Source organism: Mycetocola manganoxydans, assembly GCF_003667545.1.
GTDB lineage: Bacteria > Actinomycetota > Actinomycetes > Actinomycetales > Microbacteriaceae > Mycetocola_A > Mycetocola_A manganoxydans.
Genome location: NZ_RCUV01000017.1, coordinates 1 through 57671 on the forward strand (window position 1 = coordinate 1; position 57671 = coordinate 57671).

Annotated in this window: 43 protein-coding genes (1 of these 43 running past the window's edge); 23 read left to right on the top strand and 20 right to left on the bottom strand. The window is 62.1% G+C overall.

Annotation, left to right across the window (positions count from 1 at the left end):
- Both D9V29_RS12180 and hxlA read left to right on the top strand, forming a co-directional pair.
- A partial coding sequence (locus D9V29_RS12180) for a phosphoheptose isomerase family protein (protein WP_510754754.1) occupies positions 1 to 202 on the top strand: 202 nt, incomplete at its 5' end.
- Positions 203 to 267: 65 nt separating this feature from the next.
- Positions 268 to 891, top strand: a complete 624-nt coding sequence (hxlA, locus tag D9V29_RS12185; RefSeq protein ID WP_121673606.1) for a 3-hexulose-6-phosphate synthase — start codon at positions 268 to 270, stop codon at positions 889 to 891.
- Positions 892 to 953: 62 nt separating this feature from the next.
- Here hxlA and D9V29_RS12190 read toward each other — a convergent pair whose 3' ends face one another.
- A complete protein-coding gene (locus D9V29_RS12190; protein WP_121673607.1) occupies positions 954 to 1721 on the bottom strand; it encodes an SDR family oxidoreductase in 768 nt (255 codons plus the stop codon).
- Between the two features lie 114 nt (positions 1722 to 1835).
- Between D9V29_RS12190 and D9V29_RS12195 the strand changes: the two genes are divergently transcribed.
- Positions 1836 to 3734, top strand: a complete 1899-nt coding sequence (locus tag D9V29_RS12195) for a heavy metal translocating P-type ATPase (RefSeq protein ID WP_121673608.1) — start codon at positions 1836 to 1838, stop codon at positions 3732 to 3734.
- A 125-nt stretch (positions 3735 to 3859) separates the two neighbouring features.
- The gene (locus D9V29_RS12200; protein WP_229790597.1) at positions 3860 to 5053 is read left to right on the top strand and encodes a glycosyltransferase; all 1194 of its coding nucleotides are present in this window, start codon (positions 3860 to 3862) and stop codon (positions 5051 to 5053) included.
- On the opposite strand, the gene D9V29_RS12205 is transcribed toward D9V29_RS12200, so the two are convergent.
- Positions 5050 to 5895 (bottom strand): hypothetical protein, encoded by an 846-nt coding sequence (locus D9V29_RS12205; protein ID WP_147436279.1) that lies wholly within the window; start codon positions 5893 to 5895, stop codon positions 5050 to 5052. The two genes, D9V29_RS12200 and D9V29_RS12205, sit on opposite strands and share 4 nt — an antisense overlap.
- A 31-nt stretch (positions 5896 to 5926) precedes the next feature.
- Positions 5927 to 6214: a DUF1905 domain-containing protein gene (locus D9V29_RS12210; protein ID WP_121673610.1), complete on the bottom strand. Its 288-nt coding sequence runs from the start codon at positions 6212 to 6214 to the stop codon at positions 5927 to 5929.
- 119 nt (positions 6215 to 6333) lie between these two features.
- Between D9V29_RS12210 and D9V29_RS12215 the strand changes: the two genes are divergently transcribed.
- A complete protein-coding gene (locus tag D9V29_RS12215) occupies positions 6334 to 7254 on the top strand; it encodes a hypothetical protein (protein ID WP_121673611.1) in 921 nt (306 codons plus the stop codon).
- A 188-nt stretch (positions 7255 to 7442) separates the two neighbouring features.
- A complete protein-coding gene (locus tag D9V29_RS12220; RefSeq protein ID WP_121673612.1) occupies positions 7443 to 7889 on the top strand; it encodes a hypothetical protein in 447 nt (148 codons plus the stop codon).
- An 11-nt stretch (positions 7890 to 7900) separates the two neighbouring features.
- Here the strand turns inward: D9V29_RS12220 and D9V29_RS12225 are convergent, their stop codons facing one another.
- Positions 7901 to 9610: an ABC1 kinase family protein gene (locus D9V29_RS12225; protein WP_121673613.1), complete on the bottom strand. Its 1710-nt coding sequence runs from the start codon at positions 9608 to 9610 to the stop codon at positions 7901 to 7903.
- 5 nt (positions 9611 to 9615) lie between these two features.
- Entirely contained in the window at positions 9616 to 10161 is a 546-nt protein-coding gene (locus tag D9V29_RS12230) for a PadR family transcriptional regulator (protein WP_121673672.1), read from the bottom strand.
- A 200-nt stretch (positions 10162 to 10361) separates the two neighbouring features.
- Here D9V29_RS12230 and D9V29_RS12235 point away from each other — a divergent pair, with 200 nt between their 5' ends.
- The 4 genes from D9V29_RS12235 (at position 10362) to D9V29_RS12250 (ending at position 14057) form a co-directional block, all read left to right on the top strand.
- Positions 10362 to 11291 carry an ABC transporter ATP-binding protein gene (locus D9V29_RS12235; RefSeq protein ID WP_121673614.1) on the top strand — a complete coding sequence of 310 codons (930 nt, stop codon included), beginning with the start codon at positions 10362 to 10364 and terminating at the stop codon, positions 11289 to 11291.
- Entirely contained in the window at positions 11288 to 12133 is an 846-nt protein-coding gene (locus tag D9V29_RS12240; RefSeq protein WP_121673615.1) for an ABC transporter permease, read from the top strand. Before D9V29_RS12235 ends, D9V29_RS12240 begins: the two co-directional genes overlap by 4 nt.
- A gap of 107 nt (positions 12134 to 12240) precedes the next feature.
- Entirely contained in the window at positions 12241 to 13395 is a 1155-nt protein-coding gene (locus tag D9V29_RS12245) for a sensor histidine kinase (RefSeq protein WP_121673673.1), read from the top strand.
- Positions 13395 to 14057 carry a response regulator gene (locus D9V29_RS12250; RefSeq protein ID WP_375154069.1) on the top strand — a complete coding sequence of 221 codons (663 nt, stop codon included), beginning with the start codon at positions 13395 to 13397 and terminating at the stop codon, positions 14055 to 14057. The genes D9V29_RS12245 and D9V29_RS12250 overlap by 1 nt, the downstream gene beginning before the upstream one ends.
- 19 nt (positions 14058 to 14076) lie before the next feature.
- Here D9V29_RS12250 and D9V29_RS12255 read toward each other — a convergent pair whose 3' ends face one another.
- Complete coding sequence (locus D9V29_RS12255; protein ID WP_121673617.1) at positions 14077 to 14448, bottom strand: PLD nuclease N-terminal domain-containing protein; 372 nt, start codon at positions 14446 to 14448, stop codon at positions 14077 to 14079.
- Between the two features lie 225 nt (positions 14449 to 14673).
- On the opposite strand from D9V29_RS12255, the gene D9V29_RS12260 reads away from it, so the two are divergent.
- Together D9V29_RS12260 and D9V29_RS12265 are read left to right on the top strand one after the other, a co-directional pair.
- Positions 14674 to 16515: a lipase family protein gene (locus D9V29_RS12260; RefSeq protein ID WP_229790576.1), complete on the top strand. Its 1842-nt coding sequence runs from the start codon at positions 14674 to 14676 to the stop codon at positions 16513 to 16515.
- A 184-nt stretch (positions 16516 to 16699) separates the two neighbouring features.
- Positions 16700 to 17581 (top strand): manganese catalase, encoded by an 882-nt coding sequence (locus tag D9V29_RS12265; protein WP_121673618.1) that lies wholly within the window; start codon positions 16700 to 16702, stop codon positions 17579 to 17581.
- 718 nt (positions 17582 to 18299) lie between these two features.
- Here the strand turns inward: D9V29_RS12265 and D9V29_RS12275 are convergent.
- The 13 genes from D9V29_RS12275 to D9V29_RS12340 form a co-directional block, all read right to left on the bottom strand.
- On the bottom strand, positions 18300 to 19457 hold the full coding sequence (locus D9V29_RS12275) for a class II aldolase/adducin family protein (protein WP_121673619.1): 1158 nt from the start codon (positions 19455 to 19457) through the stop codon (positions 18300 to 18302).
- 89 nt (positions 19458 to 19546) lie between these two features.
- Positions 19547 to 20431 (bottom strand): 3-hydroxy-5-phosphonooxypentane-2,4-dione thiolase, encoded by an 885-nt coding sequence (gene lsrF, locus D9V29_RS12280; protein ID WP_121673620.1) that lies wholly within the window; start codon positions 20429 to 20431, stop codon positions 19547 to 19549.
- 48 nt (positions 20432 to 20479) lie between these two features.
- Positions 20480 to 20881, bottom strand: coding sequence for a cupin domain-containing protein (locus D9V29_RS12285; protein WP_121673621.1), 402 nt, complete (start codon positions 20879 to 20881; stop codon positions 20480 to 20482).
- A 20-nt stretch (positions 20882 to 20901) separates the two neighbouring features.
- Positions 20902 to 22458, bottom strand: a complete 1557-nt coding sequence (gene lsrK / locus D9V29_RS12290; RefSeq protein WP_121673622.1) for an autoinducer-2 kinase — start codon at positions 22456 to 22458, stop codon at positions 20902 to 20904.
- A complete protein-coding gene (locus tag D9V29_RS12295; RefSeq protein ID WP_121673623.1) occupies positions 22455 to 23444 on the bottom strand; it encodes a sugar-binding transcriptional regulator in 990 nt (329 codons plus the stop codon). Before D9V29_RS12295 ends, lsrK begins: the two co-directional genes overlap by 4 nt.
- A gap of 81 nt (positions 23445 to 23525) precedes the next feature.
- Positions 23526 to 24575, bottom strand: coding sequence for an autoinducer 2 ABC transporter substrate-binding protein LsrB (lsrB, locus tag D9V29_RS12300; protein WP_220699957.1), 1050 nt, complete (start codon positions 24573 to 24575; stop codon positions 23526 to 23528).
- Positions 24576 to 24649: 74 nt separating this feature from the next.
- Positions 24650 to 25639: an ABC transporter permease gene (locus tag D9V29_RS12305; protein ID WP_183085008.1), complete on the bottom strand. Its 990-nt coding sequence runs from the start codon at positions 25637 to 25639 to the stop codon at positions 24650 to 24652.
- A gap of 62 nt (positions 25640 to 25701) precedes the next feature.
- Positions 25702 to 26721 (bottom strand): ABC transporter permease, encoded by a 1020-nt coding sequence (locus tag D9V29_RS12310; RefSeq protein WP_121673626.1) that lies wholly within the window; start codon positions 26719 to 26721, stop codon positions 25702 to 25704.
- On the bottom strand, positions 26718 to 28226 hold the full coding sequence (locus D9V29_RS12315) for a sugar ABC transporter ATP-binding protein (RefSeq protein ID WP_183085009.1): 1509 nt from the start codon (positions 28224 to 28226) through the stop codon (positions 26718 to 26720). The genes D9V29_RS12310 and D9V29_RS12315 overlap by 4 nt, the downstream gene beginning before the upstream one ends.
- Before the next feature lie 796 nt (positions 28227 to 29022).
- A complete protein-coding gene (locus tag D9V29_RS12320) occupies positions 29023 to 30165 on the bottom strand; it encodes an N-6 DNA methylase (RefSeq protein ID WP_147436280.1) in 1143 nt (380 codons plus the stop codon).
- Positions 30162 to 31094 (bottom strand): hypothetical protein, encoded by a 933-nt coding sequence (locus D9V29_RS14810; RefSeq protein ID WP_147436281.1) that lies wholly within the window; start codon positions 31092 to 31094, stop codon positions 30162 to 30164. Before D9V29_RS14810 ends, D9V29_RS12320 begins: the two co-directional genes overlap by 4 nt.
- 3 nt (positions 31095 to 31097) lie before the next feature.
- Positions 31098 to 32969 (bottom strand): ORC-CDC6 family AAA ATPase, encoded by a 1872-nt coding sequence (locus D9V29_RS12335; RefSeq protein WP_121673631.1) that lies wholly within the window; start codon positions 32967 to 32969, stop codon positions 31098 to 31100.
- Positions 32966 to 33844 (bottom strand): phosphoribosyltransferase-like protein, encoded by an 879-nt coding sequence (locus tag D9V29_RS12340; protein WP_147436282.1) that lies wholly within the window; start codon positions 33842 to 33844, stop codon positions 32966 to 32968. Before D9V29_RS12340 ends, D9V29_RS12335 begins: the two co-directional genes overlap by 4 nt.
- 238 nt (positions 33845 to 34082) lie before the next feature.
- Between D9V29_RS12340 and D9V29_RS12345 the strand changes: the two genes are divergently transcribed.
- The 11 genes from D9V29_RS12345 to D9V29_RS12395 all read left to right on the top strand — a co-directional run bounded on the left by D9V29_RS12345 (position 34083) and on the right by D9V29_RS12395 (position 54469).
- Positions 34083 to 34502 (top strand): hypothetical protein, encoded by a 420-nt coding sequence (locus D9V29_RS12345; RefSeq protein ID WP_147436283.1) that lies wholly within the window; start codon positions 34083 to 34085, stop codon positions 34500 to 34502.
- 98 nt (positions 34503 to 34600) lie between these two features.
- A complete protein-coding gene (locus D9V29_RS12350; RefSeq protein WP_147436284.1) occupies positions 34601 to 36928 on the top strand; it encodes a hypothetical protein in 2328 nt (775 codons plus the stop codon).
- A gap of 228 nt (positions 36929 to 37156) precedes the next feature.
- The gene (gene mads1, locus D9V29_RS12355; protein WP_121673635.1) at positions 37157 to 37330 is read left to right on the top strand and encodes a methylation-associated defense system helix-turn-helix domain-containing protein MAD1; all 174 of its coding nucleotides are present in this window, start codon (positions 37157 to 37159) and stop codon (positions 37328 to 37330) included.
- Between the two features lie 98 nt (positions 37331 to 37428).
- The gene (locus D9V29_RS12360; RefSeq protein WP_121673636.1) at positions 37429 to 38040 is read left to right on the top strand and encodes a DUF1819 family protein; all 612 of its coding nucleotides are present in this window, start codon (positions 37429 to 37431) and stop codon (positions 38038 to 38040) included.
- Positions 38037 to 38636: a DUF1788 domain-containing protein gene (locus D9V29_RS12365; protein WP_121673637.1), complete on the top strand. Its 600-nt coding sequence runs from the start codon at positions 38037 to 38039 to the stop codon at positions 38634 to 38636. Before D9V29_RS12360 ends, D9V29_RS12365 begins: the two co-directional genes overlap by 4 nt.
- Positions 38637 to 38639: 3 nt before the next feature.
- Positions 38640 to 42125: a BREX system P-loop protein BrxC gene (gene brxC, locus D9V29_RS12370; RefSeq protein ID WP_121673638.1), complete on the top strand. Its 3486-nt coding sequence runs from the start codon at positions 38640 to 38642 to the stop codon at positions 42123 to 42125.
- Positions 42126 to 42140: 15 nt separating this feature from the next.
- The gene (gene pglX / locus D9V29_RS12375) at positions 42141 to 45686 is read left to right on the top strand and encodes a BREX-1 system adenine-specific DNA-methyltransferase PglX (RefSeq protein WP_121673639.1); all 3546 of its coding nucleotides are present in this window, start codon (positions 42141 to 42143) and stop codon (positions 45684 to 45686) included.
- On the top strand, positions 45679 to 48174 hold the full coding sequence (gene pglZ, locus D9V29_RS12380; RefSeq protein WP_121673640.1) for a BREX-1 system phosphatase PglZ type A: 2496 nt from the start codon (positions 45679 to 45681) through the stop codon (positions 48172 to 48174). The genes pglX and pglZ overlap by 8 nt, the downstream gene beginning before the upstream one ends.
- A gap of 12 nt (positions 48175 to 48186) precedes the next feature.
- Complete coding sequence (gene brxL / locus D9V29_RS12385; protein ID WP_121673641.1) at positions 48187 to 50331, top strand: BREX system Lon protease-like protein BrxL; 2145 nt, start codon at positions 48187 to 48189, stop codon at positions 50329 to 50331.
- Between the two features lie 530 nt (positions 50332 to 50861).
- Positions 50862 to 52754: a GTPase domain-containing protein gene (locus D9V29_RS12390; protein ID WP_259462904.1), complete on the top strand. Its 1893-nt coding sequence runs from the start codon at positions 50862 to 50864 to the stop codon at positions 52752 to 52754.
- Positions 52751 to 54469 (top strand): GTPase, encoded by a 1719-nt coding sequence (locus D9V29_RS12395; RefSeq protein ID WP_121673643.1) that lies wholly within the window; start codon positions 52751 to 52753, stop codon positions 54467 to 54469. The genes D9V29_RS12390 and D9V29_RS12395 overlap by 4 nt, the downstream gene beginning before the upstream one ends.
- An 892-nt stretch (positions 54470 to 55361) precedes the next feature.
- Here the strand turns inward: D9V29_RS12395 and mobF are convergent.
- A protein-coding gene (gene mobF / locus D9V29_RS12405) for a MobF family relaxase (protein ID WP_121673675.1) crosses the window boundary here: on the bottom strand, positions 55362 to 57671 show its 3' portion. It continues 1170 nt past the right edge of the window; only the last 2310 of its 3480 coding nucleotides appear in the window; the start codon falls outside the window, past its right edge; the stop codon is at positions 55362 to 55364.

The following is a 57671-nucleotide window of genomic DNA, read 5'->3' on the forward strand; positions in this document are numbered from 1 at the left end:
GCTAGCCAAACTCGCGACAGCGACCGTTGTCGTCCCTGCGGCCGGCAAGCTCGATCGCTCCGCCACCGTCTCGGCCCAGTACGCAGGAAGCCTGTTCGAGCAGACGGTCATGCTGCTCGGAGATGCGCTCTTCCACAGCCTGTGGCTCCGTTCCGGGCAGACCGCAGACGAGCTCTGGCCTCGTCACTCCAATCTCGAATAACACTCGTTCGACATTCTCGGCCTGATCGCATCCGCGCGGGCCATCCCACAACCGAAGGAAACACTATGAAGTTGCAGTTCGCCATGGACACCCTGACCACCGAGGCCGCTCTCGAGCTCGCTGCCGCCGCCGCGCCGCACGTCGACATCCTCGAGCTCGGCACACCGCTCATCAAGAGCGCCGGTCTCTCCGCGATCACCGCGATCAAGGAGGCCCACCCGGACAAGATCGTCTTCGCCGACCTCAAGACGATGGACGCCGGCGAGCTCGAAGCAGACATCGCGTTCGCCGCCGGTGCTGACCTCGTGACCGTGCTCGGTGTCGCTGGAGACAGCACCATCGCCGGAGCCGTCACCGCGGCGAAGAAGCACGGCAAGGGCGTCGTCGTCGACCTCATCGGTGTCGCAGACAAGCCGGGCCGCGCACGCGAGGTCATCGCCCTGGGCGCTGAGTTCGTCGAGATGCACGCAGGACTCGACGAGCAGGCCGAAGAGGGATTCACGTTCGCGACGCTGCTGCGTGACGGCGAAGCATCCGGTTCACCGTTCTCGGTCGCCGGCGGCATCAACGCTTCAACGATCGCATCGGTGCAGAAGTCAGGTGCACAGGTCGCCGTCGCCGGCGGAGCTATCTACGGCGCGTCCGATGTCGGCGCCGCTGCAGCTGAGCTGCGCGCCGCCATCGTCTAACAGCGACGCACAAACAAGAGGGCCACGGGGAATTCCCCGTGGCCCTCTGTTCGTCGGGAGAGCTAGCGTCCCGTCCCGCGGTGCTCCTGCTCGACTCCTGCCACCCAGTCCGCGAAGGTCTGGCTGCCGAGCTCGGCCGAGGGGCCGGGCAGGAGGGTGCCGTCCCGCATGGCGGTGCCGAAGCCACCAGGCAGAGGAGCCTCGAGCACCGGGCCGGGGGCACCGATCGCTTTTTTGTATCTCGTCACCATGTCTGCCATCCGGAGCACCTCCGGGCCGGCAATGTCGGTCGCCCGGCCGGACGGAGTCGCTTCGGCGAGTTCGACGAGGCGCTCGGCGACTTCACGTGCCGCCACCGGCTGCGACGTCATCGTGGGCACGATGTTGACCGGTCCGAGCTTGATCCGCAAGTACAGTTGCCCGGCGAACTCGTGGAACTGTGTGGCCCGAAGGATCGTCCACGGGACCTCGCCCCCGGTCACGAGTTGTTCCTGCGCGGCCTTCCCGGCGTAGTAACCGAACGGTGCCCGATCGCTGCCGACGATCGAGAGAACGATATGGTGGCCGACTCCCGCCGCCTTTTCCGCCTCGAGAAGGTTCGCCGTGACGATGGAAAAGAATGCGCGGGATTTCGGGCCCGATTGCGTGAGGATCGAGGTGACGTCGATGACGGCATCCGTTCCTTCGAGTCTTTGATCGAGGCCGGTCCTCGTCAGCAGGTCGACTCCCGTGAACCGGGAGAGGATGACGACCTCGTTCCCGCGCTCGCGCGCGATGTCGACGACGTGGCGCCCGACGACCCCGGTCCCTCCAGCAACAGCGATTCTCATGACCCCATCCTTGCCCAACCCGGACGGTGTTATCGAGAGAGCTCGCAAAGATGCTGCGCCCAATCAGAGCCGACAGCGGCTCTGAATCGGGTCGCCATCCGACAGACTGGTCTCATGCTCCGCGTTGCTGGTTTGGCCCGGCGGTTCTGGCCGGTCACTCTCACGATCGCTGTGGGCATTTCCGGGATCCTGCTGGCCGTTGCCGGTGCCGGCGATGTGGTCAAGTGGCTGTTCAGCGCATACTCCCTCGCCGTCGCGGCCTGGCAGGGCATCGGGATGGTGCGCGCCCTGCTGCGCAGGGAGTTCGGACTCGACATCCTCGCCGTCACGGCCATTGTCTCCACCGTTGTCGTCGGTGAGTACATCGCCGCCCTGCTCGTCGTGCTCATGCTGACCGGCGGTGAAGCGCTGGAGGCGTACGCGAACCAGCGCGCGAAACGCGAACTGGATGCCCTGCTCAGCCGGGCGCCGCAATTGGCGCACCTCGCTGTCGACGGCGGCTACCGCGACCTGCCGGTTTCGGAGGTGAGAGTCGGTGACGTCCTGCTCGTTCGGCCGTCGGAGATCCTGCCGGTGGACGGGATACTGCTCTCCGCAGAGACGAGCCTCGACGAGTCCTCCATCACCGGTGAGAGCATCCCGGTGGAGAAACGCGCCGGCGACGCCGTGCTCAGCGGAGTGGTCAATGGGCAGGCCGCCGTCGAGATCCGCGCGACGGAAACAGCGGCGGCGAGTCAGTACCAGCAGATCGTCGCGCTGGTCGCGCATGCTGCCGAGAGCAAAGCACCCGTTGTTCGCCTCGCCGACCGGTACGCCGTGCCGTTCACGATCTTCTCCCTCATCCTCGGTGCGGTGGCGTGGTGGGTGAGCGGTGACCCGGTCCGGTTCGCCGAAGTGCTGGTGCTCGCCACCCCGTGCCCGCTGCTGATCGCCGCCCCTGTCGCGTTCATCGGCGGGATGAGCCGTGCCGCCCGCAACGGAGTCATCGTGAAGAGCGGTGGCGTGCTCGAGCAGTTGTCCGCGGCGAAGACGGTCGTTTTCGACAAGACCGGGACACTCACCCACGGAACCCCGGCCTTCTCCGGCGTACGCGCGGAGGCTCCGTTCACCGCCGACGAGGTCCTGAGCCTCGTCGCGAGCGTCGAACAATATTCCTCGCACGTGCTCGCCGCGTCGATGATCGCCGCCGCCCGGGACCGCGGGCTGCCTCTGTACGAAGCAGAAGATGCGCGCGAAGCCGCCACCAATGGCGTCATCGCCCGGGTGCACGGCCGCGAGGTCGTCGTCGGCAAGTTCGCGTTCGTCGCTGAGCATGCTCCCGATGCCAGGCGCACCGAGATCGACGCGGGCGAACTTGCCGTCTATGTGGCGATCGGTGGACAGTACGCGGGCGCACTCCTGGCCAGCGATCGCGTGCGCGCCAACGCGAAGTCCACGCTCCAGCGACTGGAGACGCTCGGGGTGCGGAACTCGATGATGCTGACCGGCGACGCCTCCGAAACCGCGCACCACGTGGCATCCGAACTGGGTATCACCCGAGTGCGCGCGGAGTGCCTGCCCGCAGACAAAGTGACCGAGGTCGCGGGTATCACCGAGCGGCCAGTGATCATGGTCGGAGACGGAGTGAACGACGCGCCGGTCCTCGCGGCGGCCGACGTCGGCATCGCCATGGGTGCCAAAGGCGCGACTGCTGCGAGCGAATCAGCGGATGCCGTGATCCTCGTCGACGACATCTCTCGCGTCGCGCGCGCCGTCCGGATCGGCCGCGACACGGTGCGGATCGCGCTGCAGAGCATCTGGCTGGGGATCGCGATCTCGGTCGTACTCATGGTCATCGCTGCCTTCGGGATGATCCCGGCGACGGCCGGGGCGCTGCTCCAGGAACTGGTCGATCTTGCGACGATCCTCGCCGCGCTGCGAGCCGTCGGTGGCCGACTGGATCGGCGCCAATCGGCCGCCGATGCGGAGCAATTCGATGACAGTACGCGGGTGATCGCCGGCTCTCGAACCTGAGTGCATTCGGCGAGAGCTGCCTGGGCACGCTCACTGTGACTGCCGGAGACGGACTACGGTCGAAGAACGACAGGATCGCGAGTGAGCTCCGCGACGAAACGAGCATCAGCGAAGGGACGGCTTTCATGAGAATTCTCCTCCTGACCGGCGGTTCCCGCGGCGACGTCGAACCCTTCGCCGCGCTCGCCAGAGCGGCGGCGGCACACGGTCACTCGGTGCGTCTGGGCGTGCCGGACAACTCAGGCGCTGACCTCAGCGGGATCGACGCGGTGAGCCTCCGGATCGACTTCGCGACGCTCGCGCCGCAGGGTCTCTCAGCTCTGAGTGCAGCGAGAGCATTCACTGAGAGCATCCGGCCGGCGATGAAGCGGTTCCTCGCCACGGCGGTTCGGGAGGCACTCACCTTCGCACCCGACCTCATCGTCTACCACCCGAAGGTGCTCAGCGCGCCGCTCGTCGCCGACGCGCTGGGAGTCCCGCATGTCCTGGTCGAGATGGTGCCCTCCGTCACCTCCACGCGCGCCTTCCCTGCCCCGGCAATTTCGCGGGCAAACCTCGGGCCGCTCAACCGGGCGACGTACACGGCGGTGAACAGCGCCGGCGCACTCTTCCGCAGGGAGCTCGCTGCCGCGCGTACGCTGCTCCCCCGGCCGTCCACTCCGACACCGACGCCGCCATCCGCGACGCTCTTGCCGATCAGCCCCCAACTGCTGCGCCGGCCCAAGGACTGGCCCGCGACCGTCCACCTGACCGGCGCCTGGCGTGACGAGGACTCTCACGGCCATGACGATCCAGCGCTTGAAAGTTTCATCGCCGGTGGCCCGTTCCTCTATGCCGGATTCGGGTCGATGGTCGGCGGTGATCCCGTCGGCCGTGCGGTCGCCATCATCGAATCAGCCAGGACGATCGGATGCCGCGTGGTCGCCGCTGAAGGATGGGGTGGGCTCCGCGTTCCCGGATCGCACCGCACCGACGACGTGTTCGTCGCGCAAACCGTGCCGCACGGAAGCGTCCTGCCCCGGGCGACGGCGGCGATCCATCACGGTGGCGCCGGTACCGTTCATGCCGTCGCGCGCGCCGGCATCCCGTCGATCGTCGTACCGTTTCTCGCCGACCAGCCGTTCTGGGGTCAGCGCGTGCACACCCTGGGCCTCGGTCCGGCGCCGATCCCGCGGAAGAAGCTCACAAAAACCCGGCTGGACGCAGCGCTGGCCCGGATGGACTCGTTCCGGGAACGCGCGGAACGCACCGGCGCACTGGTTCGGTCCGAGCGCGGGCTGGAATACAGCATCCGGGTACTCGAGTCTCTGGTGCGCTAACCCACCCGATGCGGTGAGACCACCGGTGCGGTGAACCCGCCGAGCATCTTGAGCACCTCTTCGGTGATGGCATCGTGAATGGCTGACGCCCAGACACAGTTCCGGTGTTCCCGGAGCAACCAGTCCATGGCGTCGTCTTCTGCCATCCCGACCTCGTCCCAGTCGATCGCGGGGTTCGCGAACGTCGCGGGCAGCCCGGTCTCCGGCGACATGATGACGGCGCCGAGGTGGATGTGGTTTTCGGCGCCGGGCGGTGTCCACAGCAGCTCAGCGTCACCGTCGCGTTCCTCGTCGTGCAGGTGCCACGCGTCGCCGGTGCCGGTCCAGATCTGCGGTTCTGCCTGACCGGGAGCGGCAACACGGAACACCAGGAAGTCTTCCTTCTTGTACGACGCCCAGTCTTCGGGCTCGAGACCCGCGGCCGAGAACGGTGCGGACGTCGCTCCTGCCTCAAACAGGTCGATGGCGTCGAAGATGTCCTCGTCGATCGTCTCCATGCAGACGTGGACTTTGCTCGCGAACTCTTCCATCCACAGGAGCAGCGCCTCGGTGGTCTGCTCATCCCAGGGCGTGCCGTCCAGCGGCGGTCCGTCATAACCACCGACGTGCAGGTGCCACGACAGGTCCTCATCCGTGGTCTCGACGTGCATGGCGATGTCACCGATCTCGATGAAGGTGAGCGAGACGCCCTCATCCTCGATCCAGCGGGCGTGGAGCTTCGGAGTCGGCAGCGACGCCGGATAGACCTGTTCGACCGCTGGAACGTCCGGAATCAACAGCTCCGCCTCGAGAGTGACTGCGTTCGCTTCGGATGCCATGTGGTTGCCCTTTCCGGCATTCATCTTCGCAGCAAAATCACCCGTGCGTAGCCACTCAGCTCAGTCGCTCGCTGAGGTGAACGGTCACGTTGTCACCGATCTCCTTGCCGAGCTTCTTCCGCAGCTTCGCGCTGATCGAGAGCATGTGCCCGCCGGCGCCTGTGGGCATGAGGCCGGCGGTGAGGGGCTCATCGTCAACGGTCGCCGCCACTCTCACCGACTTGCCGGTGCCGAAGAAGTCGGTCGAGTCGGGCATCTCGACACACGACCACATCTCCCCCTTCACCTCCACTCCGATCGGCGCGGTGAACGTGTGGTCGAGCGGACCAGGAGCTTCGGCCATGGGAAGACTCGCCTTCTTTCGATCGTGGCCTTCACCCTACAGAAATGTGAGTCCTGTCTCCCTGCGGCGTGACAGGAGGGATAGCCCTTACGTCATCGGAGATAGGCCAGACTGAGCGCATGCCGAAACCTTTTGAGTGGGAGCCCGACATCTCGCGCGGTGAGTGGCTGCGCCCGATGGAGGCCGAGCCGCTGGGCAGCATCCTCTCTGTTGTTCCTCGCGGTTTCGAAGCCTATGCGCGCCTCTTCCACCCGGTTGAGCGTGACCGCCCGCGCGACACCCGCACCTGGCACGGTGTCGACCAGATGACCCACTTCGACGACGTCGTTGACATCGGCGCTGCACTCGAGACCGAGCGCGCCACGTGGGCTGAGGTCGCGACCGCGTTCGGCACGACGATGCACGCCGAAGCGCAGTTCGCCCGACTCGCTCGACGCGACTACGGTGACGTCGGCGGAGTGATCGATGCTGCCGGCTGGCGCTACGGCGACACCGAAGAAGGTCGCCTCGATCCCACCTCGCTCGCCGTGGCATCCGCGGTTCTCGCTCGCCACACATCGACTCCGGATGCTGGGATCGCCGCGGTGTGGGAAGGATGGGGCGGACTCATCAGCGCAGCAGGGGTCGCCTACCTTCGCTTCGAGGCGGGCGACGACGCGCCGGCACCGGACATCCGCGACCCGCAGCCAGGGTCGGGTCTCCTTCGCCGCGAGGTCGCGGCAGGATCGCGCTTCGATCTGCACGGAAACACCGGGCGGCGCTATGTCCTGTTCGAAGCAGGAGCGAACGATCTGGCGGATGCCGCGTGGCCCGGTCGAGCGCCCTGGGTCGCAGAGGTCATGTGGGCCCAGTCGCCGAGCATCCTTTGGCCCGACGATCATTCCTGGGTGCTCGCGACCGAGATCGACTTCGACTCGACCCTCATCGCTGGCTCTACTCAGCTCATTCGTGAGCTGGTGCAGACGCCGGGCCTTGAGGTGCTGCCCATCCGCACCGACGCCGATCTCACGTGGGACGGCGATTCGCTGAACCGCCCGTAGCCCTTCCAGACCCGAACGACGACGGTTACGGTGCCGCGACCAGAATGAGCAGTCTCCTGGCCGAAGAAACTAGCGATGTCACCGTCTGACCGACAGGAGTTCGCCGCCGACGATGTCATCCGCGAGCTCTACCCGGATACATCCGCGGACTGACGCCCCGTATCCGGTCGTTCGCGCACGATGGAGGCATGAACAAGACTGCCCACCGTGCCCGCACTTTCGCCCTCCTCTCCACCATTCCGCTCGCGCTCGCTCTCACCGGATGCTCGGTGGTCGACGGGTTCAACCCCAAGGAGCAGAGCGTCTCTTTCGACACCGCGGCTGAGGTCACGGACCGGTGGAAGGGGGATGCCGCCTGGTTGCCCGCAGACGCCACTGCGATCGAAATCCGCGAGTCCACGATCGACGACACGGCGGTTCTCCTCGCCGCCAGCGACGCCGAGCTCGATCCCGAGCTCTGTGCCGTCGTTTCCCGCCAGTCCGCCCCTGCCTACCAGGTAGAGGGTTCTCCCGACCCCTACAAGGCTGGCGAGGTGTTCGCGTGTGGAACGTGGACGGTGATGGCGGCTGAGGACGGCTGGTTCGGCTGGAACCCGAATCACCCCGACGAAGCACAGCAGTCGCCGACACGGTAGCCGGGCGGCTCCTAACCGCGGCGAGGTGCAAAGAGCGCGTGGAGCAGTGGCAGAACGGACGCCACCATCAGGACGGTGCCGAGCCCGGCATCGTCCGAACGAACCGCGGCGCCGGCGATGAGGAGTCCACCGAACAGAATTGCCGAGAGCAGTCTCTGCGCAAGGCGCTCGAGTCGCGCAACACGGCGTTCGAGGGCGAGGCTCTGCACCGAGAGGGTGCCGTCCTCGAGCCCGGTGATGACGTTGTCCAGCCGCCTCGGCAGTCGCACGGCGATACCGGCGATTTCGAGAGCCTGCTGCGTGGCATCCTTCACGACATTGCCGCCCTCGTCACGCAGCAACTGGGCCGCGTACGGCTCGACCGAGTCCCACAGGTTGAACCGCGGGTCGAGGGAACTGCACACACCAGAGGTGAGTGACATGGCGCGAACGATCAGCAGGAAGTTCTCCGGCAACTGGAACGGCAGCGAACGGATGACGTCGCCGAATTGTTTGGCGAAGTCGCGGAACTCCCGCGGGTCGACGTCACGTAACTCGGCGAATCCCATGCCGCCGAACCGCGCGAACAGCTCAACCATGGCCCGTTCGAGTTCGGTCGTCTCGGCGGTGGGCAGCAGCACGCCGAGGTCACGCATCGCGTTGACGAGGCCTTTGCCGTCGCGAGCTGCGGCAGCGATGAGCATCTTGCGCAGGCCACTGCGGGTGCTGGCAGGGGCCTCGCCCATCATGCCGAAGTCGATGAACGTCAGTTTCCACGGTCGCTCGCCCGGGCCGCCGACGACGGGAGTGACGAAGATGTTGCCCGGGTGGGGGTCGGCGTGGAAGAACCCGTGGGTGAACAGTTGGTCGAACATCACCGTGGCGAAGACCGAGGCGACCTCGCCCGGGTCGATTCCGGCGGCGAGCAGCGCCTCCCGGTCGGTGATTTTGATCGCCGTGACATCTTCGAGGGTGAGAACACGGCAGGTCGTCCGTTCCCAGACCACCGCGGGAACCGCCACCCTGTCGTCGCCGGCGAAGTTCGCCGCGAATCGCTCCGAGTTCGCCGCTTCGTGCAGGTAGTCGATCTCCTCGAGGCTCGTGACCGCGAACTCTTCGACGAGCGCGGGAACGTGAACTCGATTCGAGACGATGCGCACGCGGCTGAGCCATCCGCCCACTTTGCGCAGGGCGGCGAGGTCGACGTCGACGATCTCATCGATGCCCGGTCGCTGAACCTTCATCACGGCCGCGGTCAGCCCGGTGTCGGCCATATCCAGGGCGCTCAAGGTCGCACGGTGCGCCTGGCCGAGGGATGCCGCAGCCACCGGCGACTCGCTGATCGTCGCGAATGCCTGTGCGAGCGGCACCCCCAGCTCTGCCTCCGCCAGCGCCCGGATCGCCGGGAACGGCACGGCAGGAACCTCGTCCTGCAGGCCCTCGAGTTCTTTCGTGATCTCGGGTGGGAGCACGTCGAGGCGCGACGACATGAACTGGCCGACCTTGATCATCAGGCCGCCGAGGTCGACGGCGAGCACATGGAACCGTCGTGCGAAGCGTTTCATCCGGCGCGGCCGGGTTCGCTCCGCGAGCCGGGTAAGCCCGATGCGGGGCAGGAACAGCTCGAACCACCACGTCACCGCGAGGTTCCATCCCGCGAACCGAAGAATGCGACGGTAGCGGGCGCGCGTGTTTCCTGCCCCGGACTGCGAGTGTTGTTGCCTCTGCCGGGTCGGCGGCACCGCCGTCAGTCCTGTGCGAGGATCGCGTAAAGCCGGCGACGCGCCTCGTCGAGCACCGTCACCGCCTGCTTGACCTGCTCAGGCGAACCGGAGCGGCCGACCTGCGCAGCGGCCTGCGCGAGTTCGACTCCCGCCTTCGGAAGGGCGGTGAATCCGGTCTTCTCGTCGGATCCCGAACTCTCCCACGGTGCCGCGGATTCCGACTCTGCGATCACTTCACGACCCGCTTCGGTCAGAGTGTAGGTCTTGCGGCCGTTCAGTTCTTCAGCGGTGATGAGCCCCTCGTCGGCGAGGAGCTGGAGCGTCGGGTAGACAGAGCCGGCGCTCGGCTTCCAGGATCCGTTGCTGCGTTCCTCGATCTCACGGATGATCTGGTATCCGTGCATCGGGTTTTCGGCGAGCAACGCGAGCACGGCGGCGCGCACGTCACCCTTGCCCATTCGACCCGAGGGTCGCTTGTCGAATGTCGACCTCAACTGGTCCATGATCTGCCACATACCGTCGGTGTGGATGCCGGCGCCGAATCCTCCAGTGGGGAATGAGTTACCCATGATGACCTCCCGATTGTGTACGAACGACACTCAACGATATATCGCTCGTGACGACACCGATAGGGATTGGGATGCGGTTCACAGCTTGCAAACGGACCCGGACAGTACCCCGGTACTGGTCGCCGAACACGGCGAGACCGTCGTGCACTGTGCCAGCGGCGGAACCTTCGTAGCCTCGTCACTATGCGAAGGGAAAGTACATGATCACAGCACAGGCTCTCGTCAAGCAATACGGAAACAAGGTCGCCGTCGATTCGATCGACTTCACCGTCAGGCCCGGTCAGGTGACGGGGTTCCTGGGGCCGAACGGCGCCGGCAAGTCCACGACCATGAGGATGATCGTCGGGCTCGACAAACCGACGTCGGGCCGGACCGAGGTCAACGGGCGCCCCTACCGGGAGCACCGTGCACCCCTCCGCGAAGTCGGCGTCCTCCTGGATGCGAAGGCGGCGAACGGCGGACGGTCGGCCTACAAACACCTGCTCGCGATCGCCGCGACGCACGGCATCGGCGCCGCACGCGTGAAGGAGGTCATCGGCCTCGCCGGACTCGACTCCGTTGCCGGCAAACGTGTTGGCGGGTTCTCGCTCGGGATGGGCCAGCGACTGGGAATCGCCACAGCCCTGCTTGGAGATCCAGCAACCATCATCCTGGACGAGCCGGTCAACGGCCTGGACCCGGAGGGCGTCCGATGGGTGCGCACTCTGATGAGGAACCTGGCTGCCGAGGGCCGCACCGTGCTCCTGTCGTCACACCTCATGAGCGAGATGGCGCAGACCGCCGACCGGCTCATCGTGATCGGCCGCGGTCGAATCCTCGCGGATGACCCCATCGCGGATGTCATCTCCGGCGCCACCCGCTCGGTGACGCGCGTCCGCACTCATGAATCCGAGCGCCTGATGGCGACGATCGCCGGTCCTGGCGTCGTCGTCTCCGTTCTCGCCGACGGTGCGATCGAGGTCTCGGGCCTCACCGCCGAACAGGTCGCCGTTGCCGCGTCCACCGCCGGCATCGTGCTGCACGAAATCGCCTCGATGTCGGGGTCGCTCGAAGAGGCGTACATCGCCCTCACCGCCGGAGAAGTCGAATACCGCTCGTCGAGCGCAGCGGGAACAGGAGCCCACAAATGAGTACTCTCGAAAAGTCACGTGCGACCTTCGTTCCCGGCCCGGACCGGTTGAGGTTTTCAGGCGTCCTGCGTTCGGAGTTCATCAAGCTCACGAGCCTTCGCTCCACCATCGGGCTTCTCCTCGCGATTCCCCTGTTCGGCCTCGCCGTGAGTGCCGCGCTGGGTCTGACGCTCGAGGACGCCGGACTGCCAGGGCAGGCATCCGTTGGTTTCATGCTCGATCAGGTCACCATCGGAACGGTCCTCTTCGGCCAGCTCATCGCCGGGGTACTCGGAGTGCTCGTGATCAGCAGCGAGTATTCGAGCGGAACGATTCAGTCGACGTTGATCGCTGTTCCGACCCGCCTGTCGGTTCTCGCGGCGAAGGCGGTCGTCCTGTTCCTGACGGTGACGGCATCCGCTCTCGTCGCCCTCTTCGGGTCGTGGGCACTGACCTACCCGATGTTCGAGAGATTTGGGATCGAGATCGGGCTGTCAGAACCGGGAGTGCTCATGGCGCTGGTCGGCGGGGCCGTGTACGTCGGCCTCTCGGCTATCCTCGGATTGGGAATCGGGGCGCTGCTTCGTGCCGTCGCTGCCGGCGTTGCAACCGTCATCTCAGTGATTCTTCTGCTGCCCATCGTGTTGTCGGTCCTCCCGGCATCACAACTGGTCAGGAACGTCCATCTTCTCTCAATGTCCAAGGCGGGTGACGCGATGTCGAGCGCTGCCGAGTTCGACGGCGGGTTCCTGAATCTCGCCAACGGCTATGTCAGCTCGGCTGCCGGATGGCTCGTGGCCGCGGTGTGGGCCGGTGCGTTCCTGGTGCTGGGCGCCATCCGGCTGCGTCGGGGGGACGCCTGACTCCCCCGCTCAGCGGATCGCGCGGCACCTCGATCGAGGTGCCGCGCGATCGCGCTCCCCGGATCCGCCTGCAAGCCAGGAAGTCGTGGATCCCGAACGCGCTGATCATGGTGGTGTACGTAACGCTCGCTGTGCTCATGGGGTGGCTGTCGCTCGAGCCTCCGCACGTCACGCCGCTGTGGCCGATGGTGGCTCTCGGCGTGGGCGGCATCGCGGTTCTCGCCGGACGCCACCGCTACCCGAGAATCGCGTTCGCCGGAGCGATGGTTCTGCCCGTGCTCTCGCTCGTCGGCGGATCGAGCGCCGAATCGCTGCTCGCGGTGGTGGCCGTCTACAGCGCGGGGGTGCGCTGCAACGCCCGGACCGCGTGGTTGTCCTTCACCATTGCGATGGCCTGCGGTGCGATCGGCGCGCTGGCGTTCACCGCTCGGGGAAGCCTCCTGCCCCCGATCCTCGGCCTCGCGCCGCGAATGGTGCCCGGTGGCACATCGCTGGACTGGGTAAACCTGTACTCGGTGATAGCCATGGTGCTTCTCATCGCGACACTCCTGGGCACGAACCGAGGACATCGTCAGCGTCACATCCGCGAGCTCGTGGACCGCGCCGAGCGACTCGCGCGTGAGCGTGACCAGCAGGCGGAGACGGCACGAATCCTCGAACGTGAGCGGATCGCGCGTGAGATGCACGACGTCATCGCGCACAGCCTCACCGTGATGATCGCCATCTCCGACGGCGCCCACGCTGCCGCGGATGAACGGCCCGACGAAGCGAAGAAAGCGATCGCCCGGGTGGCTGAGACCGGACGGAGGACACTCGGAGAAGTTCGCCGTCTGCTCGGCTCCGTCCGCGTCGACCAGGGCGCGCCCACCCACGCACCGCAGCCTGATGCGTCACAACTGACGTCGCTCGTGACCGAATTCGCTGCAGCCGGCCTCCCGGTGCGTCTCGTCGTGACCGGCGCGCCATCCGTAGACCCGGCTCTCGGGCTGACGGTCTATCGAATCGTCCAGGAGTCGCTCACCAATGTCCTGCGCCACGCCCGGCGGGTGACGTCGGCGACGGTGATCGTGACGTGGCTGACGGATGCCGTGACGATCGTGGTCCGCGATCTGTCCTCGTCCGTCGCGCTATCCTCGAACACCGGCCGAGGGATTCTCGGAATGAGGGAACGGGTCGCGCTGTACGACGGCGTGATCGAGGCCGGGCCGCACGAGGATGGTGGATGGCGCGTCTTTGCGCGCCTGCAACGGGAGGATGGGTAGTGGGAGACAGCATCCGGATCCTTCTCGTCGATGACCAGGAGTTGGTGCGTTACGGCTTCCGGCTCATGCTCGGGTCAACGGCGGGAATGGTCGTCGTCGGTGAAGCGAGCGACGGGGCCGACGCGATCGGTGCCGTGGAACGGCTCAAGCCGGATGTCGTGTTGATGGATGTCCGCATGCCGGGTGTCGGCGGCATCGAAGCCACCAAACGCATCATGAGCATGCGCCCCGACACGCGGGTTCTTGTGCTCACCACCTACGACCTCGACGAATACGCCTTTGGTGCCCTGACCGCCGGCGCCGCCGGGTTCTTGCTCAAGGACACCCGGCCCGAAGACCTCGTCGCGGCTGTACGCGCCGTTCACTCCGGGGACGCGGTCGTGTCACCGCGGATCACGGCAAAGCTCATCGAGGTCGCAGCTCCTCACCTCGGTGGCGGGCGTTCTGACACCGCCGATGATGCGCTCGCCGAGTTGACGGCGCGAGAACGTGAGATCTTCGTGCTCATCGGGCGGGGCGATACCAACGGTGAGATCGCCGCGCGGCTTCACCTGAGCGAATCGACGGTCAAGGCGAACGTCGGGCGGGTGCTGGCCAAGCTCGACCTCCGCAACCGCGTGGAAGCGGTCATCCGGGCGTACGAGCTGGGCATCGTCGGCTGAGCTGCCCGTGGCGCGGGCGTTACTCGGCCTGCAGACGCCGCCTGTCAGCTTCGGCCTCCAGCTGCCGGATGCGCGCCTGCTTTTCGTAGAACTCGATCTCACGTTCGACCCGCAGCAGCTGTTCCTCGGTCGACTCCGGTCGTGGGGTCGAGAAAGAAGGCTCGGGATGCTGTCGTGTCGCCTGCCGCGTCGCCGCCGGCCTGCGGGTGCGTTCGGGGTACTCCCGGCCGATGATGAACCAGAGGATGCTGCCGATCAGCGGGAGAAACACCACGAGCAGAATCCAGACCATCTTGGGCAGGTGCTTCACCTGCCCGTCCTGCCGCGTGATGATGTCGACGAGGGCGCCAACGACGAGGACGAGGGTCAGGGCCGAGACGACGACGTACATGGGCCACAGTCTATTGATCCGGCACGTCCGGGCAAGGAAAATGCGCGAACGGGGGGCGCGGCAGTCTCCGCCGACGGGCATACTCTGACAGCTGGCTCGCCCGCAACAGGGCGACCGCCGCTGGCGCAGAATTGCGCATTCATTCGCGGATGATCAGACTATGCAGGTGAGCCATGCACCGATCCCCCAGGCTTCGCTGTCCGACCCCGTGAAGCCGTCGAACGCGTGACCGCTGGTTCCCCGGCTCAGTGGCGCGGATGGCAGGTCAGGTCGCTGTCTCAGTGGCTCGCCTCTCCACCGCCATCCGTCGTCACCCTGACCGGGGCCGGCGTCATCGTTCTCGGGCTCCAGATCGTTGTCCGTCCGCTCACCTCCCTGCTCCTCCTGGGCATCTACGTCGGCATCGCCGCAATCGTGTCAGGAATCGCCAACGTCATCCCGAACGGCGAGCCCTCACGGTGGTGGCGGTGGTTACTCGCGATTCTGTGGGTGTCCGGCGGCGTCGTGGTGCTGATCTGGCTGGGAAGAAGTCTCGAACTCTTACCGCAGGCACTCGCGGTGATGCTCGTCCTCGGAGGATTGGCATCCCTGGGCGACGCTCTCGCCCGCGGCAGGTTGTCGCAGCGTGTCCTCGCCGTGTGCTGGGGTGGGGCGCAGATCGTCTTCGGACTCCTGTCACTCACCTGGCCGGATGCCACGCTCCTCGCCGTCGCGGTCGCCTTCGGTGTCCGAACCATCGCCTTCGGTGTTGCCCTGTTCAGCCGCGGCGCACGGCAATGGACCGACCCTCACCCTTCGCTCGTCACCGTGGAACCGGACCCGAAGACCCGCCGTCGGCAGAACCGCCTGGCTGACGGCGCCCGCTATGCCCTCGCTCTCCTGCTGGTCGTCACCGCTTCCGCTGGCTGGTGGGTCAATGACTGGCTCGAGGACGGCGCAATCGTGGTCGACGCCTTCTACTACCCGCCAGGCGACATCCCTTCGGGTCACGGCCAGCTGATCCGTTCGGACGACTACCGGGGTGAGATTCCCGAGGGCGGGACGGTCGAGCGCATCCTCTACACGACCCGGGATGCCATCGGTGCGGATGCTGTCGCCAGCGGGCTCGTCATCCGCCCCGTCGACCCGCCGCCCGGGCCCCGGCCGGTGGTCATCTGGAACCACGGCACGACAGGAGTCGCTCAGGGGTGTGCCCCCAGCCTTCGGAACAAGGCCGCGACAGAGTGGGACATCCCCGCGGTCGAGGAAGCGCTCGAGCGCGGATGGGTGGTCATCGCCTCTGACTACTCCGGGCAGGGCGCGCCCGGGGACTTCCCCTACCTGATCGGTAAGGGTGAGGCCCGATCCTCACTCGACGCGGTGCTTGCTGCCGGCGAACTCGAGGATCTTGTGCTTTCGCCGGACACCCTGGTGTGGGGTCACTCGCAGGGCGGTCACGCTGCCCTGTGGACCACACAGATTTCCGAGAACTACACCCCAGGGCTGAATGTTCTCGGCACCGCTGCATTGGCCCCAGTGACAGATCCCTACGCGCTGGGTGACGTCTTCACCCGGGGCGACGCATCCCCCCAGCAGACGTTGCTGATCTCCTGGGTACTGGTCCCCTATTCAGAGACCTACCGGGAGGTCGACCTGCGCGATCATGTCGCGACGAGTGGTCGGGTCATGGTGCGTGAGATGACACAACGGTGCCCGTCCGAGCCGGGACTGATGGTGTCCGTCCTCACCGCGCTCGGCATCGGGCTGGACCGACCGTTGTTCGTCGGCGACCTCACCGGGGGTGCGCTGGGGAATCGCCTTCAGGAGAATGCGGTCACCGGACCGTTCGGCACTCCCCTGTTCGTCGCATGGGGCGCGAAAGACGAGGTCCTGCCACCGTCTCTCCAACACGACTTCGTAGAACAGCAGTGCCAAAACGGCGAGCAGGTGCGCTGGGAAGAGTACGCCGGTTACGGCCACCTGCGCATCCTGCAACCGAAGTCTGTTTTCCTCCCCGCCTTGATCGACTGGTCCGAGGCGCTGCTGGAGCGCACCCCGGGCGCGCCCCTGAACGACTGTTCGCGATAGCCGGAGGGAGAGCCGATGGCATCCCACCTGGCCGGAACAGTGCATGCTATCGAGATTCCCGATTCGAGAAATCCCCCTAGACGCAAATCGCGGCCAAGCCTAACTTTTGTGAAGCAACTACTCGCCCGGTGGGTCATCCGGACCGGCCATTCCCGAGGACGAGCTCGACAAGTGGGGCAGGTCAATGTTCTTTCACAGACAGGAACTCCAGCACAAAGCATCACCAGACAAAGCAGATCCCGCCTTCGCGCGAAAGTTGCAGGAAGTACTCGGCGGCCAGTACGGCGAAATCACCGTGGCCATGCAATACGGCTTCCAGGCGTGGAACTCACACTTACCCGGGAAGTACCGTGACCTTCTCTACGGCATCGGAGCCGAAGAGTTTGGGCACGTCGAGATGCTCGCGATCATGATCGCCCAGCTTCTCGAGAAAGCGCCCGCCGAGGACCTGGAGTCCGCGGTGAACTCGGACCCCACACTTGCCGCCGTCATCGGTGGCATGGATGTGCAGCACGCGATCGTCGCCGGCGCGGGAGCGCGACCGGTCGACAGCAACGGGAACCCGTGGCAGGGGTCGTTCATCACGGCGAGCCGAAACCTGCTGGCCGACTTCACCGCGAACGCCAATGCGGAGATGCAGGGCCGCGTCCAGGTGGCGAGGTTGTGGCACATGACCGATGACCACGGTGTTCGAGACCTGCTGTCGTTCCTTCTGGCGCGGGACACGATGCACCAGAATCAGTGGATCGCAGCGGCTCGTGAGCTGCAGGAAGAGGGGCTGGAGGGTCTGCCCGTGCCGAACAAGTTCCCGCTCGAGAACGAGGAGAGGGATGTGGCGTACACCTACCTCAACTTCTCTGATGGCAAAGAGGCAGCGAACGGATCGTGGGCGTCGGGTCCGACCCCCGATGGGCTTGGCGAATTCAGCTACGCCGAGGGTCCCGGTTCGAGCGTTCCGATGCCGCCGCCGACCCAGCCGGACGTCGGCCTCTATGGCACCATGCCCGTGCCCGGTCCGGTCGGTAAAGCGGCCGCTGCTGTGAAAGACGCGCTGACGGGCGACTAGCCGAAAGCGGAAAACTGGCTGCCGCCGCGACCTCCGTGAGTCGCGGCGTTTTGAAGCCCGCGACTTGTCCGCTTCGCCGGTTCCCTCCCGGCCCAATCCGTGGGGAACGATCGCGCTCGGCGTCCTGGTCACAGCGGTGGCGGCGGTCGTGCTGTCGCGCCGCTCGGCGAACCGCTTGTCGAGACGGTAACGCCCATTGAGAAGTACGTGCCGCGCTCCGCATACAAGATCTAGATCGCCAGCAATCCTCCCGACTCGAACAGGCGAGAAAAGTGCACGACCGTGCGAGCCGTCCGGTATGTCAGAGATCACGCGAGAGCGAACTGAGCTCCCTGATCTTCAGTGACGCAGGGCTCGCGCCCGGTCGGACACCGTCGGAGAGACAGGGTCAGGGTCTCCGGTCACGAGAACCCAGCTCACGGTCGGAGAGACCATCCTCTTCCGCGGCGGCGGTGGGGGTGTCGGGACTTTTGTTATTCAAGATGCGAAATCGGTTTCCCCTGGCTCGCGCCCACCGCCGCCTGCTGGGCGTTCCATGTCGCCGCACGAATCAGGTCTCACACCCAACTAGAGAATGGACATCGTCGGGGATGCCGTCCTCGGGTGGTCATGGGGCTCAGCCGACTTGGGCTCCTGCGCTTCCTCAGCAGCACAGTCGTTCGTGGCCTGTATGTTGTTGACTCAAGGTGCGCGTCACGCTTTCAACAGGAAAATCTACTCACTTGAGCCGCCGCTGCTCGAGTTCCCAGTACTCGAGCCCGAATGCCTGCCCTTCTGAGACGGTTTGGTATCCGCCCATTCGTTCAGCAGCGTGAATGATTCGGATCGTGTGGCGGTAGATGTCCATCACGGCCAAGGCTGCCTTCTTGGAAGTACCGATGGCGAGAAGCCCCAGTTCTCGGTGCAGTATCACTCGCGGTGTGGGATCGAGCATTCGGAGGCCATCGCCCTCCGTCCGGTTTCGTTCGAAGTATGCGCGGTAATCTTGCACGTACTGAGCGATGTCGTCACCAATAAGAGGTACTCGCTTAGTGCGAATGACATGTTCAAGGGTCGTCGGTCCAAGGCTCGTCACCCGCTTGAGGTCCGGGCTCTCAACAAAAGCCCTGACCTCTGCGTCGTCACAACGAAGCACAACGAGGGCTTGCTCGGTGGATTGTGCCAACAGATCTTCAAGCAGGTACTTTGCGACCGGGCCTGCGTTGTCTTTCAGGTCGTCAACCGACGAATCGAACTGGGCACGAATGTTAACGCCCTGCGCCGCGATGTAAGCTTCGGCGCGATTTACGAGGGACAAATGGAGTTCGAGGGCCTCAGCGACGGTGTCCCCCATAGTGAAAAGCCCGTGGTGCTGCAACACCATGGCCCGTGCCCGACCACCCGACCGACGCCACAGATCTGGCGCCAGCTTGGCGAGCTCGAACCCAGGCATTACATACGGGACCGCAACCACGTCGTCGCCGAACACTTCGGCGATAAGATCCAGCCCTCGAACCGTGTCAGTTAGTGTCACGATCGCGTCAGCGTGGGAATGCAGCACGGACGCGAAGGGCAGCGCATGGTGGAACATTGCTTCGATCGTTGGCGCTGGCTGATCCGGAAGCACCGTGGCGGAGGCGTAGCCATCCATCATGGCGATATCGCTTAACTCGTCTTGTTCGAGAAGCACGTTAAGGTCTTCTCGCCGAAGCTGCACGAGTCCCTCGGGCACGAGCGATCCAAGGTCGAAGCCCGAGGCTTTCGCCCAGATGAACTCGTCGTTCTTCACGGAGGTGTTTCCACCGCCGTGCAGAACCAGGAACGGATCGCCGCCAAGAACTCTCGAGGCAACGACCGTCTCCGAGCGAAGCGCCTCCATGTCATCGTGTTTCGCCATTTTTACGCCCTCTGCTCGCAATTCAACCGTTGCCCAAAAAGTGGGCGTGCAGTCGCTGCGAAGCACCGACTGCACGCCCGGCAATTAACCTAGTCGTCGGCTCCACCCGAGAGCTCCTGGTACTCCGCGTGAGCGGCTTCGGGAGTGACGCCGCCGTGGACGACCGACCGCACAGCCTGAATCATCGCTGCGGGTGCTTGTCGCTGGAAGATGTTGCGTCCCATATCCACGCCAGCAGCACCTTCAGAGATCGCCTTGTAGGCCATCGTCAGGGCGTCAAGCGACGGAAGCTTCTTCCCACCGGCCATGATCACCGGGACGGGGCAGCCCGACGTGACCTGCTCAAAGCCTTCCTCGCAGTAGTACGTCTTTACCACCTGAGCTCCTAGCTCAGCGATGATGCGGGTTGCGAGGCCGAGGTAGCGCGAGTCACGGGTGAGCTGGGTGCCAACTGCAGTCACCCCGAGCACCGGGATGCCAAGGCGAAGGCCTGCGTCGATCTGCTGCGTTAGGTTATGCACCGACTGTGTCTCGTGCTCCCCGCCGACAAATACCTGCACGGCGACCGCTGCTGCGTCGATGCGTGCGGCATCCTCCATGGCCATCGCGATACGCTCGTCCGAAAGATCTTTGAGGATCGAGGGGCCGCCGGACGCGCGAACTACAAGAGCGGTGTCGAGCTGCGCCGGCACGACTGAGCGTAGGATGCCGCGGGTTGCCATGAGTGCGTCCGCCAGGGGAGCAAGCGGAACTATGTTGAGATCCACGCGCTCCAACCCGCTCGTCGGGCCTTGGAAATAGCCGTGGTCAAATGCGAGCATGACTGTGCGGCCGTCGTCCTTGAAGATCCGCGACAGGCGGTGGCGCATGCCGAAATCGAGCTGACCCGCACCCTTCACGGGTGAACCCTGCGTTACCTGCGGAGTGCCGATACCGAAATCCTTGGAATCGATGTTGCCTTCTAGATCTGCCATTGTGTGGTCCTTTCTCTGGCTGTGAATGAGGTCTCGTGCGCGCGCGCGTTATGCCGCTGCGCCCTTGGCGGTCGAGATCGCGTCGGTCGGGATGGGGTCTCCCGGTGTCCAGGGCACTTGGACGCCGTCGGCGGGATCGTAGGGGGCCTTGACGAACACTGCACGGAACACGACGTCGGAATTGTTCACGAAGTAGTGCATCTCACCGGGATCGCAGCGCACGATGTCTCCGACGTTGAGGTCATGGCTTTGCTGGCAGTCGATCCACACAGTGGCTTGGCCTTCGATGACGACGAAAGTTTCCTCGATGTTTGCGTGGTAGTGATTGGAAGCGTCATCTCCCGGCCGCAACTGAACTACACCGAAATCGGTGAGGGGGCCGCGCATGACATAACCTGGGCCGAACTCCCCGAATCGGAATTCGGCATTGGTGGTTTTCGTGAGTTCCATCGTTTCTCTTTCTTGTTCTTTTAGCTGCCTGGCGCGCGCCAAAGTGGGCTGGTGATTCCGGAGTTCATGAGTTCGAGCTGAGGCGCGTACGCGGTGATCCAGCGCTCGCGGACCGCCCCGTAGGCCTTGTGTGCTTCCGTGTCGGGCACGACTTCTCGTTCCCACGAGAGCCAGCTTTGTGCCGCTGTCGAAGGCGTATCAAACACCCCTGCGCCTGCTGCCGCGCATGCGGCGGCCCCCTGCGCCGTGGACTCGGTCACCGCCGGGATGCGGATCGGTCTGCCCAGCACGTCGGCGACCAGCTGAGTCCACATCTCACTCTTTGCGGAACCGCCGGCAAACACCACGTGGTCCGCCCGAGTGCCGCTGAACCCTTCGACCATTTCCAGGTTCAGTGATGCGACGATTGCTGCATTCTCAAGGAGCGAGCGGAACATAGCCGCGCGCAGCCTCGGCCCGCCATCCAGCGACAGGTTCAGGAACGAGGGCGCGGCATGCTTCCACTGCCGGTAGTTCATGACGTCCGAGAAGATTGGGATGACACCGTCTGCCCCGATCGGGATGTCGGCTGCGGCCGCGGTAAGCAGATCAAGTGGATCGCGGCCCGTGGCACGGGCGATCTCTGTCTCCTGATGAGCGAACGTGTCACGGAACCAACGGACTGCCGTTCCGGAGTGGAACGCAATCGCCTCTGCCTGCCACATGTTGGGGATAGCTGCCGCGTTCACCCGCACCCGCATGCTTGGGTCAACGGTGGGCGTCGGAAGGTTCACGAACTGTTGCCAGAACGTGCCGGCGACGATGGCCGCTTCCCCTGGTGCGGTCAGCCCCATGGAGAGGGCTGCCAGCTGCGCGTCCCCGCCGCCGAGCACGACGAATGTCGACGTGCTGAGACCGGTCTCGTAAGCGGATGCGGCGGTTACCTGTCCTATCACGGTGCCGGGCTCGGCTGTCTCGGGGAGAAGATCGTCGCGAAGCCCACACAGTCGCAACAGCTCGGGGTCCCCTGCGCGGCTCGCGAGCGATACGAAGCCAGAGGTGGATCCGTTTGAGGGCTCCATCGCGCGCACACCGCTGAGTCGGAACAGGACCCATTCGCTGAGCATCAGCACTGTGGCAGCGTTGTCGTACAAATCGGGGCGGTGCGTTTTGAGCCACAGAAGTCGCGGGCCGGCTGCCAATGCGAACATCTGCCCGGTTTGGGCGTAGATGCTCTCTTCCAGACCGGGATTCGCAGCCAGCGCTCGCACCTCCGTCTCGGCGCGGGCGTCGACGTTCGCGCAGGCCCAAATCTCACGGCCGTCTTGATCAAGAACGACAATGCCTTCGCGCATCGAGGTCGAGCTCACCGCAGCCACATCGGATCCGGAGATGCCGGCCTTCGCAAGTGCCTCGCGAATGATCTCGCGGATAAGCGCCCAGTTCCGATCCGTCGCGAAGCTCATGGACCCGGGGATACCGGGCTCAGGATCGTGTTCCCAGCTACGCTGTGAGATCGCTACAGGGGTGCCGCCCATATCGAATATGCATGCGCGCACCGAGCCGGTCCCTGCATCAATCGCCAGGACGTAGTTCATATCGTGTTCTTTTCCGGTGAGACATGGACGCCCTCGGCGGCAAGCAGCGCTCGGGCAACCTCTTCGGTAGTGACCAGCACATCGAGATACCCACCGCGAAGTGCACCGAGAATCGCATCAACCTTGGAAATGCCGCCGGCGATACCGACCACATTGGGGATGCCGCGAAGCTCGTCGATTCCGATGCCGATACGCCGTTCGTGGAGCGACACGTCCAGAACCTCGCCATTCGCGTCATAAAAGATTCCGAGGATGTCGCCGACGGCTCCGAGCTTCCGAAACTCAACGAGTTCCGCATCGGTCACGTAGCCCTGTTGCGCGAGGGTCGCCTGTTCAGCCACGCCGCCTATCCCCACGAGGGCCTGATCTGCTGTCCGCGAGCGCTCGAGAACACTCTGGATCATGGGCTCGGATCGCAGGTCCTCAGCAAGCTTTGCCGATGACACCACGATCGGCGCCGGTATTGCAGCATCGAAGTGGATCCCCGGTGCTCCGTGTCCCCGGCGAGGGGTCGGGGCATAGGTATTCACGCCACCAGTCAGCGTTACCGTGCTGATCTTCTCGCGCTGTTCGACGGGTAGCCGCTGCATCGTGGCCTGTACCGTCTCGCCCCATCCGAGCGCGAGCGTTTGACCGGTTTCGAGCGTGTTCTGGAGGTATTGGGCACCGCCCCTGGCCAGACGTTGCGCAATAGCGTGGGGATCATTCGGCTGGTCCTCGAGCGCTGGGGGCACGAGCGCTTCCTTGAGATTGAACGTTTCACGAAGTTTGCGCCCCACCTGGAACGCGTCGAAGTTGCTCGAGCCGAGCGTGAAGGTGACGATGCCTGACTGGCGGCTTCGCTCGAGCAGACGCCCGGCGGTAGCCCGAGAGATCGAGAGACGCTTGGCGACCTCGTCCTGCGTGAGCTGATCGACGTAGTAGTACCAGGCGGCCCGTAGAATCTGCTCCTGGGTCTCCCAGTTGTCACTGTCCGCGGTGTTCATCGCGCATCCTCTCCAGCTCGTGTAGTGCGTATTTCAGGGTGTGTGGTGAGGGAGGTTTCACCCCCTCACCACACGCGACGACTAGAAGTCGAAGTCGTCGATGTTCTCGGCCGTGAAGATCGTGCGCTCCGGCATCACGATGATGCCGTTTCCGTCCGCCTCATAGTCATAGCCCTGGACTGAGTTCGGCTGGACTTCGAGCTCCCCAAAGCCGTCGACCTCGAATTTGTCGCCAACGTTGAGTTCTTTGCCCTCGATGAGCATCTTCGCGATCTGAACCGAAAGGGCGCCCTGCGCCTGTGCGTCCCACAGCGCGAAGCGCTTGAGAGTCCCGTTGGCAATGTATTCCTTCATCGCATTCGGAGTTGAAAATCCAACCAGGGTGATATCAGTGCGACCGAGGTTCTCCAACGCCTGAGCGGTGCCCGGTAGAGCGTTTGCGTCTGGAGCGATGATCGCCTTGAGGTTGGGGTTTGCGTTGATGAGTGCCTCAGCCTGCTGCACTGCCTGCTCCGTCTGGTTCTCGGAGAAGATGGTATCTACGACCTCCCAGTTGGTGTCTTCCGCGATGATCGACTTCGCCTCTTCAGCCCACTGGTTCTGATCTGTCACGGTCGGGCTGGAGTAGTGGAATGCCACCTGCGCCGCGTCGTCAGCGCCGATGTCTTCGAGGGTCATGTCCACGAGCATCTTGCCCAGCTGATCAGGAGTGCCCTGACTGATGTAGAACTGGCGGCACTCGGGATTCACATCGGAGTCCCACGTCAGGGTAACGAGGCCTTGCTCGCGTGCCTTGTCCAGTGACTGGCAGAGCCCGTCCGGAGTCGTCGATGACACGATGATCGCGTCGAACCCCTGGCCAACGTACGTGTTGATGAGCTCAACCTGCTTCGCAGCCGAAGCTTCCGGCGAGCCGAGATACTGCACATCGAGTCCCAGATCTTTTCCGGCAGCCACAGCTCCCTCGCCGCCCGCTTCGAAGAAGCCGACGCCAGTGAGCTTCGGGATGAAGGCAATTTGAGCGCCGTCCGCGGTGCTCGAATCTCCCCCGCCCCCTTCGCCACCAGCTGCGCTACTGCAACCTGTAAGGGCGACCAAGCCCAGTGTCATTGCCGCAACCGCGACCTTCATTTGATTCCTCATCGAATCTCTCCAATCGTTAGGTGACAAGTTCTTGCCACGTAGGGGGGTTACACACTCGGGATTTATACGAGAACGTCTGTGCGTTCGGCCGTCGCCGCGGTACCCATGCGTCGCAGATTTTCTCTGCGCACACGGCTGTTACGCACGCGCTCGGACCAGCGCCCACTCCACCAGCGGAGGCTCGCGACGGTGACAAGGATCACACCGGTGAAGACGGCGACCTCATTCTCGGTGAGGTGCGCAAAGCGCAGTCCCTGCTGCAAGAAACCGATTACGAAGGTAGCCACGATGACGCCGAAGATGGTCCCCTCGCCGCCGTACATCGACACACCGCCGATGACCACGAGGGTGAGCACCGGCATGAGCAAAGCACTTCCCACGTCGGCACGAGCCGATCCGACGTAGGACGAGAGGAGCAGCCCGACAATTCCGGCAGCGAATGCGGTGAGCACGTAGGCCCCGATAAGCACAGCGTCGGAGCGGAACCCTGCGTAGCGCGCAGCGACCGGGTTCGCACCGATGAGTCGTGCCTGGCGGCCGAAGGTCGTGCGACTCAGCAGGATGGCAAAGAGGATCGCAAAGATGATGAACACGATCAGCATGTTCGGTAGGCCCAGAGTCCTGCCGCCCGCGATCGCAGTGAATTCTTCGGGGAGGCCGGAGACACCCTCGAATGCGGAGACACCACCGAGCCCCGATGCGGCAAGCGCCAGGCCGGCAAAAAGGAATTGGGTACCGAGGGTGATCACCATGGGATTTGCGCGCGTCAAGATGATGAGCAGGCCATTGATCAGCCCCGCCGCCAGTGCGGCGATCAAACCCACGATCACCGCGACCCAGATATTCGCACCCGACTTGAACGTGACCCCCATCATGATGGCTGCCAGCGATGCGATCGACGCAAAGCTGATGTCGATTCCACCGGTGATCATGACGATGGCCAGCGGCAAAGCGATGATTCCGAGATATACGAAGTCGGACATCGAAAACAAGAGGCGGTTAGGATCAAGGAACTTCGGGCTCAGCGCGCTGAACACGACGAGTTCAAGCACGAGCACTCCAATGAGGCTGACCTCCCAGCGAGCAAAGGGCTTCAACTTTGCTTGTAGCGCCTTCATGAGCGCACCTCGCTTTCGACTAGTTCGGGATTCTTTCTTGGCACGTCGTCGAGTGCGGCATAGCGCGCAGAAAGACGTTTCTGAGAGACAAGTGCCCTCACCCGCGAGTCCGCGAAGAGTGCGATGAGCAGAATGGCACCGATCACTGTGTCTGACCATGAACCGGGAATCCGGAGAAAGCTCAACGAGCTTGTCGCCGTGCTGATGAAGAGGGCGCCAAAGGCCGCGCCTGTTACGGTGCCGACGCCACCAGTGAGGGAGACTCCGCCGATCACGGCTGCGGCGATGGCGCGCATCTCGATTCCCTGGCCGGCCTGGTTTCCAATCGATCCAACCTGGGCAAGGAAGACGAGCGCAGCGAGGGCCGCGAACACTCCGGAGAGGGTGTAAGCGAGGATTACGAAGCGGTTTGTCGAAATTCCGACCAGGTATGCTCCGTCGGCGTTGTCTCCGGTTGCATAGAAGCTTCGTCCAAACTTTGTGCGGGCCATGAGGATCGCGATGACGCCGATGAGCGCAATGGTCGCCCAGACGAGGACCGGCAGCCCTAGGAGCTCGACGCGCCCAATCTGGCGGTATGCGGCGGGAAGGCTCTCGATCGAGTACCCGCCGGTAACCAGGAAAGATATTCCGCGATAGGCGGCGAGTGTTCCGAGAGTCATCACGATCGAGGGGACGTGCCCGTAGGTTACGCCGATGCCGTTGATCGCGCCGAGTATGGCTCCGATGGAAATCACTGCCATCACCGCGAGCCAGATAGGTGCGCCATCTCGCATGAGCATGGCTCCGACGATCCCGGAAAGAGCGAGCGTCGATCCAACCGACACGTCAATGTTTTTCGTAAGTATTACGATCGCGCTGCCTGCGCCCAGCAGCGCAAGAATGACGGTTGAGTTGAGGACCCGCGCAATGTTCGACGGATCGATGAAGCTTCCATGAAACAGGCCGACAAACACGAACAGCAGGACGACGCCCCCGATAGTTATGAACTCTCGCTGCCTCAAAAAGGCCTTCATGATTGGTTGTCCTCTCCTGCTGCTGACCCGAAAGACAGGTCTCGGACAGATTTCAAGCTGATCTCGTCCCCGGCAAGTACCTCGCGAATGCGGCCCTCCCGCATCACCACAATTCGGTGGCTCAAGTCGACAACCTCTTCGAAGTCCGACGAGATGAGGACGACCGCGAGACCCTCCTTTGCGAGCTGGTCGATGAGAAGGTAGAGATCTTCGCGGGCCCCGACATCGACACCGCGTGAGGGTTCGTCGAGAATGACGACGGTGGGCTCTGCAGCGAGCGCTTTGGCGAGCGAGACTTTCTGTTGGTTTCCACCGGACAGGTTCGCGAGGCGACGCTTCGGGCTTCCGGCTTGCAGCGACAAATCTTTAGAGAAGCGGGCTGTCAGCTCGTTCTCCTTGCTCCGACTGATGAAGCCAGCGGTGCTCACCTTGTCGAGCACAGATGCCACCATGTTGTCGACGATGTCGCCAATGAGGAAGATGCCGTGGGCGTGTCGGTCCTCGGGTACGTAGGCGAGGCCTCGACGAAGTGACCTCCTCGGCGTGGGGTGATCGTAAGTCTTGCCGTTCAGTTCGATCGAGCCGGTCCCGGGGCGCAGGCCGTACAAAGTCTCCGCGAGTTCCGTACGGCCGCTTCCGACGACTCCGGCGATCCCCAGCACCTCACCTGGGAAGACGTCAAATGAGATGTTGGCGAAGCCCTGGCCCGTCATATTGGCCACCCGCATCGATGGCTCGCAGGCACGGTCGACTGTAATCGTGCTGTTACGACGCAGTTGCAGTTGCGCATCGGGGACCATCGCCTGCACGAGAGCGTCGATGTCGACGTCGGCGGTCTTCTCCTGCAGCACCATGTTGCCGTCGCGTAGGACTGTGACGCGGTGGCAGAGTTCGAAGATCTCGGACATGCGGTGGCTCACGTAGAAGATGCCGACGCCGTTCTCGGCAAGCCGTCTGAGCTGCGAGAACAATCGGTCCACTTCGCGTGCGGTGAGTGCCGCTGTTGGTTCGTCGACGATAAGGAGGCGTGCCTCGCGGAGGATTCCGCGGACGAGTTCGATGAGCTGCTGATCTGAAATCGACAGCTCGCCTGCCGGCTGGTCGAGATTGATCCGATGGCCGAGAGAGTCGATAACCTCGGCCACCTTGGCTTTGGTGACCTTGCGCTTGCCAAGCGCAAGAACGACATTCTCGTAAACCGAAAGGTTCGGGAAGAGTTTCGGTTCTTGGGGAACCATGTACACCGAGTTGGCGTGGGCAGCCTTTGGTGAAAGATTCTTGACTCGATTTCCACCGATGGTGATGGTTCCTGCGTCAGGATCGATGACCCCGGTTATCGCCTTCATGAGCGTCGACTTTCCGGCGCCATTTCCACCGACGAGCGCGTGAATCTCTCCTTCGTGTACGTCGATGTTCACACCTTGAAGCACAGGGATGCCGCCGTAGGACTTCCAAAGGTGTTCCACCTGCGCGACCACTGGGCGCTGCGCCACTATGTCCGACACCCTGACTCCTTCACAACACTGTGAGCATTCGTGCAAGGCGAGATCATCTGCTCACCTGCGATGAGTATTACACATGCTCACCCCCTAAGCAAATGTTGCGCAAGCATTCCAGCCGCTTTGGTGAGCTCTGAAATGAGGAGCGCCATTCACCGGACACGCATTGCCTAAGTTCGACCCCCGGCGCGCCGTTTCCTCCGAGCGGCGGTCGGCCGTTAATCCGAAGCCGAGTGGCGCTCGAGTCGGAACGCTAGCGTGAGCGCAAGCCCGTCATGAAGGTCGACCACGCCTGCAAACACCGGTTAATAGCCGCACCCGGGAACTGCAGTTGAAACAGTCGAGCGGACGCGGAGGAGGCCTGTGCCCCTGCAAGAGATCCCTGTGACGGCCCGCGGAACCGATTCATGCGCCCTACTGCGTCCGAACGGGCTATTCGCCCTGGACGCGTCCTGCCGACGTGGACAGCAACCACGCCGATGTGCGCCTTTATCAGGGCTTTATTGGTCGGGCTTACGCGATTTGAACCTGCGACCCCTTGGAGGCTCAGGGCCTATTTTGGTTGTTGCCGAATGTCTTCGAAAACTCGCGGGTTCCCTTGTGTTTACAGGGAACCGGAGGTTCGGTCACTCCGATTCTACCCGGTCGCGGGGGGTCCCTCACGAGTCAATCTGATGGGTAAATGATGGGAAAAACCAAATGCCATCGTCCCCTCTCCGTGCAGCAAAGCCCATTCTCGATGTATGCCGACGCGCCTGATGAGGGAGCAGAAGAGGAGCACCATTCCACGTACAAGAGAACCTCAGGCACGCTCACATTCGCGAGCAGCACTGTCTCCGCAGCAACAAGCTTCCACCGAGCCACTAGCTTTGACGACGTGGGTATGCCAGCCGAGCTCTTCTAGTTGGGCCTGAATAGCTGCAAGAGTCAAGTACTGTGCACCGGTGCCCCGATACGCGCTCAAAAAGTTCGCCTTCGCTTCGCGCAAGGAACCCTGCAGGGAATCTAGTTGGGTACGAGACCGTGGCCGGAGCGCCACTAAACAGTCGCTGAGCACGGCCCGCCCGACATCCAATAGTGTCGGATCACTCCACCGGCCGACGCGGCTGATCATGATGAGCGGACCTTCATCAGCCAACGCAGCAGACGCCACCATATCGGGGGTCCGCATGCGCAAGTTGGTCGTATGTAGGAACGGCAGAGGGTCAGTTGGGACAGTGGCGCGCACGCTGTGCACGGGAACACGACCTCTGATCACCTCAACACAACGACAACCGTCGAGGGACGGCTCGAGGGCATCCCGACGGATCACTGCTGGCTGGTCGTAAGAATCTCCCGGCATCAGCCGAACCAACGAAGTAGAAACCCGTGCCCCATGAAAGGACGTGGTCTTGAACCGCTCCAGACGGGAAACCGTATAACGCCTTCGAATCGCTTCCCAAAGTGGCTGGTGCCGTTCAGCATCCACTGCACCATCGGGGAGGATCGCGTAGACCCCAACGCTGGGCTCGAGGTCGGACAACACCTCGACAAGAAATCTCATCGCGGGCGCGACTCGACCAGAAAACTCCTTATACCCGATCCGGTCGCCCCCATTGCCCCGATATGAAAAGGGCGGATTCAGGACAACAGCCGCGATCTCCTCCCTTGCGGCCCGCCAGGCCCGACTCGCGGTTTTGGCCTTATTCTGCAACAGGTCAGCTTGGCTAATCACCCAGCCAGGCTGCGCCCGACGCAGGCCACGAACAACTGTTGCATCAACGTCAATCCCATAAAGCGACACCTTCGTCCCGAACCGCTCTTGGACGGCCGATAGAAGTGCCCCGGCGCCGACGGCAGGATCGAGTACGCGTCCCGAGAAGTCCTCGGGCATCGCGGCGGCCACCCGTTCTGCAACAGCGCGCGGCGTGTAAAACGCGTCCACGGCACGCTTTCGCGAAGTCAAGGAGCTATCCACCGGAGGAAGCTGCTCACTTCGTAGACGTACACGCCGCGGGATCCTCGCGTACGACCTTTTGAACGCACGGGGTGGTCATAAATGAGCTCCACGAGGGCCGAATGTTGAATAGCATAAAGCACAGCTCCGAGAGCATGAGGTTTGGTTCCGATTGGCGCAACACGGAGGTGCTTTCCTCCAGCCTTCGCGTGGATGCGTTCTATCGCCCGGTAGGCCTCAAAAGGGCAGCTGGCTCGCGCGTACTCTACACGGCGGTCCATGCGGTCATGCTCGAGGATGTCCCTATTGGCAAGATATGTGTAGGTCGGGTATTCGACTCGAAATCCGGGAGAACCGATGATTGGGGATGTGCGGCGGAGTTCGACCTCCTCCTGATCAAAAATGTGCCCGAGCCGTGCTCCCTCGAATCCTAGTAAGGGTGCAAAGTAACCCTCGTCGTCACTTCTTCGCGCGAGACGAGCAAATCCAGGCAACGGTTCTATCCCCCGACCAGTGCTGAGGTCATACACAGCACCTGGAAGTTCGTCGCTCCGCCGATAGTCATTGGGTTCCGCATAGAGCGCTAGCACCTCGTCGTGGCAAGCCACGAGCGCCTTAATCAGGGGAGCCCACACCCTATGTTCCAGGCTCGTCAAGTCCACGGCGACTGGGCCAGCCAAACTGCGGGCAAAACCTTCCAAGTCCCCGAACTCGAACAGGTTCACTTCGATGTTAGGACCGTGTATGAAGCACCGCGCCTCGTCCAACACCTCGAGTCGGCACAGTTGAATGTCTGCAACTTGGTTCAATTCCTCGACAATGGTCTCGGCGCGCTCTTCTTCTATGTCTGCTCCGTACAGAAGGTGCGCTATCCCTAGGCTTGAAATCTGAGTTGACTGTAGGCGACGCGTGAAATCGGGTTCGGTGACATCGAGCATGGGTCACTCCCAAAACAGCAACTGGTCGGGTAGATCGCTGGACTCCGTACCCCGCGTTGCAAGGATTCGCCGTACTGTCGCGGCCGCGCGTTCACGCTGAGTGAGCGCCATGATGTCGTCCGCGCGAATTGTCATCCGCCGCTTCCGCCGAGCGCTATAGACGAAATACGGAGCGAGGACGGGATGTAACTGGAAATCCATTTCGCGTGTAGCGCCGGAGTGCCTAGCGTTCTTGTCTCCGTTGAAGCTCAGAAGTATGCCTTGCCCAACTGCTTCTCCGAGCAGCTGGTCCACGTCCGTCGCAGCGGCGAAACTGCCCGTGTAGCTAACACGGAACTGATTCACTTCAGGGGTTGCGAGAGCCATCTCCCTCGCTAGAGCGCCGAAGATGCTCCCCAATCCGAGAGCGAGCCTCGTCAACGATGCCCCTTGCCGCGACCATCCTTGGAGATCTCGAATTGTCGTCTCCCCTACGCGAGCCGCTGCACGGGTTTGATGGACAACTGAAACCGAGGTGTTTAGCTGGCCGCCTTCGATTACGTGGAGCCTCAAGGCCTCGTAAACAAGGCGGATCATGTAACGAATGTTGCCGTCCGCCAGTTGACAGTATGACTTCCAGCCCGCGTAGTACTTGCGGTCGCCTACTCGGTTCTCTCGAATAGCGAAGAGTGCGGCGTATCCATAGTTACCAACGCGGACAGCCCACTTCTTCGGATGTCGCATCGCGAACCGTAGAACCTCAAGTACTTCCTCGTCATGCGATTCAGCCCACTTCAAAACGATGCAAGCACTGAGGTCGGAAAGCGACTGCGCGAATTCAAGGTCCTCGGGCGAAGCGCCGGGGGCTCGAGAAAGCCGACTGAGCAAGTCCGCCTTCACGACCTTCGCGCCAAGAAGATCCGCTTCCTGCTCAATGCTCAACTGAGGTAGAAGCCGGCTCGGATCCATGTGATCTGGATCAATCAGAGCCAGCCTTTGTTCCAGAACGGTAGCGGCGAATCGTTCAAATGACTCACCTTTCAGATCCGTCACTATGTCCACGGTCGTGAAGTCCGCGGGCTCCTGCAACGGCTGGTCATTGATGAGGGTCGCACGGTCGATTGCGACCGTGTTCCGAACGCCTATCTTGAACGTGTACGGCGCGTTCCCTACCTGTTTGATCAGCGTATTGACAAGCTTCTGTTGATATGCCGAGAGGTTTTCATATTCGTCAAGGCAGAACATGAAAGGTCTTAGTCGACTCACTCCCAGATCGTCGATTGCACTGAACAGGTAATCGAGGGGCTTGCCCAACAGTGAGAGTGAGGAATCCGACAATGCCGAAATGTTCCCGTTTATCTTCGCCTCTACGTCAACGAGCGCGAGATCGATCGCGTTCGATAGCTCGTCAATGGACGTCGACTTTGCTAGATGAAGAGAACGAGTGAACAACGTGAGCTCGTGCTCTTTCAGCAGCACGACGTGAGAATTCCGAGACAGCCAGGCCGCGTAGTCCAGGACAAGCGAACTGAGCTTCAAGTTCAAGTAGTGGGAGAAGACACGTGACCACAAATCCTCCGGGAGGCCCTTACCTCGAAACACGGAGACGACGTTCGGCTCCACCTTCCAGTAATTACCGACGACTTCCCACGCCTGTGGGTCCAGCGATTCCGTGATCCGCGCCTGTCCCCCAAATGACATCGACCGCAGCGTCGTGGTCTTACCCGTGCCGCGTCCGCCAACCAGAAAGGACGGCGAGATCCCGACGAGCTGTTTGAAGTACAGAGGAGCGGCAAACCGTCGGTACAGTTCGTCGTCGCTTTCATACTCGGCACGCACCTGACCCAGTGCTCGATTGACGCGCTCCAGGAGATCCGGACTCGAAAGACTGTTCATTTGAGCAACGGCCTCCACGATTCGGCGCAAGGCGACCACTGCAATACAGGGAGTGTGTTGTTGGGGCAAGAGTGGTGGAAGGATAGCGCGAGTCCCAGATCGCCGTAGCCAACTGGGCCGTACTCATCTCTGCCGGTGCGAGGGGAGTACTTTGCGAAGAATTCCGGTAACGACGGCCGCAATGCAACCGGTACTAGCCGTGTGTTGGCGTCAAGAGCCTGATAATCCCGGTCCAGCGAATATGTCGGAGCAACGATCACACCGCACTCCGATTCGATCTTGGTTATTGCGTCTTGAGTAGCCACCACAGGCAGGTAATACGCCGAAGAGATGAAATCTTTGGATTGAAGATCGGCAAGCGAAACCTTTCCACTATCGGTCTGGTAGCGCCGACGCCAATCCCGTGTGAATTGAGTCCCAGAAGCAGCGAGATCATCTAGGAAGATAACGGAGCTTGGCCCGGATGTCAGAATCTTCTTGATGAGATGCTCGCTGTCGAGAATTCTGTTTTCCTCAAAACGAAGTCTCTTTGCGATCCGGGCGAACACATAACCGGACGCGGTAGGGTCACCCGACCGACTTAGCGGAAACGAGATGAGAACGTCGCGAACGAATTCTGACCAATTCGCAGCTCTGCTGATGCTGTCACCGAACTCAACTCGCGATGAAATGCCCCGGATCGTAGAAGCAACGGCGTACACGATCTGCTCTTCATCGATGTGAACGTGAGCCTCAAGCAAAGCAATCGCGATTTCCGAATCTAGACCCTGGTCAAAGTTGTCGAGCCAACCACCGAGATCCATGCGACTTGGGCTGGGCCATACCGCGACATCGGAGAGATACCCCCGAGTCTCCAAGACTTCCTTACGGTCCAACTGCGGCTCCTTTTGCATTCCTCAGTCTGGAACTTATCCGATCAAGGCACCGCCGGGCGTGAGGCTCGTCGACCTAGCTCGTGTTTCTTCCTCAGGTGACACTTGCAGGCCGTGTCAAAGGTCATCAAGCGAATGCGACGCCCCAATTCGGGTCCTTTCGCACCGATTGGGTTATCGATGTCCGGGGGTGGCCATAGTTTGGTCGGGTATGCCGATCCTCGGTATTCCGGAGGGAACAATGACACACGACAACTTGGGCCACGCCGGCGTGACCTACGGCGATTGGCTCGGGACTGCTGCCGCAGACGAGCACCAGACGATTGGGCATCTGAATCCGTATGAAGTTGCAGGACTCGACCGAGACCGTTGGTGGATCCTGTCAATCGACATCACGGTCGTCGGCGTTGAGAAGGGCTACTTCTACGTTTATGCCGTCGATCGCGAAGCCACGTCGATCACAGATTACGAGGCGCTGCAGATGTACGGCCGTGTTCACGGCAAGATTCCTGTCACCAGTTTTCTGGTGCACGATATTGCAGCCGAAACCCTCATCCGGGAATCGTTCACCCAGTTCCACGTGCAGCTGCGTCACCGCAGCCTGGGCGAACTCCCTTTGGCGGTCGAGGACACTCAGGACCTGAATTACACAGGCGACTGACCATGGTGAGGAAGTTGGGGCAGTCGCTTCACGATGGCCTCGCCCTTACAGCGAACGCCGGTGAAGAGAGAAGGAAGAGTCGGCACACTCCTTCACCCGTGCTCGCCATTGATAACGGAGCCGTCCTTCGAAAGTTAGGGAGTCATCGAACCTTCGTTAGCCAGGTTGAGAAGGGGCACACCACCCCAGCGGAAATCGTCGCCGGGCTAAAGTCGCGCATTGAAGACCGAGTACGGGAATTCTCTCAGGTTTCGTATGGTCTGCATCCCTTTGACGTTGTTGAGGCTCTCCGCAGGCACGAGTTCCCCAGTGACCTCGAGGACTACCGGGAAACAGAGGATCCAGGATTGAGCGTGGCCATTGAGTTGGCCGCGATGCTAGTTCGAGAACCCGTAGAGGTGCGTGCCAGTACGATCGATTTCGTCGCGGACCTCGGGCCGGCCGTCGAACGGCTGTCCCAACTCGCTCACGAGATCATTTCCTGCATCGACCTGATAGCGCGGCACGAAACAAGTCATGGTAACGATGCCACGGCCTATCTTTCCTCGAATCTGTTCTCGCGAATGCTAATGCTCCGAGGCAACCAGTACTCCCACATTGAGAGAAACCACTGCCGGCGGTTTCTCTCCGCGCCGCACATCGAGGTTCACGCTCGACAGGCTCTCGGGTTAACTTACGATGAGGCAACTATCGTTCTGGACGCGTCGGAGGCGCTCTACTCCGAGCGTCTGGAAGCTGCCCTGCATGAGCTCAATCAGTTAGTCGACACCAAGGGTGCGGACTTCGTCGAGCCGGCATCACCCGCGGGATATCTTCTTCGTTCGCTCTACGCCGAAATGGGACGTCTCGGCTCGTTCACGGAGGGCGACCTCGTTACCGCGACCGGACTAAGCCCAGCTATCGTCCGTGCCGCACTCGACCTTCTGAGCCACCCGACAGGAAGTGTCGAACCGCTGAAAGTCGTGGAACGCATTGCCTCGGGTCGCGACCCCATGCGGGGCAAGGCCTACCTTCGACTAGATCAGCGATACGTGCTCGTAAACACGGCAGCGGCAACCGATCGTCTCAGGGACACGTTCGAGAACGCCCTCAAGTCAAACCCGCGGGCGCAGAATTCCTACAACAAATGGCGAGGGAAGCAAGCTGAAGGAATCGCAGTCGAGCTCCTCGAACAAATCCTCGGTGTCCCCGCGACGTACACGTCGCTGAAATACAGGAGCAAACCCTCGCCTTCAGATCCGGCTCCAGAACTCGCCGAGGCAGATGCCCTCTTCATTTTTGACTCCGTCGCCCTGATCGTCGAGGTGAAATCGGCTTCGTTCAGCAGTCAAGCGCGCGCAGGGGACCCGGTTCGGCTGGTAACCGATCTGCGAAAGACCGTCGGACACGGCGCCACACAAGCAGCGCGTCTTGAGCAGCTCGCGAGAGAGGACGGAGGCGTTGTGTCCGCCGACGGGTCGTGGCTAGACCTGAGTCAGATCGTCGACGTCCATATGATCGTCGTCTCGGCCGAGGAACTCGGTCGAGCTGCAATAGACATCGACGCGCTCGTCAGATCCGGCGTCATCCCGGAAGACACGCTGCCATGGGTCGTTTCGCTTCACGACCTCGCGGTGATCGCCGAAATTGACGAGCGGCCGCCGGCGTTTCTGCTGTATTTGCGGCAAAGGACATCACCGCAGATCTCGCGGCTGTTCAACGCCGGCGATGAGTTGGATCTATACATCCTTTTCTTGCGTGGGCACCTATGGGCGATGGCTGATCCCCGAGTGCTCGCTGCGAAAAATCCGATGAGCGCACATGTGACATCGGGAAAGATCGCTCGATACGAGAAGCAACCGGAAATCGTCGTGCAATCACAGACGGACGACCTCGCTGCATGGATGTACTACAAGCAAGGGCAACGATCAACACCAGCACCACGGCCGGCCCTGCACGCGAATCGACGCCTTCTCGAGATCGTCGACTTCCTGATCGAGGAGCACAAACCGGGCTGGTTCGAGTTTGGGGCCGATTTATTGGACGGCGGTCCGAAAGCCCAGAAGGTCCTCGCGTCTGCTCTCGACGAGTTGCTTCGGCGTGCGAATGCCGATGGCGCAGAACACAGTGTTGCGCGTGGTCTTTCCGGGCACTGGGGCTACTCGATGTTCGTCGCCACGGTGGCGCTGAATGGGGAGACATCGCGTGAGGGGATGGAGCGGATGGGCAAATACTTGCTCTTGAAAAAGTACCAAATGAGGGCGCCGAGGGCGCTGGGTCTCGTTTTCAGCCCCTCCGGACAATTGTTTGGCGCCGAATATGTCGGCGGCTCCTGGAAACACGACCCGGACGGTGAATCTCTGCTCGCCCACTTCAAACTGAAGAATCAACGCGGAGCTGCTCTGCCCCCTTCAGCCAAACGACGCACCCGAAGGCTACGGGTGTAATGGTGAGCGATGATCGGTACGGGTAGCCGGCTGGATGATGAAAGTCTTCTCTACTCCGGCTATTCGTGAGTCACCCCAGGCGTTGATCTCTAGGACGATCGTCGGCAGCGCCCTAAGGCACACCCGAAGAGTCGCGCTGAGCTGCAAGCTGGTTCGAAGACCCAGCGTCCGTACCGCTAGGCTCGGAAATACCCGGAAAAATCCGGCTCGATCCGCATGGGGGCGCGAATGTCCGAGTCGTGGCTGTCAGCAGATGACATCGCCGAGCACCTTGGCGTGACCAAAGACACCGTCTACTCCTGGATCGCAGACAAAGGGATGCCCGCACACAAGGTCGGCCGTCTCTGGAAGTTTCAGCGGACAGAGGTCGACGAGTGGGTCCGCCGTGGGGACGCTGGATGAGATCCGTTTCGCCGCGGAGGGCCGTTTCCGGCCAAGATGTCGGCGGTCGGTCGTATCCTGATCGACTTGCCTGTTTCCGGACAAAGGGGTGTTGAACTGTGGCTGAAACCAGCGAGCTCCGCTATGCACTCTCTTTCACCGTGGGGTCCCTACTTACGCGCGAGGCCACCATCGCGGCGCCCTTGTACCTGCAAGAACACGACTGGAGCCGTGTCCGTGCTCGGCTCGCTGCAGATAACTTGCTCCAAACCCGGACGACGTCGTCACGCATCCGGCTCAACCGTGAGGTCGCCCAGCGTCTCGCGATGCTCTCCGATCCCGAACTGGACCTGGTGATCGACTCGACTGGCACCGAGCGGGCTCATCTCATGTGGGTCGCCGCGTGCCGTCGGTACGAGTTCATCGGTGACTTCGCGGAAGAGGTGGTGCGCGAACGTTTTCTCCTTCTCACTCCCACCGTCAGCTACAACGAGTTCGATGGATTCGTTCGCGGCAAGGCTATCTGGCACCCAGAGCTCGTTGAGCTAAAGGACTCAACTATGCAGAAGCTGCGGTCCACGATCTTTCAAATGCTTGTCGAAGCCGGCCTTACGACGAAGCAGGGCAACATCGTTCGCACGGCGCTCTCCGATCGGCTCGCCGCACTCCTAGACGAGCGCAGCCCGAGTGATATCCGATACTTCCCGACGAGCTTGGACATGATTGGATGACCGCCGCCGACGTGGCCCGCAATGAAGACCACCTGTTCTCGGTGCTCAGCGGCGATCGCTTCCTCCGCATGGAAGGGCTCAGCAACGAGGTGCCCTTCTTCATCTACCCGTACGACGCTGAGGATGCTCTCGCGGTTGCCGACTCGAAGAAGCGAGTCAAGAACAAGCTGCGCGCCAAGGGCATCGAGGTGAAAGAGGTCAACCTCTACGATCTCTCGGTCGAAGTTCTGAAAGAACGCGGCGTGTGGGAGCGCCTACTGGCGCTCGAAGTCGAACAGGACAAAGACGACTTCCGCCAGCTCTTGCAGGGCATGCTCGATCCGCAGCTTCACCTCGCGCCGGCCATCCGCGACAAGATCGCCGACGGCGGCTTCGACATCTTCTTCCTCACCGGCATCGGAGAGGTGTTCCCGTACGTTCGTTCGCACAACGTGCTGAATAACCTGCAAAGCGTCGTCACCGGCAAGCCGATGCTCATGTTCTTTCCCGGCCGCTACGAGCAGTCCGACACCCTCGGTTCTTCGCTTGTGCTGTTCGGCCGGCTCAAGGACGACCAGTATTACCGCGCTAAGAACATTCTCGAACAGGAACCGTGACCCATGCAGCTCAATGAGATCTTCGCCAAGGACGTTCAGCGTCCGATCGAGGGCGTCATCAAAGCGGATGACACCGCACACCTCGGCACCGAGGTCGACGAGTATGTCCTCACGAACGAGGCCGCGAAAGGCCTTGAACTCCTCCTAGAGGCATACACGAATTACACCAACGCGAACGGCGTCTGGATCTCGGGCTTCTTCGGCTCCGGCAAGTCGCACCTGCTCAAGATGCTCGCTCACCTCCTTGGCGACGTTGCGGGTCAGGACTTTCCACGGGACAGAGTCTCGGCGAGCTTCCTCGACAAGGCGGATGACGCGTTCCTGCCGGCGCTGATCATCAAGGCTGATCGCATCCCGGCAAAGAGTCTGCTTTTCAATATCGATCAGAAGGCGACGCTGATTAGCAAAGACCAGTCGGATGCCCTGCTGAAGGTGTTCGTGAAGGTGTTCGACGAGTCCCGCGGCTACTTCGGAAACCAGGGACACGTCGCGCGGTTCGAGCGCGACCTCGACAACCGCGGGCAGCTCGATGAGTTCAAGTCCGCGTACATGCGTGTCTCGGGCCGGGATTGGGCTCAAGGGCGAGAGGAAGGCGTGCTCGAAGAGTCGAACGTCGCCCGGGCGTACGCCGAGATCACTGGCCACTCGGACGGTACGCCGACCAACATCCTTACGAAGTACCGCACCGAGTACTCCGTGTCGATCGAAGACTTCGCAGACGAAGTGAAGGCATGGCTCGACAAGCAAGACCCCTCGTTCCGCCTGAACTTCTTCGTCGACGAGGTGGGGCAGTTCATCGGGTCGAACACGCACCTGATGCTCAACCTGCAGACGATAGCCGAGTCGTTGAACACAAAGTGCCAGGGCCGCGCGTGGATCTTCGTGACCTCGCAAGAAGACATGGACAAGGTCGTCGGCGATCGCACAAAGCAGCAGGGAAACGACTTCTCCAAGATCCAGGCACGCTTCAAGACCCGGATGAAGCTGACCAGCGCCGATGTCGAGGAAGTCATCCGCAAACGACTACTCGAGAAGAGCATCAAGGGTGCGGAGGAGCTGCGCGTGATTTACGCGGCCGAGTCGGCGAACTTCAAGACCCTCTTCGACTTCGTCGACGGCGCAAAGTCTTACCGCAACTACACCGATGAGGATCACTTCATCGGAACATACCCATTCGTCAGCTACCAATTCCCGCTGTTCCAAGCGGCGATCGAGGGCATCTCCGACCACAACGTCTTCGAAGGCCGCAACAGCTCCGTCGGCGAACGTTCCATGCTCGGGGTCGTGCAGCAGGTCGCCAAAGACATTGGAGATGTCAAGGTCGGCCGATTGGCCACTTTCGACCACATGTTTGCCGGCATCCGGTCTTCGTTGAAGTCGGCCGCGCAACGTTCCATCGACGTCGCCGAACGCAACCTCGACGACGAGCTTGCTGTCCGGATCCTGAAGGCACTGTTTCTGGTGAAATACGTGGACAGCTTCCAGGCGACCGCGCGCAACCTCACGGTTCTCATGTACGACCGGTTCGGCCTTGACCTGCCTGCGTTGTCGAAGCGCGTGCAGGAAGCACTCGCGAAGCTCGAGACCCAAACCTATGTGCAACGCAACGGCACCGTCTACAACTATTTGACCAACGAAGAGCAGGTCATCGAGGAGGAGATCAAGAACGTCGACATCGACGCATCCGAAGTCTCGGGTCGCCTAGTCAAGATCCTGCAAGAAATCATGCGTGCTACAAAGCTGCGGTACGCCAAGAACGGGCAGGACTTCGCGTTCGGATACAAGCTCGACGACCAGGTGTACGGGCAGCAGCGCGAGTTATCGGTGCACTTCATCACTCCCGAGTACCCGTACGGGCCGGTGGAGACTCGGATGCACAGTGCGGGCAAGGACGAACTTCGTGTCATTCTCGAGCCGGATGAGCGGGTGCTGTCCGACCTTAGGCTGCTGATCAAGACCGAGAAGTATACGAAGCGCAAGCAGACGACATCACTGTCGGCCATCGAAGACCAGATCCTGCGCTCGAAAGCAGCACAGAACGTCGAGCGCGAGAAGGAACTCGTGGAACGCGTCCGCCGTGCCGTCGGAAAGGCCGAGCTGGTCATCAACGCCGCTGATGTCATATCTGGGGCGCAGGACGCGGTAGCCCGCGTCACCGACGGCTTCCAGGACCTCGTGGCTCGCACCTACACGCAGCTCAGTTTGCTGGGCGGCATGAGCTACAGCGAACAGCAGATCACCGGTTTCGCCAATCCTGGACCGGTCGGGCTCATCGAGGACGCGTCAGTCTCGACGCTCGCGGTGCCGGGCGAGGAGGTCCTCTCGTATGTTCTACGCCGCGACCGTCTCGCCGAGCAGGTAACGGTGAAGTCGATCGTCGATACCTTCCAGGCCAAGCCCTACGGCTGGGATCTCGCCTCGATCGAAGTCGTGATCGCGTGGCTTGTTGGCGCCTCGAAGGTCACCCTCTCAGTCGACAGCAATGCACTCAGGCGCAGCGAAGTCACCGCGGCGCTACGAAACACGCAGAAGCACGCCCACATCGTTGTCGCTCCGCAGAAAATCTTCGACGAGCGAAAGGTCGCCGCGTTCCGCGCCTTCTGCACCCAGTTCTTCGACGAGGCCACTCCGATCAAGGACTCCCTCGAGCTCGCCCGCCACGGTCGTGACATGCTCCGCAGCAAGCTCGACGAGCTGAAGGCACTCGCGATCGGCTCGAAGTATCCGTTCGTGGGTCAGCTCGATGCGCCGATTGCCCTTCTCGAGCAGACGGTTGGCAAGCCCAACGAGTGGTACCTGTCGGAATTCGCTCTTGGCGATGAACTCCTCGACGCCAAGGAGAGCGTAATGGACCCGATCCAGGCGTTCCTCAGTGGCGGCCAGCGAGCGATCTATGAGGACGCGGCTGAGCTACTGCGCTCGAACGTCAGCAACCTGGGGTACCTCGCACCCCGCAGCGACGAACAGATCACGACCCTTCTCGATGACCCGCAGGCGTTCCGCGGGAACCGCATGGCTCAACTCAAGCGGGCCGCCGACGCACTGCGGACCTCCATCGACACGGCTCTCACCGCTAATCGCGCGGCTGCTATGGCAGAGATCGAGTCACGCAAGTCAGCCCTCCTTGCCAGCATCATGTACCTCAACGCGACCGAGGAGGCGCAGCAGCGCGTCATTAGAGCTATCGACCAGGTCATCGCTCGAATCGGCGGCGAACGACAGATCGCACTCATCCGCGAACTAGGCAATGGCTTCGAGCAGACCGTCTACCCCGCGCTTCTCGACCAGCTTGCGGCCGCAGCCCGGCCCGACGATGAAGGCGACGATCCGGTAATTGCCCCGGTCAAGCAGACGGTTTCGGTCAAGACGATCTCGGCCGCCGGTGTGAACGGTGTGCTGGAGACAGCCAACGATGTCGATCGGTATGTCGCCGCACTCCGGGCAGCGCTCATCAACACACTCAACGAAGGCAAGCGCATCGCGCTGTAAGGACGAACCACAGACATGGAAACCGCACCCCTGAAGTCCTTCGCCACCTGGGCGCGCACGGCACTCATCCGCGAGGTGACGGCGCGTGTCGCGGCCGTGCTGGCACCGGCCTCGAAGGAGCGGGTCGAGAACGAAAGCGCAGTCGCCACACTCGAACAGGACATCACCGCCGCCGGAGGTGGTGACAAGGGGCGCGACGCAGTTGCCGATAAGGTCGCGTACACCTGGTTCAACCGCATCATCGCGCTGCGCTTCATGGATGCGAACGGCTACACCGGCATCGGCGTGGTCTCGCCGCAAAGCGGTCACGCTGTGGGGCAGCCCGAGGTGCTGGCGGACGCCAAGCGTGGGACAATCGACTCCGCCGTCGTGACGAGCGCCCGCGCAATTGAAACGATCACCGCGTTGCTCGACGGAGCACGCCGCAGCGACGACCCGCAGGGCGAGGCGTACGCACTGCTCCTCACCGAGTATTGCCGTTACTGGAATCGCGCCATGCCATTCATGTTCGAGCGCGCGGGTGACTACACCGAGCTGCTCATCCCCGCCAACCTGCTCGCCGACGATTCTGTGCTCGCGCGGGTCGCCGCTGTGCTCACCGAGGATGTCTGCGCGGACGTCGAGGTGATCGGCTGGCTATACCAGTTCTATATTGCCGAGCGGAAACTAGAGGTCTTCACCCAGTTCAAGCAAAAGCTCAAGGCCAGCGCCACGGAAATCCCGGCCGCTACGCAGCTCTTCACACCACATTGGATCGTCCGCTACCTAGTAGAAAACTCGATTGGCCGTCTCTGGCTTCTCAACCGCCCGACTTCGCGAATCGCCGAGCAAATGGACTACTACCTCGAGCCAGCTGACCAGGAAACTGAATTCATAAAGATCCGCACTCCCGAGGACCTTAAGGTCATCGACCCCGCATGTGGCTCGGGTCATATGCTCACCTATGCCTTCGATCTCCTCTATGCAATCTACGAGGAGGACGGGTATGCGCCCGCCGACATCCCTGGCCTGATTCTGAGCAAGAACCTCTTCGGCACCGAGATCGATCCGCGCGCGGGTGCTCTCGCGGCCTTTGCGCTCGCGATGAAGGCTCGAGCGAAGCAACGTTCCTATTTCACCCGCTCGGCGGCAGCTGGCGGACTGCACCCACAGATATCCGTGGTACGGCCAATTTCGTTCGATGATGACGAACTGGACTACCTCGCGACGCTGAGCCAAGGCATTGCGGACCGTCAGCAATCGGATGCCTTCTGGCAGTCCTTCCGGCACGCTGACACAATTGGTGCACTAATCCATCCGCCGGAGCAACTCGTACCTTCATTGAAGCGGCTCATCGAAGAAAGTGTCTATTCGGATGGCGACCTCTTTGCGGCGGGCGTTCACACTAGAGCCACGATGGTTCTGCAGCAAGCAGACTTCCTTGTCCAGAAGTATTCGGTTGTAGTCGCGAACCCCCCATATATGGGGGGCAAGAACATGGATGGCCTGCTCTCGGAGTGGCTTCGTGCCCATTATCCGACTGGAAAGCAGGATCTGTACGGGGCGTTCATCCTACGTGCCTCTCGGCTCGCGGTTCGCGGGGGTCTCGTGGCGATGATCACCGGCGACAGTTGGATGACCATCAAGACATTCGACCGCATGCGCGAGTGGGTTCTCGACCACACCACGTTGCACAGCGTTGTTCATCTACGGGACACTGCGTACCACTCGGACATTTTTGGTGCGAACGTTGCGTTCGTACTGACAACCGGGCCCGCTAGCCGCAGTCTGTGCACGTTCATATATCTCGATCCGCTCGATGGACAACAGAAAAGGCAAAAGTTCATCGCGGCAGCGGCAGGCCTCGATGCTGCGATTGTTTTCGTCGCCGCGCCGTCTGACTTTCGAGCGATCCCGGGATCACCGATCGCCTACCAGCTCTCTGAGAAGACAAGGGCTGCCTTCTCAGAAGGGGTCCCGCTAGCAACCATTGCACAACCGCGGCAGGGACTCGCTACTGGGGACAACAACAAGTTCCTTCGCAACTGGGCGGAAGTTTCGGTATCGCGATTGGGGCTTTCCGAGACCAGCCGAGAGTCCGCGATCGCCAGCGGACGCAGATGGTTTCCATGTCTGAAGGGGGGACCCTTCCGAAAGTGGTATGGGAACACAGATTTGGTCGTCAATTGGTATCGAGATGGGGACGAGATCCGCAACTTCAACGACGGAGGCGGGCGATTGCGATCCCGACCTCAGAACATGGACTATTACTTTCGTCCGGGAGCGACCTGGTCAACGGTCACGTCGGGCGCGTTTTCCATGCGATACGCGCCACCAGGATTCATTTCGGAGACGAAGGGCGCTGTCTGCTACGCCGATGAGTTCACGGCGAAGTCGGTATTAGCCCTCGGGAACTCGCCAGTGATGGGCTCCATCTTGGCCGCTCTGTCTCCGACCCTCGACTTCCACGAAGGCCCCGTGGGCCGCGTACCATTCATAGGCGAGCCGTCCGCCGAAACAAATCTCCTAGTCGAGCGCGCTATTCAGATTGCCGCGTCGGACTGGCATGACCAGGAAACATCGTGGGGCTTTTTGCGCAACCCAATCGTGGAGTACTCAAGATCGAGTTCGCTCCAGCGAAGCGTTGAAGGACTCGCTGAAGTGAGGGCGGAGCGGACACGGGAGCTTCAAGCCTTGGAAGAGCAGATCAACGAAAGACTTATAGAGAGCTACGGATTGCAGGACGAGCTGTCACCTGTGGTCCCTTTGGAACGTATAACTCTTTTCTCCAACATTGCCTTCGCATACCCCGGACAGGCTCCATCCGAACGCGCGAAGCGCGGGCAAGCAGACGCGGTGCGCGACCTGGTCTCTTACGCGGTGGGCTGTCATTTCGGTAGATTCAGCATCGAAAAGCCAGGGCTGATTCTCGCCAACCAAGGAGACACCTTGCGCGACTACCTCGCTGTGGTATCTGCCCCGTCTTTCCCACCCGACCAAGACAACGTGATCCCGATCGTGGATGGCGACTGGTTCGAAGATGACATCGTGGCGAGATTCCGGCAGTTCCTGCGGGTCACGTTCGGCGAAGAGTATTTTGAGGAGAACCTGCGCTTCGTCACTGAGTCGCTCGGTGTTAAAGACATGCGCGACTACTTCGTCAAGTCGTTCTATAAAGACCACGTTCAGCGGTATAAGAAGCGCCCGATCTATTGGCTGTTTTCCAGCCCACAGGGGTCGTTCAACGCGCTCATCTACATGCATCGATACACGCCGACGACTGTCTCAATCGTATTGAACGAGTATCTGCGTGAGTTCCGCGCAAAGCTGGATGCGAGCCGCCAGCACCACGAGCGCGTTGCCCTTAGTTCGGCCACGCCCCGCGAGAATGCTGCGGCCGAGAAGGAAGTCGATCGTCTTCGCAAGGTGCTGCTCGAACTGGACGAGTATGAGCACGACGTGCTCTACCCACTCGCCACTCAGCAGATCGCGATCGACCTCGATGACGGCGTGAAGGTTAACTACCCGAAGTTTGGAGCCGCGCTCAAGAGGATTCCTGGACTGGAGACGAGCGATGAGTGAGACCGGCACAGTCAAGGAGCATCTCGCGCGGCGCTTCGAACGCCAACGCATCGTGTTTTGGCATGACCCTGCCGGCGAGTACGGGAGCTATCTCGATGACCTCCACCTCGATGGCGTGGAGACGGTGCGGGTCGTCAACGACGAGTACGCGGTGAAGAACCGGCTGTTGCACGTCGACCCCAAGTCCAAGTTCCTGGTCTATAGGCCGGGTGCGGTGCCGAACGGGGTGGAGAACTGGCTGCTTGACCTGGAACTCGCGTACGGAGTGTTTACCGCCGACCGCGCCTCCCTCGTGCAGCAAGAACTCGGCCTGACCTCGAACGGGATCGACGTCGCTGTCCGCAAACACGAGAAGTTCTTCCGGTCCACGAAGCGAGTGCAGAGTATCAAGGCGCTGCTCAACCCGAGAGACGACGCCGATACACTGCGAGCGAAGATGTCTGCTGTGCTGCTTGCGCAGCGTGAGCACAGCATGCTCGAACTCACGCGCGCGCTGCTGATGGAGAACGCTGCGGGCGGCGACACAAAGTATCGTGCGCTTGTCGAACATGACCTCGACGAGTTCCACTGGACCGGTGTCGCCGCGATCTACGGCTACACGTCGCCGAGCCCCAGCGTCGATGACTTCTCATTGTGGACGTTCCGGCAAGCGGCTGACGGCTTCACGTCGGACCGTCCGGGAGCGTTGCGCAACATCCAGCTCGACTTCGCCAGCCTCCGCAACGACCGGCGTAGTACGGGCGCGCTTGCAACGCTCGCCAAGCGTGCGGCATCCGACCTCGACTACGCCAGCGCAATCCAAGATCGCACATTCCGGGACCTCGCCGGCAACGACCTCTTCGAAGAAGTTGAACGCAAGATCATCAGCGACCTGGCCCGCGCCGTCTCGGAACGCTCTGTCAGTGCACGTGAGGTGAGCGAGGTCATTCGGAGTCGGCAAAGCAGCATGTGGATCGACGATTACCGAAAGGTCTACGTGGCGATCGGAGCTGCCGCTGAGCTTATGGGCGAGCTCGCGACGACGACGCTCTCGGTCTCATCCTTCGACGAGGGGCTTGAACGCTATCGGGGCGAGTGGTTCCGTATTGACCAGCTCTATCGCCACTTCGTGTTTGCCGCGCGAACGGCAGAGCACGTCGGCCCGCTTGAAGCACTTCGCGGCGATGTCGAGAAGCTCTACACAAACAAGTTCGTGTACGAGCTAGGCAACGTCTGGCAGCAACAGGTGGACAGGACGGATCGGTGGCGCTCATCCGCTCTACGACCGCAGACCGCGTTCTACGCAGAGCACGTGGCGCCCATCGTGCGAGATGGCCGCAAGAAGGCCGTCGTCATCATTTCTGACGCGCTGCGTTACGAGGTTGCCGAAGAGCTCGGCACGCGCATGCGCCGAGAAGACCGCTATGACGCGACCCTGGAAGCTGTACTTGGAGTACTGCCTAGTTACACTCAACTCGGTATGGCAGCGCTCCTGCCGCATAAGTCGATCGGCCACTCGAAGGGTGGCGACCCTGTTCTCGTCGACGGGCGGCGCTCGGACGGCACCGCGAACCGGAACAAGGTGCTCGCCGCGGTGGACGGAAAAGCAATTCAGGCCGAGGATGTACTCGGGATGTCACGCGACGAGTTGCGCGAGCTGTATGCGCAGCACCAGGTGCTGTACGTCTACCACGACCGCATCGACTCGACTGGCGACAAGGCCCGCACGGAGCGTCAGGTATTCGAGGCCGCGGAGGAGACGCTGCGCGAGCTGGTCGATCTCGTCAAGCGCCTGACGAACGCGAACGCCACCAACATACTCATCACAGCCGACCACGGGTTCCTGTTCCAAGACACGGCGCTTTCGGATTCGTTCTACCTCTCCACGCTTCCACAGGGCGACGAGATCGTCGCCACCAACCGTCGGTACGTGCTCGGGCGTGGAATGAAGGACGACCCCGCCTTTCGCACCTTCGCGCCGGAGAAGGTCGGCCTCGCCAGCGACCTCCAGGTGCAGATCCCGAAGTCGATTCACCGGCTTCGGCTTGCCGGCGCGGGGTCACGGTTCGTCCATGGAGGAGCAGCTCTGCAGGAGATCGTTGTGCCCGTGCTGACAATCAACAAGAAGCGCAAGAGCGACATCCGGCTTGTCAACATCGAGGTGCTGCCCGAATCCGACAAGATTACGACCGGGCAGCTCGTCGTGAAGTTGTTCCAGTCTGAGCCGGTGGACGACAAGGTGCAGCCGCGGACCGTGCGTGCGGGGCTCTATGTAGGCGAGACCCTAATTTCGAACGAACCCGAGGTTACCTTCGACCAGCAGTCAACCGACAAGCGGGATCGTTACCAGAGTGCACACATGCTGCTCAGCCAAGAAGCCAATGCGTTTAACAACCGATCCGTCGAGTTCCGACTCGAGGAGCGCATCCCGAACACCAATCAGTGGCGCACGTATGCGAAGGCGCTCTACACGCTGAAGCGATCGTTCGCGTCAGACTTCGACTTCTAGGACAGGACAGTCATGACACTCGACAGCGTCACGGAGCCGGGCGTCGACGCGCCCGAAGGCGCCGTTATGGAAGGCCCACCAGCTAAGACTGACCTCGACCGGAAGATAAACAGGTTCTTTGCCGGCTCGGTCGTGCGCAAGGACTTGGTGAAGGCGGTCAAGGGCAACGCGATCGTGCCCTCGTATGTGCTGGAGTACCTGCTCGGCCAGTATGCGGCATCCGACGACGAAGCAACCATTCAGGCCGGGATCGAGGCAGTACGGAAGATCCTCGCCGATCATTACGTGCAGCGAAACCAGGCGGAGTTGGTGAAGTCCACGATCAAGGAGCGCGGTCGTCACCGGGTGATCGACAAAGTGACGGTCACCCTCAACGAGAAGGACGATGTCTATCAGGCGGAGTTCGCGAACCTCGGCATCAAGGGCGTTCTAGTCGAAAGCGCAACGATCAAGGCACATCCGAAACTGCTTGTAGGTGGTGTTTGGTGCATCTGCGACGTCGAGTACTTCCACACGGATGACGCACGCTCGGTGCCGTGGATCCTCGGCTCACTCAAGCCGATTCAGATGTCGAGCTTCGACTTCGACGGATATCTCGCCGGGCGCAGGGAGTTTACGACCGATGAGTGGATCGACCTGCTCATCCAATCGATCGGTTTCAATCCCGACATGTTCGGCCGGCGGGCCAAGCTCATCCAGCTTGTGCGCCTCATCCCGTTTGTGGAACGCAACTACAACCTTGTCGAACTCGGACCGAAGGGCACCGGCAAGTCGCACATCTTCTCCGAGTTCTCGCCCCACGGGATGCTGATATCCGGCGGCGAGGTCACGGTGCCGAAGCTCTTCATCAACAATGCCAACGGTCGTCTTGGCCTCGTCGGCTACTGGGACGTCGTCGCCTTCGACGAGTTCGCGGGCAAGAAGAAGCGCACAGACAAGTCGCTGGTCGACATCATGAAGAACTACATGGCTAACAAGTCCTTCTCGAGGGGAACCTCAGTCGAAGGAGCCGAAGCTTCGATGGTTTTCGTCGGCAACACCTCGCACACGGTGCCGTACATGCTCAAGCACTCCGACCTTTTCGACGAACTCCCCGAGAGCTATCACGACTCCGCCTACCTCGACCGGTTGCACCACTACATACCGGGCTGGGAAGTTGACACCATCCGCAGCGAAATGTTCTCGAATGGGTACGGCTTCGTCGTCGACTACATCGCCGAAGTACTCAAGTCGATGCGGAACTCCGACCACTCGGACCGTTACCAGCAGCACTTCACCCTGGGCTCGGACATCTCAACGCGCGACCGTGATGGCATCCACAAGACCTTCTCGGGGCTGATGAAGCTGCTCTTCCCGCACGAAGAGGCGACGCAGGAGGAGATCGCGGAGGTCCTGCGCCTCGCTATCGAGGGACGCAAGCGCGTCAAGGATCAGATCCTGCGCATTGATTCGACGATGGCCGACGTGAAGTTCGGGTACTCGGACACTGCTGGCGTTTGGCACGCGGTCTCAACGCTCGAAGAAGACGAGTACCCCGCGTATTACCACCGTCGCCATGCAGGAGCAGGCGACAATTCCGCGAGCGATGAGCAGGGCGAACCCTCGTCTAACAACACCGTCGTTGAGGAGCCACCTGCGGTTGCACCGCCGGTCGCGCAGACCCTCTTCGAGGGGCACCGGGAGTTCCAGGAGAACCAGCGCGGCGTCTCCTACGACACGATCCTGCTGCCGTACCTGCTCGGGTCCGGGGAGATCACGATCGTCGACCCGTACATCCGACTACCGCATCAGGGGCGAAACCTCGTCGACCTCCTCGCCCTCCTCGCGGCGGCAAAAGATCCCGCCGACGAGATCGCTGTCACCCTCGTGACGAAGGAAGACACCGGCGAGTTCCATAGGCAGCACCTCCTAATGCTGAAGGAGATACAGGACGGGGCCGCGACCGTCGGGATCAACTTCTCGGTCACTTGGGACGAGTCAATCCACGACCGGTCAATCCGCGCCGACAACGGCTGGAAGATTCTGCTCGGGCGAGGCCTCGATATCTTCCAGAAGGGCTCCGGCAGTCAGTACGACCTCGGCGCTCGACGCCAGGAGTTCCGGCAGGTTGTCGCGTTTGGCGTTAGTTACTTCCGCAGTGGGACGGAGCCAGAATGACCGACCTGAGCTTTGCGGAAAGGGCTTCGACCTGGGACGAGGTGGACTCGTGGCGAATCCCTGCAGGCTTGCAGTTCGACTCGCGAATTCCTGAGTCGATGAGATTTCTGGTCAGAAGGGCGCGCCGACTCCATGCGCTCGTCTCTGACTGCGCGTAGCGGCCCCGGTTTCATGCGGTGTCGGCTATTTCGCAATTACAGCGTGACCTGGGTTGGCCCGTGATCTGGCGCGTTTCCAGTCAACCTAGGACCACGGGGCAGGAGTGGGCGCGCGAGACTCTCTTTGGGGGCGATGTTGCGTCACGATCTTCCCCACGAGTCTTCAAGGAGCGTGTTGTGGCATGCGCTGGAGAGGCGGCCCGCGCTCTCGAGCTAGCGGCCGAAGAGTTGGAGGGGCTGACTGGCCACACCGAACTTCATCAGCTACACGTGGCTTTCATCGATGGGCTCCGGGAGAGTTCGTCGCAACTCGCGAGCGTCCGCGAGGACCTCGCAGGGCGGGATGTGGAGCGACCCTTTCGAGTCGTCCTCATGGGGCGGACTATGGCTGGAAAGAGCACCCTGTTCGAATACCTGTCGGGTGGAGATGGAACACGTGTCGGGGATGGTGGCCAGCGTTATACCCGTGAGATCTCCATCCGGACCGCGATCGATCTCGACGTGGAAATCGTCGACACACCGGGTGTCGGCGCCATGGACGGCCAGGAGGACTATGAGACGGCTTTCAGCCAGGTCGCCGATGCAGACCTGATTCTTTGGGTCGCGACCAATGAAGCCACCCAGGAGCAGACCGGTCGAGCACTCGAGCGGCTCTCAGATCTTGGGAAGCCCATCTTCGTTGCTCTCAATTGTCTCGCCGATGTTAGTGACGAGATCGGCTTGATGGACATGCTCGAGGAACCAGAGCTTGTGTTCGGAGGCGATGCTGAAGGCAACCTGGCGCCCATTCGGCGCCACTTGTCAAAGGCAGGAGGGCAGGACCTCGGTGTTGTGGCGATCCACGCCCAGGCAGCGCGGCTCTCGATCTCGGGCGAACTGACCGACGACGAATCCCGGGTACTGCACCAAAACAGTCGTATCGACTCGCTGATCACGGCGATTCGCCAGCAGCGGGATCGCACCGCGGAGCTGCGCAGGCTTGTAAGCATTGGCGACGTCTTGCGAGTTGAGCTCTTGGAGACGGCCAGTTCGCTTGCCGACGCAGTCCTTGTCGCACGTGCCGCGCTCGAAGCGAGTAGAGGCAGCCAGCGTGAGTTTCAAACGCGCGCCGATCGGCGCATTGCGGACGCATACGAGGAGCTCAACGCCGCTTTTGCCGGCGCCATCACGTCCCGTGAACGGTGGATCGAGCTAGTTGAAGTGGACCAGAGCGACCGCAGGATCAATCAACAGTGGGACCAAGAAATCGCCCTGCTCCGCGCAGAAATTGAAGGGTCCGGGGCTGACATTGGTCAGCGTCTGGAAGCTGCGCTCAAGGTGATTGCACTCGATGTTGCCGATGACTGGTCCCAGTTGGACATCGGGGGCTTCCGTGATCTTGGAGGTCGGGGCGCGATCTGGGGCAATCGGCTGGTGAAGCTCGGTGGGCGGGTCGCTGCTGGAGTGGGCGTCGGTAGTCTCAGCGCGTGGGCTGGGGCTGCTGCCGGGGCCAAGATCGGCGCACTGGCCGGCACGGCTATTGGCCCGGGTCTTGGTACTGCTATTGGACTAGGCGCAGGCGCTCTCATCGGCCTTGTCGTAGGACTCCTCCCCGCCGGTCGGTTCTTCGACTGGCTCGGGGACAAAGCGTTCCGGAGTTCGTCGGAAGTCCATGAGCGCCGACGTCAAAAGGTCCGAGATCAGTTGGCACCGTTACTCAAGGAACTCAACGAGAAGCTCAAATCCGCCAGTGGTGAAATGAAACGCACTTGGGTGCAGGCGGTGGAAGACGAGGTCGCACGTCAGTCTGCCGCTAGTGACTCCGTAGAGCACTCATTGGCGGTCCTTTTGCGCATCTCATCCGAAGAACTTGATCCTGCCCTGACTCGGGTCGATACCGAACTCGCCCGCGAGATCCTGCGCAACATCGGTCGTTCTCGGGCAGCTTCAGCAGTCACGCGTGCCACGCGCTGGCGCGGAGCGGGTATGGCAGTCGAACTGCTCGAACCTGCATTCAGCGAGATGGTGCTCTTTCCCGTCGACGACGCCGTGGAGCGCATGCTGCCGACATCAGCGCTGGCCACCATGCCGGCCAGCGCGCTCCAGGTGATCCGGAGCTTGACGGATCGCGAGATAACCGTCCACACGATGCAACAGGACCGTCTTCTTCTCACCTTGGGTTCGCCCGCGACACCGGGCGTTCGGGAAGCTTGGGAAGCTCTCGCCCAAGCTCATACGAGTATCAAAACACGAATCAACGTATCGGTCGAAGGAGACGCAAAGTGACAAAGGTTCTCATCCACGAGCTCCCTGAACAGACCCAGGAGTTACTGACCCGGTTACGAAGTGCCCTGCAGACGAGCTCGGGAGCGCTTGCTGAGCAGCTTCTTATTCGTGCGCGGATGGAACCAAGCCAGAAGCCAAGGATGGTTGTCACTGGTCAGTTCAGTAGCGGCAAGTCGAGCCTAGTCAGGGCTCTCACGGACGGCGACGTCGACCCGGTGATCGATGCGGACATTGCCACAGACGAAGTCACGGATTACCCCTGGGACGGCGCCGTCATACTCGTGGATACGCCTGGCGTTCAGTCGGGTCTGCGAAGTCACGATGAACTGGCTTTGGAAGCGATTGGCAGAGCCGACTTCATCCTGTTCGTCGTCACTGTAAATCTCTTCGATGACGCGTCCAGGGACTACTTACGGCACCTCGCGAACGAGCTTCAGCTCTTCGGCCAAATGCTCCTCGTGATCACGCGAGCTGGCACTCGGCCAGCAGCCGAGGGCGTGCGCGAGCAAGCGGTCAAAGATGCACTTGGCACAGCAACATTCAATCTCCCGGTGGCTGAGGTCGACTCCGTGCTCTACATGAGAAGCCTTGAAGGCGGCGCGAAGGCCGAACTCCTGCGGGATCGGTCTGGCATCGACGAGTTGCGCGCAGCAATCAACAAAATGAGCGAGGACCGTGGCGACCTAGCCCAGCTCAGACAGCCACTCCACCTGATTCGCCAACTGTGCGATGAGGCGCAGCAGCTCTTCGTGAAGGACGAACGCTCACGGTCCGCGCTTGCGCTGCTCTCCAAACAAAGGGCTGTCGTTTCCCATCGACGCTTCATGCTCGAGCGCGCGTTCGTTGGCGCCGAGGCGGAGTTCAAGTCGCAGTGCTTAGTAGACGTAACGGGGTTCGTTGACATTGTTACCCGTCTCGACGCAGCCGACGTGACGGCTCAAGACGTGCTGGACGCGGCCGAAGCGAGGCTCGTGGAATCGCTCGAGCGCCACGCAGGGCAGTTCGCGGGTGCGATCAACCGGCTGACACAGGCACAGTTAGACACGTTGTCCGAAGAGCTTCTGGAAATCAGTCAGAGCAACCGAGTTGAGCGCCTTCTCCGTCCGACCGGCGACATCTCGCTGGAGTCCCCGAATCAAGTGCGAAGCGAATCGTCGGATGGGGCAACGTCTCCTCTGCCCTCGCATGCCGTGGATTGGGACATGGTCCGTGACCTGCTCCAAAGAGGCCAGGGCTGGTGGGGAGCTGGTGACGGGCTCCAGCAGGCATCTGGATCCATCGGCCACAAGATCGTGAAGGATGTCGGCCATACATTCGGCCACAAGTTCAAGCCGTGGCAAGCAGTGAAGCTTGCCGACAAGATCGGCAAGGCAGCCAAAGTCGGCGGTTTTGTCATCCAGATCGGCCTGGCTGGCTACGAGGTTCTGAAGAACGAACGCGAGGCGCGCCAAGCTCAGATCGAAAGCGATCGCCAGCATTCGGCCCTCGTCACCGAGATCATGGGCCACGCCGACAAGATCGCAACAAGTGCGCGTCAGAAACTTCGGGCAATCGTTGACCCACCTATGGACGAGCTACTTGCAGACCTTCAGGTGGCCCAGGATTTGATTCTCAGCGCTGATCAGGCGCGCGGTGAAGCAGGAATCGAGCTTCGCGCGATTGCCACTGAGGCTGATCGCCTGCTGAGTTACAGCTCTGCGCAGGCGTGGCTCTGACGCTGCACAAGGGGTTGGGCCAAGAACACTTCCGCCCCGGCCTTGCTATACCCGGCCATGACGTTGGTGACAGTCGAGAGTCTGATCTGAGGAGATCCTTCGTTCAGAAACCGCAACCCACGCTGCGGCACGAGCGGCGCGGTTTGCGCCGGTCGGTGAAAGAGATCAGCTCTTTCGCCGCCCTAAACTTCGCGCGCTATATCAATTACCTCCCCTGGGGTGCCGGTGGTGCCTCCTACGAGTGAACGGGGCAGAGGCGGTTGCCAAAGGTCGATGCGAGATCCGGAGAAGTCTGCATGCTTCCGCGTTGCTCACCCCGTCGTGCATCAGCTGCCAATACGCGTCGCCCGCTCCACTCGGCGTTGCTGCGCGGCCGAGAGCACTGCACCGAGTCGCTGCTCGGCATGCCGGCGGTCAGTGACCCGGCCGACGTCGGCTTCCGATACGAGCACTCGGGACGTGGTGAACCCGAGATCCGCGATTGTCTTGGCCGGCGTCTTGCCCGCCCGACGCAGGTGCGGGTACAACTCGCGCAGCCAGCGGTAGCCGACTTCCTTATCGATACCGGCGTCGCGGCCGGAGGGTCCGGAACCGCGGCCTTCTTCATTTTCGGCAAGAAGCCGAACCCCTGCTGCTGACCAAGAAATACGAAATTATTCCGAACCACTTAAGAAGTAGGTGTTGCTTCGATCAATAGAATCCCGCGTGCCTCATACGGCCGCTGCAATTAGTGATCCAGTCCTGGGAGTAGAGCAATGACTCCCCCGATTGTAGTTGGGCTACTTACTGGCCGTCGTCGCACTCGTTTGTGGACCTCGGCAGATCGAGCGTCAGACGGTATTGGAATGAAGAGCTTAACGCGTCGGCGGCGCTACCGGCTGCTAGCTCTTAGCTAGAACCGGAGGCCGACAGGCTTGCGTCCTGACCGAATGACGACTCCTGATGTCTCGAAAGCATGTCCCTGTTCCGCGAGTTGCTGCGCCGCGCGGAGTGCGGCACGAGCACGGGCGGCGTCCCGTTCCTGGGCCATCGTTCGAGGTGACGGACCGAGGGCTCTCGCACTAACGACCCCGTAACGGTCCCGGTACGCGGCGACCGTGCATGCGGATCGCCGCCACGCGGCTGCGGCGGAGCCGCGCGGTGTCGGCCCCAACGTCAGGGCCCACGGGGCCCTGGTAAGCAATGCCGCATCTAGTACGACACTTGCTCGTGCCTCCATCATCTCGCTGCGCTCGTCGAGAGCGCGCCGCATGTCAGGTTCCATCGGTCCCAGCGCTGGCGGGATGAGCCCGACCAACAGGGCTGGCTCGCGCCCGGGACGACTGGCACCGCCGTTTCGGGCTATCGCTGAGGCGATCCGGCTGTGCAGGACGGCGGCGACGTCCTCGGCGTCGTCGAATCCGCGGGCCACAACGGTCCGCTGGAGGAGGCTTCTGACATTCAAGTGAAGTGCCTCGGCTCGACGGAGTTCTGCCGTCAGCGCCCCGAACGCGTCCGAATGGACGGCGTCGTTGGCCTGGCTTGGAGCGAGCCCGATGTCCCGCAGGATCGAAGCCCACCTCTCCCGTTGCGCGGCCGCGGCGATGGTTTCGTACTCTGCGGCGAGTTGCGCGATCGATCCCCATGCGTCCTGCTCCCCCGCGATCGTCGCGTGCGCAGACGATTCGGCACCGACGTGCTGCAGCACGCCATAGAGGACACTGCGCGCTGTCGGGTCGGTGTCATTGCCCGGGCGAGGTCCAACGTGCGCGACATCCGGCTGATCGACAGCCACGTAGGCCGTGTTTGTCTCGCGGCCTCGCGTCATGGCGACGTAGAAGTTCTCTCGCGTCATGCTGGAGGCGACGACGACGTGCGCGGTGTCGGTGGTGATGCCTTGCGCACGGTGAGAGGTGATCGCGTAGCCGAGTTCAATGTGGCGCTGGCTGTATTCAGCGGGAAGTAACACGCTGCTTCTTCTCTCGTGCGGTCGGAGTTCGACCGAGCCGTTTCGGTGCACTGCGACCACGGTCCACTGGTCTCCATTGCGCACCCACGACCGCCCCGCGCGAAGCCGCCGGTCATTCCGGCGTGTGATCACGGTGTCACCGACGCCCGCGCGGGTCCCGTCATGAAGGGCCACTTCACGGAGAGCATCGACACGACCCTCCAGAATCAGTTCCGTCCGCGCGCGCAGGTTCAGCGACGCCACCGCCTCGTTCGAATCACTGATCAGAAGCGTTCGCTTGCCGGCATGGGTGTCACTTCTCCAAGCCTCATATGCGGCATCCGCCATTACGTCAGTGCTGCCTTCGCGGATGCGATCATGTGCGACGTACAGCTCGATGGACTCGGGGTCGCCGTGACGCAGCCCGAGGGATGCCCCCTTCTCCCACTCTTCGGCAAACCGGTAGACGTCGACGAGCTCAGGCGCATCCGACCGATTATGAACCAGTAGCGAGAACCCTCCGCCTGCATCGACTGACTGGAGCTGGGCGTGATCGCCAACCAGAAGGACTTTCGCGCCGGAGTCGGAAGCGAGCGCGGTCACCCTGTCTAGGGACAGTGTCCCTGCGAGAGACGCCTCGTCGATGATCGCGAGTTGACCGGAGCGGAAAGTCGCTCCGTGAACCAAGTGGTTCTGCCACCATTTGGCCAAGTTTTCGGTGGGGATGCCGAGATCCTCCCCCAGAACCTGCGCGGCGGCCGCCGAGGGGGCAAGCCCGATGACTGATCCCGCACCGTGTGCCGCCTCCCAGGCTTGCCGGAGCGCGTACATTGCCGTTGTCTTGCCGGCGCCGGCCGGGCCCACGAGGACATCGATGACGCGTCCGGACCCAGCGATTTTCTCGAGCGCCCCGAGCTGATTATCGGCGAGTACATCCACACCGGGCATCGGCGTCCGGGAAACCGAACGCAAGGTTGCCAGTGCGACTCGTGGTCCTTTCTCATTAGCTGCGCGTTCAAGCAGTCGGGTCTCCGCGTCGAGCAGCTCCGACGACGTGAACACGAGGGAGCGCCTCGGGCGGAACACTGATGTCCCATCCTCTCGCCGGAATGCCTCCGGACTCGACGCCAGATCGGGCGGCGTGATCCTCAGCGACGCGCGTTCGGCGGCATCGACGACACGGTCGAGGACGGCTTCGCGCTCGGATGCCGACGCGAATCGGAGCCCCATGGTCTGGCGCGCCGCTTCGGCTACGAGGTTCCAATGCCGCCAGGT

Bases quoted from the DNA above. Each gene is read 5' to 3' on its own strand.
- hxlA (WP_121673606.1), top strand. From the start codon at position 268: ATGAAGTTGCAGTTCGCCATGGACACCCTGACCACCGAGGCCGCTCTC.
- D9V29_RS12390 (WP_259462904.1), top strand. From the start codon at position 50,862: ATGGGGCGGACTATGGCTGGAAAGAGCACCCTGTTCGAATACCTGTCG.
- D9V29_RS12345 (WP_147436283.1), top strand. From the start codon at position 34,083: ATGACACACGACAACTTGGGCCACGCCGGCGTGACCTACGGCGATTGG.
- lsrB (WP_220699957.1), bottom strand. From the start codon at position 24,575: ATGAAGGTCGCGGTTGCGGCAATGACACTGGGCTTGGTCGCCCTTACA.
- D9V29_RS12220 (WP_121673612.1), top strand. From the start codon at position 7,443: ATGAACAAGACTGCCCACCGTGCCCGCACTTTCGCCCTCCTCTCCACC.
- D9V29_RS12365 (WP_121673637.1), top strand. From the start codon at position 38,037: ATGACCGCCGCCGACGTGGCCCGCAATGAAGACCACCTGTTCTCGGTG.
- D9V29_RS12275 (WP_121673619.1), bottom strand. From the start codon at position 19,457: ATGGCGAAACACGATGACATGGAGGCGCTTCGCTCGGAGACGGTCGTT.
- lsrK (WP_121673622.1), bottom strand. From the start codon at position 22,458: ATGAACTACGTCCTGGCGATTGATGCAGGGACCGGCTCGGTGCGCGCA.
- D9V29_RS12255 (WP_121673617.1), bottom strand. From the start codon at position 14,448: ATGTACGTCGTCGTCTCGGCCCTGACCCTCGTCCTCGTCGTTGGCGCC.
- D9V29_RS12310 (WP_121673626.1), bottom strand. From the start codon at position 26,721: ATGAAGGCCTTTTTGAGGCAGCGAGAGTTCATAACTATCGGGGGCGTC.
- D9V29_RS12235 (WP_121673614.1), top strand. From the start codon at position 10,362: ATGATCACAGCACAGGCTCTCGTCAAGCAATACGGAAACAAGGTCGCC.
- D9V29_RS12295 (WP_121673623.1), bottom strand. From the start codon at position 23,444: ATGAACACCGCGGACAGTGACAACTGGGAGACCCAGGAGCAGATTCTA.
- mads1 (WP_121673635.1), top strand. From the start codon at position 37,157: ATGTCCGAGTCGTGGCTGTCAGCAGATGACATCGCCGAGCACCTTGGC.
- D9V29_RS12245 (WP_121673673.1), top strand. From the start codon at position 12,241: ATGGTGGTGTACGTAACGCTCGCTGTGCTCATGGGGTGGCTGTCGCTC.
- D9V29_RS12200 (WP_229790597.1), top strand. From the start codon at position 3,860: ATGAGAATTCTCCTCCTGACCGGCGGTTCCCGCGGCGACGTCGAACCC.
- D9V29_RS12285 (WP_121673621.1), bottom strand. From the start codon at position 20,881: ATGGAACTCACGAAAACCACCAATGCCGAATTCCGATTCGGGGAGTTC.
- D9V29_RS12215 (WP_121673611.1), top strand. From the start codon at position 6,334: ATGCCGAAACCTTTTGAGTGGGAGCCCGACATCTCGCGCGGTGAGTGG.
- brxC (WP_121673638.1), top strand. From the start codon at position 38,640: ATGCAGCTCAATGAGATCTTCGCCAAGGACGTTCAGCGTCCGATCGAG.
- D9V29_RS12190 (WP_121673607.1), bottom strand. From the start codon at position 1,721: ATGAGAATCGCTGTTGCTGGAGGGACCGGGGTCGTCGGGCGCCACGTC.
- lsrF (WP_121673620.1), bottom strand. From the start codon at position 20,431: ATGGCAGATCTAGAAGGCAACATCGATTCCAAGGATTTCGGTATCGGC.
- D9V29_RS12205 (WP_147436279.1), bottom strand. From the start codon at position 5,895: ATGAATGCCGGAAAGGGCAACCACATGGCATCCGAAGCGAACGCAGTC.
- pglX (WP_121673639.1), top strand. From the start codon at position 42,141: ATGGAAACCGCACCCCTGAAGTCCTTCGCCACCTGGGCGCGCACGGCA.
- pglZ (WP_121673640.1), top strand. From the start codon at position 45,679: ATGAGTGAGACCGGCACAGTCAAGGAGCATCTCGCGCGGCGCTTCGAA.
- brxL (WP_121673641.1), top strand. From the start codon at position 48,187: ATGACACTCGACAGCGTCACGGAGCCGGGCGTCGACGCGCCCGAAGGC.
- D9V29_RS12335 (WP_121673631.1), bottom strand. From the start codon at position 32,969: ATGAACAGTCTTTCGAGTCCGGATCTCCTGGAGCGCGTCAATCGAGCA.
- D9V29_RS12230 (WP_121673672.1), bottom strand. From the start codon at position 10,161: ATGGGTAACTCATTCCCCACTGGAGGATTCGGCGCCGGCATCCACACC.
- D9V29_RS12210 (WP_121673610.1), bottom strand. From the start codon at position 6,214: ATGGCCGAAGCTCCTGGTCCGCTCGACCACACGTTCACCGCGCCGATC.
- D9V29_RS12265 (WP_121673618.1), top strand. From the start codon at position 16,700: ATGTTCTTTCACAGACAGGAACTCCAGCACAAAGCATCACCAGACAAA.
- D9V29_RS14810 (WP_147436281.1), bottom strand. From the start codon at position 31,094: ATGCTCGATGTCACCGAACCCGATTTCACGCGTCGCCTACAGTCAACT.
- D9V29_RS12240 (WP_121673615.1), top strand. From the start codon at position 11,288: ATGAGTACTCTCGAAAAGTCACGTGCGACCTTCGTTCCCGGCCCGGAC.
- D9V29_RS12195 (WP_121673608.1), top strand. From the start codon at position 1,836: ATGCTCCGCGTTGCTGGTTTGGCCCGGCGGTTCTGGCCGGTCACTCTC.